At 50.5% G+C, this 57,671-nt stretch carries 48 protein-coding genes and 10 tRNA genes (1 of these 58 running past the window's edge); 33 read left to right on the top strand and 25 right to left on the bottom strand.

The window, feature by feature from the left end; all coding sequences use genetic code 11:
- On the top strand, positions 1 to 1,664 hold the 3' portion of the coding sequence (gene metH / locus BLW37_RS12215; protein WP_091343253.1) for a methionine synthase. The gene continues 961 nt to the left of window position 1, outside the view; only the last 1,664 of its 2,625 coding nucleotides appear in the window; its start codon lies beyond the left edge, outside the window; its stop codon occupies positions 1,662 to 1,664.
- A gap of 10 nt (positions 1,665 to 1,674) precedes the next feature.
- Here metH and BLW37_RS12210 read toward each other — a convergent pair whose 3' ends face one another.
- Positions 1,675 to 2,463: a substrate-binding periplasmic protein gene (locus tag BLW37_RS12210; protein WP_091343251.1), complete on the bottom strand. Its 789-nt coding sequence runs from the start codon at positions 2,461 to 2,463 to the stop codon at positions 1,675 to 1,677.
- Between the two features lie 103 nt (positions 2,464 to 2,566).
- Between BLW37_RS12210 and BLW37_RS12205 the strand changes: the two genes are divergently transcribed.
- From BLW37_RS12205 to BLW37_RS12140, 14 genes are all read left to right on the top strand, one after another.
- Positions 2,567 to 3,319: a substrate-binding periplasmic protein gene (locus BLW37_RS12205; protein WP_245785724.1), complete on the top strand. Its 753-nt coding sequence runs from the start codon at positions 2,567 to 2,569 to the stop codon at positions 3,317 to 3,319.
- Between the two features lie 110 nt (positions 3,320 to 3,429).
- On the top strand, positions 3,430 to 4,179 hold the full coding sequence (locus BLW37_RS12200) for a DUF2189 domain-containing protein (protein WP_091343250.1): 750 nt from the start codon (positions 3,430 to 3,432) through the stop codon (positions 4,177 to 4,179).
- A 3-nt stretch (positions 4,180 to 4,182) separates the two neighbouring features.
- Complete coding sequence (locus tag BLW37_RS12195) at positions 4,183 to 4,629, top strand: regulatory protein RecX (protein ID WP_091343248.1); 447 nt, start codon at positions 4,183 to 4,185, stop codon at positions 4,627 to 4,629.
- A 9-nt stretch (positions 4,630 to 4,638) separates the two neighbouring features.
- Entirely contained in the window at positions 4,639 to 7,266 is a 2,628-nt protein-coding gene (gene alaS / locus BLW37_RS12190) for an alanine--tRNA ligase (protein WP_091343247.1), read from the top strand.
- Between the two features lie 251 nt (positions 7,267 to 7,517).
- Entirely contained in the window at positions 7,518 to 7,709 is a 192-nt protein-coding gene (csrA, locus tag BLW37_RS12185; protein ID WP_091343730.1) for a carbon storage regulator CsrA, read from the top strand.
- 149 nt (positions 7,710 to 7,858) lie between these two features.
- A tRNA-Ser gene (locus tag BLW37_RS12180) sits at positions 7,859 to 7,948 on the top strand.
- Between the two features lie 13 nt (positions 7,949 to 7,961).
- A tRNA-Arg gene (locus BLW37_RS12175) sits at positions 7,962 to 8,038 on the top strand.
- 36 nt (positions 8,039 to 8,074) lie between these two features.
- A tRNA-Arg gene (locus BLW37_RS12170) sits at positions 8,075 to 8,151 on the top strand.
- Positions 8,152 to 8,276: 125 nt separating this feature from the next.
- On the top strand, positions 8,277 to 9,596 hold the full coding sequence (locus BLW37_RS12165; protein ID WP_091343245.1) for a PqiA/YebS family transporter subunit: 1,320 nt from the start codon (positions 8,277 to 8,279) through the stop codon (positions 9,594 to 9,596).
- A complete protein-coding gene (gene pqiB, locus BLW37_RS12160; RefSeq protein ID WP_091343243.1) occupies positions 9,593 to 11,236 on the top strand; it encodes an intermembrane transport protein PqiB in 1,644 nt (547 codons plus the stop codon). Before BLW37_RS12165 ends, pqiB begins: the two co-directional genes overlap by 4 nt.
- The gene (locus BLW37_RS12155; protein WP_091343242.1) at positions 11,233 to 11,793 is read left to right on the top strand and encodes a PqiC family protein; all 561 of its coding nucleotides are present in this window, start codon (positions 11,233 to 11,235) and stop codon (positions 11,791 to 11,793) included. The genes pqiB and BLW37_RS12155 overlap by 4 nt, the downstream gene beginning before the upstream one ends.
- Positions 11,794 to 12,070: 277 nt before the next feature.
- Positions 12,071 to 12,316, top strand: coding sequence for an OadG family protein (locus tag BLW37_RS12150; RefSeq protein ID WP_091343240.1), 246 nt, complete (start codon positions 12,071 to 12,073; stop codon positions 12,314 to 12,316).
- 12 nt (positions 12,317 to 12,328) lie between these two features.
- Positions 12,329 to 14,107, top strand: a complete 1,779-nt coding sequence (gene oadA, locus BLW37_RS12145; protein ID WP_091343238.1) for a sodium-extruding oxaloacetate decarboxylase subunit alpha — start codon at positions 12,329 to 12,331, stop codon at positions 14,105 to 14,107.
- Positions 14,108 to 14,118: 11 nt separating this feature from the next.
- Positions 14,119 to 15,249, top strand: coding sequence for a sodium ion-translocating decarboxylase subunit beta (locus BLW37_RS12140; protein WP_091343237.1), 1,131 nt, complete (start codon positions 14,119 to 14,121; stop codon positions 15,247 to 15,249).
- Between the two features lie 28 nt (positions 15,250 to 15,277).
- Here BLW37_RS12140 and BLW37_RS12135 read toward each other — a convergent pair whose 3' ends face one another.
- Together BLW37_RS12135 and BLW37_RS12130 are read right to left on the bottom strand one after the other, a co-directional pair.
- Positions 15,278 to 16,372 (bottom strand): anhydro-N-acetylmuramic acid kinase, encoded by a 1,095-nt coding sequence (locus BLW37_RS12135; RefSeq protein ID WP_091343235.1) that lies wholly within the window; start codon positions 16,370 to 16,372, stop codon positions 15,278 to 15,280.
- Positions 16,373 to 17,710, bottom strand: a complete 1,338-nt coding sequence (locus BLW37_RS12130) for a peptidoglycan DD-metalloendopeptidase family protein (protein WP_342744210.1) — start codon at positions 17,708 to 17,710, stop codon at positions 16,373 to 16,375.
- 135 nt (positions 17,711 to 17,845) lie between these two features.
- Between BLW37_RS12130 and tyrS the strand changes: the two genes are divergently transcribed.
- On the top strand, positions 17,846 to 19,048 hold the full coding sequence (tyrS, locus tag BLW37_RS12125; RefSeq protein WP_091343727.1) for a tyrosine--tRNA ligase: 1,203 nt from the start codon (positions 17,846 to 17,848) through the stop codon (positions 19,046 to 19,048).
- A gap of 82 nt (positions 19,049 to 19,130) precedes the next feature.
- Here tyrS and BLW37_RS12120 read toward each other — a convergent pair whose 3' ends face one another.
- The 9 genes from BLW37_RS12120 to aguB all read right to left on the bottom strand — a co-directional run bounded on the left by BLW37_RS12120 (position 19,131) and on the right by aguB (position 28,135).
- Complete coding sequence (locus tag BLW37_RS12120; protein WP_091343233.1) at positions 19,131 to 19,529, bottom strand: hypothetical protein; 399 nt, start codon at positions 19,527 to 19,529, stop codon at positions 19,131 to 19,133.
- Positions 19,530 to 19,531: 2 nt separating this feature from the next.
- Positions 19,532 to 19,825, bottom strand: coding sequence for a hypothetical protein (locus tag BLW37_RS12115; protein ID WP_091343232.1), 294 nt, complete (start codon positions 19,823 to 19,825; stop codon positions 19,532 to 19,534).
- Positions 19,826 to 19,974: 149 nt separating this feature from the next.
- Positions 19,975 to 21,267: a mechanosensitive ion channel family protein gene (locus BLW37_RS12110; RefSeq protein WP_091343230.1), complete on the bottom strand. Its 1,293-nt coding sequence runs from the start codon at positions 21,265 to 21,267 to the stop codon at positions 19,975 to 19,977.
- Positions 21,268 to 21,287: 20 nt separating this feature from the next.
- Positions 21,288 to 22,205 carry an AEC family transporter gene (locus tag BLW37_RS12105; RefSeq protein ID WP_245785723.1) on the bottom strand — a complete coding sequence of 306 codons (918 nt, stop codon included), beginning with the start codon at positions 22,203 to 22,205 and terminating at the stop codon, positions 21,288 to 21,290.
- Positions 22,206 to 22,239: 34 nt separating this feature from the next.
- Complete coding sequence (locus BLW37_RS12100) at positions 22,240 to 22,539, bottom strand: GIY-YIG nuclease family protein (protein ID WP_091343229.1); 300 nt, start codon at positions 22,537 to 22,539, stop codon at positions 22,240 to 22,242.
- Entirely contained in the window at positions 22,526 to 23,554 is a 1,029-nt protein-coding gene (locus BLW37_RS12095; RefSeq protein ID WP_139243712.1) for a tetratricopeptide repeat protein, read from the bottom strand. Before BLW37_RS12095 ends, BLW37_RS12100 begins: the two co-directional genes overlap by 14 nt.
- A gap of 285 nt (positions 23,555 to 23,839) precedes the next feature.
- Positions 23,840 to 25,876 (bottom strand): S8 family serine peptidase, encoded by a 2,037-nt coding sequence (locus BLW37_RS12090; RefSeq protein WP_091343226.1) that lies wholly within the window; start codon positions 25,874 to 25,876, stop codon positions 23,840 to 23,842.
- A 260-nt stretch (positions 25,877 to 26,136) separates the two neighbouring features.
- Positions 26,137 to 27,279: an agmatine deiminase gene (aguA, locus tag BLW37_RS12085; protein ID WP_171907615.1), complete on the bottom strand. Its 1,143-nt coding sequence runs from the start codon at positions 27,277 to 27,279 to the stop codon at positions 26,137 to 26,139.
- Positions 27,251 to 28,135 carry an N-carbamoylputrescine amidase gene (aguB, locus tag BLW37_RS12080; protein ID WP_091343222.1) on the bottom strand — a complete coding sequence of 295 codons (885 nt, stop codon included), beginning with the start codon at positions 28,133 to 28,135 and terminating at the stop codon, positions 27,251 to 27,253. Before aguB ends, aguA begins: the two co-directional genes overlap by 29 nt.
- A gap of 239 nt (positions 28,136 to 28,374) precedes the next feature.
- Here aguB and BLW37_RS12075 point away from each other — a divergent pair, with 239 nt between their 5' ends.
- Positions 28,375 to 29,526, top strand: a complete 1,152-nt coding sequence (locus BLW37_RS12075; protein ID WP_091343723.1) for an FAD-dependent oxidoreductase — start codon at positions 28,375 to 28,377, stop codon at positions 29,524 to 29,526.
- Between the two features lie 53 nt (positions 29,527 to 29,579).
- On the opposite strand, the gene BLW37_RS12070 is transcribed toward BLW37_RS12075, so the two are convergent.
- From BLW37_RS12070 to lolB, 10 genes are all read right to left on the bottom strand, one after another.
- Positions 29,580 to 29,654: transfer RNA gene (locus BLW37_RS12070), tRNA-Gln, on the bottom strand.
- A gap of 30 nt (positions 29,655 to 29,684) precedes the next feature.
- Positions 29,685 to 29,759: transfer RNA gene (locus tag BLW37_RS12065), tRNA-Gln, on the bottom strand.
- A 27-nt stretch (positions 29,760 to 29,786) separates the two neighbouring features.
- Positions 29,787 to 29,871 (bottom strand) — tRNA-Leu (locus tag BLW37_RS12060).
- Between the two features lie 23 nt (positions 29,872 to 29,894).
- Positions 29,895 to 29,971 (bottom strand) — tRNA-Met (locus BLW37_RS12055).
- A gap of 151 nt (positions 29,972 to 30,122) precedes the next feature.
- Positions 30,123 to 31,214 (bottom strand): redox-regulated ATPase YchF, encoded by a 1,092-nt coding sequence (gene ychF / locus BLW37_RS12050; RefSeq protein ID WP_091343220.1) that lies wholly within the window; start codon positions 31,212 to 31,214, stop codon positions 30,123 to 30,125.
- Between the two features lie 37 nt (positions 31,215 to 31,251).
- Entirely contained in the window at positions 31,252 to 31,848 is a 597-nt protein-coding gene (gene pth / locus BLW37_RS12045) for an aminoacyl-tRNA hydrolase (RefSeq protein WP_091343219.1), read from the bottom strand.
- The gene (locus tag BLW37_RS12040; protein WP_091343217.1) at positions 31,848 to 32,471 is read right to left on the bottom strand and encodes a 50S ribosomal protein L25/general stress protein Ctc; all 624 of its coding nucleotides are present in this window, start codon (positions 32,469 to 32,471) and stop codon (positions 31,848 to 31,850) included. Before BLW37_RS12040 ends, pth begins: the two co-directional genes overlap by 1 nt.
- Positions 32,472 to 32,625: 154 nt before the next feature.
- Entirely contained in the window at positions 32,626 to 33,570 is a 945-nt protein-coding gene (locus BLW37_RS12035; RefSeq protein WP_139243711.1) for a ribose-phosphate pyrophosphokinase, read from the bottom strand.
- A gap of 84 nt (positions 33,571 to 33,654) precedes the next feature.
- Positions 33,655 to 34,503, bottom strand: coding sequence for a 4-(cytidine 5'-diphospho)-2-C-methyl-D-erythritol kinase (ispE, locus tag BLW37_RS12030; protein WP_091343213.1), 849 nt, complete (start codon positions 34,501 to 34,503; stop codon positions 33,655 to 33,657).
- Positions 34,500 to 35,102, bottom strand: coding sequence for a lipoprotein insertase outer membrane protein LolB (gene lolB / locus BLW37_RS12025; protein ID WP_139243710.1), 603 nt, complete (start codon positions 35,100 to 35,102; stop codon positions 34,500 to 34,502). The genes ispE and lolB overlap by 4 nt, the downstream gene beginning before the upstream one ends.
- A gap of 82 nt (positions 35,103 to 35,184) precedes the next feature.
- Between lolB and hemA the strand changes: the two genes are divergently transcribed.
- From hemA to kdsA, 5 genes are all read left to right on the top strand, one after another.
- Positions 35,185 to 36,432 (top strand): glutamyl-tRNA reductase, encoded by a 1,248-nt coding sequence (gene hemA / locus BLW37_RS12020; protein ID WP_091343209.1) that lies wholly within the window; start codon positions 35,185 to 35,187, stop codon positions 36,430 to 36,432.
- Positions 36,433 to 36,468: 36 nt separating this feature from the next.
- On the top strand, positions 36,469 to 37,557 hold the full coding sequence (gene prfA, locus BLW37_RS12015; protein ID WP_091343206.1) for a peptide chain release factor 1: 1,089 nt from the start codon (positions 36,469 to 36,471) through the stop codon (positions 37,555 to 37,557).
- A 3-nt stretch (positions 37,558 to 37,560) separates the two neighbouring features.
- The gene (prmC, locus tag BLW37_RS12010; RefSeq protein WP_091343204.1) at positions 37,561 to 38,415 is read left to right on the top strand and encodes a peptide chain release factor N(5)-glutamine methyltransferase; all 855 of its coding nucleotides are present in this window, start codon (positions 37,561 to 37,563) and stop codon (positions 38,413 to 38,415) included.
- An 84-nt stretch (positions 38,416 to 38,499) separates the two neighbouring features.
- Entirely contained in the window at positions 38,500 to 40,080 is a 1,581-nt protein-coding gene (locus BLW37_RS12005) for a DUF3369 domain-containing protein (RefSeq protein WP_091343202.1), read from the top strand.
- 185 nt (positions 40,081 to 40,265) lie between these two features.
- Positions 40,266 to 41,114: a 3-deoxy-8-phosphooctulonate synthase gene (kdsA, locus tag BLW37_RS12000; RefSeq protein ID WP_091343200.1), complete on the top strand. Its 849-nt coding sequence runs from the start codon at positions 40,266 to 40,268 to the stop codon at positions 41,112 to 41,114.
- Between the two features lie 53 nt (positions 41,115 to 41,167).
- On the opposite strand, the gene BLW37_RS11995 is transcribed toward kdsA, so the two are convergent.
- Positions 41,168 to 43,432, bottom strand: coding sequence for a hybrid sensor histidine kinase/response regulator (locus tag BLW37_RS11995; protein WP_245785722.1), 2,265 nt, complete (start codon positions 43,430 to 43,432; stop codon positions 41,168 to 41,170).
- A gap of 382 nt (positions 43,433 to 43,814) precedes the next feature.
- Between BLW37_RS11995 and BLW37_RS11990 the strand changes: the two genes are divergently transcribed.
- The 5 genes from BLW37_RS11990 to gpt all read left to right on the top strand — a co-directional run bounded on the left by BLW37_RS11990 (position 43,815) and on the right by gpt (position 46,637).
- A tRNA-Phe gene (locus tag BLW37_RS11990) sits at positions 43,815 to 43,890 on the top strand.
- Between the two features lie 60 nt (positions 43,891 to 43,950).
- Positions 43,951 to 44,026, top strand: a tRNA-Phe gene (locus BLW37_RS11985).
- A gap of 197 nt (positions 44,027 to 44,223) precedes the next feature.
- Positions 44,224 to 45,435, top strand: a complete 1,212-nt coding sequence (locus BLW37_RS11980; RefSeq protein ID WP_091343722.1) for a phosphopentomutase — start codon at positions 44,224 to 44,226, stop codon at positions 45,433 to 45,435.
- A 15-nt stretch (positions 45,436 to 45,450) separates the two neighbouring features.
- Positions 45,451 to 46,155 carry a purine-nucleoside phosphorylase gene (gene deoD, locus BLW37_RS11975; protein ID WP_091343197.1) on the top strand — a complete coding sequence of 235 codons (705 nt, stop codon included), beginning with the start codon at positions 45,451 to 45,453 and terminating at the stop codon, positions 46,153 to 46,155.
- A gap of 5 nt (positions 46,156 to 46,160) precedes the next feature.
- Entirely contained in the window at positions 46,161 to 46,637 is a 477-nt protein-coding gene (gene gpt, locus BLW37_RS11970) for a xanthine phosphoribosyltransferase (RefSeq protein ID WP_091343195.1), read from the top strand.
- Between the two features lie 6 nt (positions 46,638 to 46,643).
- Here the strand turns inward: gpt and BLW37_RS11965 are convergent, their stop codons facing one another.
- Positions 46,644 to 47,759 carry an endonuclease/exonuclease/phosphatase family protein gene (locus BLW37_RS11965; RefSeq protein ID WP_091343193.1) on the bottom strand — a complete coding sequence of 372 codons (1,116 nt, stop codon included), beginning with the start codon at positions 47,757 to 47,759 and terminating at the stop codon, positions 46,644 to 46,646.
- A gap of 375 nt (positions 47,760 to 48,134) precedes the next feature.
- Between BLW37_RS11965 and BLW37_RS11960 the strand changes: the two genes are divergently transcribed.
- The 5 genes from BLW37_RS11960 to BLW37_RS11940 all read left to right on the top strand — a co-directional run bounded on the left by BLW37_RS11960 (position 48,135) and on the right by BLW37_RS11940 (position 54,507).
- Positions 48,135 to 51,368 carry a TonB-dependent receptor gene (locus BLW37_RS11960; RefSeq protein WP_091343191.1) on the top strand — a complete coding sequence of 1,078 codons (3,234 nt, stop codon included), beginning with the start codon at positions 48,135 to 48,137 and terminating at the stop codon, positions 51,366 to 51,368.
- 106 nt (positions 51,369 to 51,474) lie between these two features.
- A complete protein-coding gene (udk, locus tag BLW37_RS11955; protein ID WP_091343720.1) occupies positions 51,475 to 52,107 on the top strand; it encodes a uridine kinase in 633 nt (210 codons plus the stop codon).
- Between the two features lie 17 nt (positions 52,108 to 52,124).
- Entirely contained in the window at positions 52,125 to 53,333 is a 1,209-nt protein-coding gene (locus BLW37_RS11950) for a NupC/NupG family nucleoside CNT transporter (protein ID WP_091343190.1), read from the top strand.
- Positions 53,334 to 53,345: 12 nt separating this feature from the next.
- Positions 53,346 to 54,296, top strand: a complete 951-nt coding sequence (locus BLW37_RS11945) for an isopenicillin N synthase family dioxygenase (RefSeq protein ID WP_091343188.1) — start codon at positions 53,346 to 53,348, stop codon at positions 54,294 to 54,296.
- Positions 54,297 to 54,420: 124 nt separating this feature from the next.
- Positions 54,421 to 54,507, top strand: a tRNA-Leu gene (locus BLW37_RS11940).
- A 38-nt stretch (positions 54,508 to 54,545) separates the two neighbouring features.
- On the opposite strand, the gene BLW37_RS11935 is transcribed toward BLW37_RS11940, so the two are convergent.
- The gene (locus BLW37_RS11935) at positions 54,546 to 56,012 is read right to left on the bottom strand and encodes a RimK family protein (RefSeq protein ID WP_091343187.1); all 1,467 of its coding nucleotides are present in this window, start codon (positions 56,010 to 56,012) and stop codon (positions 54,546 to 54,548) included.
- Between the two features lie 156 nt (positions 56,013 to 56,168).
- Between BLW37_RS11935 and BLW37_RS11930 the strand changes: the two genes are divergently transcribed.
- Positions 56,169 to 57,296 (top strand): GNAT family N-acetyltransferase/peptidase C39 family protein, encoded by a 1,128-nt coding sequence (locus BLW37_RS11930; RefSeq protein WP_091343185.1) that lies wholly within the window; start codon positions 56,169 to 56,171, stop codon positions 57,294 to 57,296.
- The last annotated feature ends 375 nt before the right edge of the window (positions 57,297 to 57,671 follow it).

Here is a 57,671-nt window from a genome sequence, read left to right as displayed (position 1 = left end):
CCGACTTTATTGAGCAGGATACCGAAGAGGCTCGCCAGCAAGCAGACAAGCCGCTGCATGTGATCGAAGGCCCATTGATGGATGGCATGAATGTGGTGGGCGATTTGTTTGGTGAGGGCAAAATGTTTTTGCCACAGGTGGTGAAATCCGCCCGGGTGATGAAAAAAGCCGTTGCTTATTTGCAGCCTTACATCGAAGCGGAAAAATCCGGTGGCCGTGCCCAGGGGAAAATTTTGCTGGCCACGGTTAAAGGGGATGTGCACGACATCGGCAAGAACATTGTGGGTGTGGTGCTGCAGTGCAACAACTTCGAGGTGATCGATTTGGGCGTGATGGTGCCTTGCGCCAAACTGTTGCAGGTAGCCAAAGATGAAAATGTCGATGTGATTGGTTTATCTGGCCTCATCACACCGTCACTGGATGAAATGGTGCATGTGGCCAAAGAAATGACGCGGCTTGGTTTTGAGCTGCCGCTGCTTATTGGCGGTGCTACCACTTCGAAAGTGCATACGGCCGTTAAGATAGAGCCGCATTATGAACATGGGGTGGTGTATGTGCCCAATGCGTCGCGCAGTGTTTCTGTAGTGCAATCCTTGATCAGTGACAGCAGTAAAGCCGACTATCTGGCGCGTATTCAACAGGAGTACGTCACTGTGCGTGAACAACATCAGCGTAGTCGTCCCGGTCAGACAATGCTGAGTTTAGCGCAAGCCCGGGCCAATAAAGTTCAGCTGGATCTAAGCAAGGTAGCACCGGCACCGAAACAGCCCGGAGTCCATCTCTGGGCTGATGTGGATTTACAGCAACTGCGTGATTACATCGATTGGACACCATTTTTTATGACCTGGCAGCTGTCAGGTAAATACCCGGCCATTTTAAATCATCCGGAAGTGGGGATTGAAGCACGCAAGTTATTGGCTGATGCCAATGCCATGCTTGATCAAATGATTGGTACCAAACGTATTCAGGGCAAGGCGGTGTTTGGGCTGTTTCCGGCCAACAGTGATGGTGATGACATCATTGTGTATACGGATGAAAGCCGAAACACAGAACGTTGTCGTCTGCATCAGTTGCGGCAGCAGTTGCAATTACGCAACAACATAGCCAACAGTTGTTTGAGTGACTTTATTGCTCCTGTTGGCAGTGGTGTCGCCGATTACATCGGTGCTTTTGCGGTCAGTACCGGCTTTGGTGCCGATGAGTTTGCCGCTGAATTTGCCGCGGCGCATGATGATTACAACAGTATTTTGGTGAAAGCGCTGGCAGATCGCTTAGCCGAGGCGCTAGCCGAGTATTTACACCTTAAAGTTCGCCGTGAGTACTGGGGGTATGCTGCCGATGAGCAACTGGAGAACGAGCAGTTGATTCGTGAACTCTATCAAGGTATTCGGCCTGCACCTGGTTACCCGGCATGTCCCGAACACACTGAAAAAGGCACTCTGTGGCAGTTGCTGGATGTGGAAGCAAAAACCGGTATGCAGTTGACCGAAAGCTATGCCATGTGGCCAGGCGCTGCCGTCAGTGGCTGGTATCTGGCGCATCCGGACAGCAAGTACTTTGCTGTTAGTAAAATTGGCCGCGACCAATTAGCCGATTACGCCAGCCGTAAAGGCTGGAGTGAACAAGAAGCTGAAACCTGGTTGGCTCCCAATCTGAATGATTAAGTGACAGCGATCAGAAAATTGCGGCAGGGGCAGGCAACGGCAGTTCGGGCAGATGCCTGGCCCTGATCTGCTGCAGTACGCCTTGTTGGTATAGTCGTTGCCAGGCTTCATCAAGCTGAACGGCCATTTCGTCAGAGATGGTATGGCGGCTAAAACCGAAATAGACCGGGTTTTGATACACTACCAATAATTGCTGGTAACTGCGGTGCTCCATTTGGCCGGTTTGCTGCCAATAGTACAGTGTGCTTTGATCTTCCAGCACGGCATCCACTCTGCCTGAATCGAGTAGCGCCAGCTTGTCTTCATGGCTGCGAATTTCTACTAAGGTGGGGCCAAAGTCAGTTCGAGCGCTCAATTGTTCAAATGCCTCGCCATAATAGGCACCATTTAAGATGGCCACTAAAAACTCTTTGGACCAGGATGCCAGTTGCTCCAGCTTTTGAAGCGCAGGCAAGCGCTGTGGATCGCCAATTAGAACCACAGTCTCCAGATGATGTGGCCCAATAAAAAGAAAATCCTGCTGTCGTTGTTCAGAAAACGAAAGATGACTGAGCATATCCAGCTGCCCTTGAGTAATCAGTTGCAGTGAGCGGCGCCAGGGAGATTGCAGTATGGTTAGCTCACAGCCTGCTTCTTTTGCCAGCACTTGGGCAAGCTCAATCGATAAGCCCTGCCAGTCGTTACCGCCGGGGATCAGATGAGGCGGGAAATAGCTGTCTGCGCCCATGCGCAATTGACAACTATGGGCTGAGAAAGACAGTAAACACGCGAGTAAGGTGCTGGTTATTACTTTGTGCATCCGGATTTTGCCACGTTAATTTGCTTATTAAAGATAAGCTGCAATGCTTTTAAACACAATTTCTGACTATACTAATATCATCGTTATCCGAAGAGCTGATGCAATGCGATACCTGCTTGGGATTGTATTATTACTTTTTAGTTTATCTGCCCTAGCTGAACGTACCCTGACATTTCTGGTAGGTATGGACAAACCGCCCTATATTCAGCTGCAAGATGCTACCGGATTTGAGCTGGAGTTACTGCGAGAGGTGAGTAAGAACATGGGGTATGAGGCCGTTTTTTTGCACGTGCCCAATGCCCGTATTCGTTATTTGCTGGAGCAAGGGCATGGCGATGTTGCCACTTTGCAACCAGCTCCTGATCATCCATCCGAATTGTTTTACAGCCAGCCTTATGTTCGGTATCAGAATGCAGTCATTACCTTGCGTGAAAGAGAGCTCGTTATTCAGCATGCCCAGGACATGCAGCGCCTAAATGTGGTGGCGTTTCAAAACGCCAAAATTGTCCTTGGGCCTGAGTTTGGCGAAATGGCGCTAAACTCAAGCCGCTATCAGGAAACCACCAATCAAAAAACCCAGGTGGATATGTTGTTGGCTGGACGGATTGATGCGGCGGTGATGGATATTAATATTTTCCATTACTTCCGTCGGGTCAGTGATGATTCACAACCCATCCAGTTACACACCTTATTTCCACCCAGCGATTACCGGGCCGCTTTTCGTGAGCAGGGGCTGCAGCTCAGCTTTGATAAGGCACTGCAACAGTTGATCGCCCAGCCAGTTTACCCACGAATGCAACTGGAATTTTTTGGTTCCGTCAATCAATACCAATCCGGTGTTTTGAACACCCAATAACCCTGGTTTTTCCACACTATCCCCTGACGTTAGCGCTTTTTTCCAGTATCATAGCGACCATTGATAAGCCTAAAGATATTTTCAGGCATAATGGCTGGTGAGGAGACTTCGTGCAGCATTCCGGTTCCGTGTTTGAATTGATTCGTCGTCGTCCAGTGTTGTCCGCACTATTCTGGGTAAAACAGGCCTGGCAGCTGTTCCAAAAAGCGCCTTGGCTATGGATCCAGTTACTGTCTTTTGTGCTGCTCTTGAATTTACTCGGGTCGATGAACCCGGTGTTATTTATGGTCACCCTGTTTTTGAATCCCTTTATTACCGCCGGGCTCTACAGTGTGATTATGGCGGTGCAGCGGGGGGAGACTGCCAGTTTTGGCAGGTTATTTCAACCGCTGAACGAGTCTCAGTTCCGACCACTTTTTTTGCAGTTGGCGGCCTTGAATTTGTTGCTGGCAATTCCACTGAGTTTACTGGGTGAGCATCTGACACAGCAATTGGCGGCGGAGCAACTGGATTTTAGCCTGGTTATGTTGTTTGTGTTTTGTACCGCCATGGTCTGGATGATGTTTAGCTATGCGGTGGCCATTTTGTATTTTTTACCCGAAAAGCGACTGCTACCAGCATTGATGGGAAGTCTGGTAGCCTGTTGGCGCAACTTGCTGCCATTGCTCCTGTTTGGCGTGATCGCGCTGGCACTCTGTTTGGCGACGGTACCCACCATGTTGCTGGGAATGATTCTGGTGCTGCCTTTACTGAGCATTGCTTTCTTTATTTCCTTTCAGGATATTTTCGATGTTGATCCTGGACAAGCTGGTCCTTCAGATCCGCAGAACAGGCCTGATCCGGATGTGTTGGAAGTCTGAGGTATGAACCTCAATGAGTTAAAGAAGTCCGCACTGCAGTTGCTGGCAAGACGTGAGTACAGCACGCAACAGTTGCAACAGCGTTTGCAGACCAAGACAACAGATGACCAGTTGGTTCAGCAAGTGATAGTATGGTGTCAGGCTGAGAACTATCAAAGCGATACCCGTTTTGTCGAGATGCTGCTGCGTTCGCGCCTTGGTAAGGGCTATGGACCGCTTTACATTCAGCAGGAGTGTCGGCGTCATGGTATATGCATGACTTTGTTGCAACAGCAACTGGCCCAGTTGGAGCCTGACTGGCTTGAGCTGGCGCAGAGTATCTACTTGAAAAAATACGGTGGCACTGCCATTACCAGTGCTAGCGAGCGCGCCAAGCGACAGCGCTACTTGCAGCAACGGGGGTTTTACCCGGAAGATTGCAGCGCTGCCCTAAAAAACATCAGAAGTTAGGAAATCATCATGAGCATGACATCGTCCGCTATCCGGAATGCTTTTCTGGATTATTTTGCCAGTAAAGGGCATCAAATTGTGCCGAGCGCTTCCCTGATCCCCGGCAATGATGCCACCTTGTTGTTTACCAATGCTGGTATGGTACCTTTCAAGGATGTATTCCTGGGACAGGACCCACGCTCCTACAGCCGGGCTACATCTGCGCAGCGCTGTGTCCGAGCTGGTGGTAAGCACAACGATTTGGAGAATGTCGGCTATACCGCTCGTCATCATACCTTTTTTGAAATGTTGGGTAATTTCAGCTTTGGTGATTATTTCAAACAAGAAGCCATCGTCTATGCCTGGGAATTTTTAACCAAAGAATTGTGCTTGCCAGCAGAAAAGCTTTTGGTCACTGTCTATGCTAGCGATGACGAGGCTTTTGATATCTGGACTAAACAGATTGGTGTGGCGCCGGAGAAAGTGATTCGTATTGGCGATAATAAAGGTGCACCTTACGCTTCGGACAATTTCTGGGCTATGGGAGATACAGGACCGTGTGGTCCTTGTACCGAAGTCTTTTACGATCATGGCGAACACATCTGGGGTGGACCGCCGGGTAGCCCGGAAGAAGATGGTGATCGGTTTATCGAGATCTGGAACATCGTCTTCATGCAGTTTAATCGCCACGCCGATGGTCGGATGGAGCCTTTGCCAAAACCAAGTGTTGATACCGGCATGGGCTTAGAGCGGATCGCGGCTATTTTACAAGGTGTGCACAGTAATTATGAAATCGATACCTTCCAGGCCTTGATTGCAGCAGCTGCTGAGGTGACCGGTGCAAAAGATTTAAGTAATAAGTCGCTACGAGTGATTGCCGATCATATTCGCAGTTGTGCCTTTTTAATGGTCGATGGCGTACAGCCATCAAACGAAGGCCGGGGCTATGTGCTGCGCCGTATTATCCGCAGGGCCGTGCGACATGGCCATCAACTGGGTGCCGTCGGGGCCTTTTTCCATAAGTTGGTACCAGCCCTGGTGGTTCAGATGGGAGAGGCTTACCCTGAGCTTGCTGCTAAACAGGCCGTGATTGAAAAGTTGCTGCGGATTGAAGAAGAGCAGTTTGGCAAAACTTTGCAACGCGGCCTGAGCATGCTGCAGGAAGCCTTGCAACAACTGGATGGTAAGATATTGCCTGGTGATCTGGTGTTTAAACTGTACGACACCTATGGTTTTCCGGTTGATTTAACCAACGATGTGGCTCGTGAGCAAGGCTTTACCGTCGATCAAGCTGGTTTTGATGCGGAAATGGCCCAGCAGCGGCAACGTGCGCAGCAAGCCAGCCAGTTTGGTATGGATTACAATGCTCAACTCAGCAGCAAGCAAGTCACTGACTTTACCGGCTATCAGCATGTGCATGGCAACGCTAAAGTGCAGGAAATTCTGCGCGATGGCAAGGCTTGTCAGCAGCTGAACGATGGTGAAGAAGCGCTGGTTATTCTGAATCAAACACCTTTTTATGCCGAATCCGGTGGTCAGATTGGCGATACCGGCAGTTTAACCCTGGCTGATGGCAGCGTATTCCGTGTGACTGATACCATCAAATTAGGTAAAGCCCATGCCCATAAAGGCAAGCTTAAGGGGCAATTGATGGTTGGGGCTGAGGTACAGGCACAGATTGATGAAGCTCGCCGTCAGGCCATACGCCAAAACCATTCCGCTACCCACCTGGTGCATGCAGCCCTGCGCGCGGTTCTTGGGGAGCATGTCACCCAAAAGGGCTCTTTGGTTGGACCGGATCGTTTTCGCTTTGACTTTTCGCATTACGAAGCCATCAGTGCTACTCAACTGCAGGCGGTGGAAGTGCTAGTGAACCAACATATTCAGGCTAACCATCCGGTGCAGACCGAGCTGATGAATCTGGAAGCCGCCAAAGCTGCCGGCGCTATGGCGCTGTTTGGTGAAAAGTACGACGACGATGTGCGGGTACTGACCATGAGCCCATTCTCGGTTGAGCTCTGTGGCGGTACTCATGTGAACAGTACCGGTGATATCGGTCTGTTTAAGATTGTGTCGGAAGGTGGCATTGCTGCCGGGGTGCGCCGTATTGAGGCGATGACTGGCATGCAGGCCCTGTCTTGGCTGCATCAATTGGAGCAACAAGCACAAGGGGTGGCCACTGCAGTAAAAGGCGATCTGTTCTCAATTGCTGAGCGAGTGCAACAAAGTCTGGAGCGCAGCCGACAATTGGAAAAAGACTTGGATCAGCTTAAGCAAAAGCTGGCCAGTCAGGCTGGTAGCTCCCTGCTAGAACAGGTGCAGTTGATTGCTGGCAGCAAGGTACTGATTACTGAATTGCCGCAAGTAGAAGCCAAAGCTTTGCGCACTATGTTGGATGAGCTGAAAAACAAACTGGGCTCCGGTGTCTTGCTGTTGGCAACGGTCAATGAAGGCAAGATCAGCCTGATTGCGGGTGTCACTCAGGATCTGACGGCCAAGGTGCATGCTGGTAAGTTAGTAGGCTGGGCCGCTGAACAGCTGGGTGGTAAAGGTGGTGGGCGACCTGACATGGCTCAGGCTGGTGGCATCAATACCGACGCGCTGCCTTCTGTCTTGCAGCAGGCTGCGGCATTGGTAGAGCAGCAACTCTCTGCTTAAGGTTGATCCAGAGCGGCTGGCACGGAGTATGTAAAATATTCTGTTGCCAGCAGCGTTAATTTACATCATAGCTGCAGCATTTTTGCTACACTGATTTGGAGTGCCGGAAAGATAAGCCGTAACTGTGGTTAAATTTTGTCGTAAACCCTATGGTTGCTTTTCTTTCCGTCGTCAGCTGAGTTATGATAGAGCACTTTTTCAGGATGCCAGTAGCAGAACTGGACCGAAAACAAGGAAATAGGAGCAAACGAATGCTTATTCTTACACGACGGGTTGGTGAGACGCTGATGATTGGTGATGAAGTTACCGTTACAGTCTTAGGTGTGAAAGGAAATCAGGTACGCATTGGCGTGAACGCACCAAAAGAAGTCTCCGTGCACCGTGAAGAGATTTACATGCGGATCCAGGCGGAGAAATCGCCAGAAGACGATGGCAATGCCTGACTATGATTGGAGCGCTACGTTGAAAGATAGCGCTTAAAACGTCTGTCAGTGGATGGATTGTTTAAAAGGTCGGCAAACAAGCTTACCTTACCGAAAAATTGTTTGACTTATTTTCCTGAGACTTTAATATACACGCCGCAACACAGCGCGGAGAAATGGCCGAGTGGCTGAAGGCGCACCCCTGCTAAGGGTGTATAGGGGAAACTCTATCGAGGGTTCGAATCCCTCTTTCTCCGCCATTTTTATCGAATTGGACGCGTAGCTCAGCTGGATAGAGTACTCGGCTACGAACCGAGCGGTCGGAGGTTCGAATCCTCCCGCGTCCGCCATTCGATACAAACTGTGTGCAGTAACAAAGCTTTAAAGGACGCGTAGCTCAGCTGGATAGAGTACTCGGCTACGAACCGAGCGGTCGGAGGTTCGAATCCTCCCGCGTCCGCCATATACGAAGAAACCCGCTAAGGTGCAAACCAAAGCGGGTTTTGTCGTTTTCGCCTGGCGACTCTGATTTGCATCCTTACCAGCCGCATGCTATTAGATCCTCTCTAAGTGAAGGATCTCAATGCTATGGCAAGCGTCCACTATCAATTGACTGCACAAGGCGAACTGCAGCCGTCCGATGCTGACGGAGAGTTGGTGCTGTGCCGCTACTGCGACCTGCTACAGCATTTACCTGAGCTGAAACCTGGTGAGGAAGCGCATTGCAGTCAGTGTGGTCATCTGTTGGATAGTCGCCACCCCCAGCCTGTACTTCGGCCCGTGTTATTTGCCTGTAGCGCTCTTTTTATGTTGGTGCTGGCCAACTTGTTCCCTTTTATCAGCATGTATGCTGCAGGTAGTCAGCAGCAAATGAGCTTTCTGGATACCTCGTCGGTGCTTTTTGCAGTGCACCATCCAGCCTTGGCAGTACTGGTTTGGTTGTTTATACAGGCGATACCAGCCTTTTGCATGGCAGCAGTGATTTATTTAAAACTAGGCATGCTCTGGCCTTTGCCGGCCCGCATGTGGGTGGCCCGGGTGCTCTTTATGCTTAAACCCTGGAGTATGGTAGATATCTTTCTGATCGGTTTGTTGGTCAGTTTCGTGAAGCTTGCAAGTCATGGTGATTTGGCTTTAGGTCTGAGCTTTTGGGCATTCTGTTTGTTTTGCCTGTTGCATTTACGAACCTTTCAGGTGATTGATCGACGGGAAATGTGGTCTCGCATTGCACCAAATCCTAAGCCTTCATTCATAGCCTTGCCTGGGCATGCTGGCTTGAGTCAGCAATTGAAGGTTTGTGGTTGCTGTACTGCTCTGGTTCCGCTCCATGTAACACATTGCAATCGCTGTGGTGATCGGGTGCATCGGCGTATTCCAGCCAGCATTCAGAAAACTCTGGCTCTCACCACCGCAGCAGCCATCCTGTATGTACCCGCCAATATTTATCCCATCATGGTGACTGTTTCTATGGGGCAAGAAACTCAGTCGAACATTCTGGGTGGGATCCGCCTGCTGTGGCAGGAGGGTGCTTATCCGGTCGCGGTTATTATTGCTCTTGCCAGTGTAGTGATTCCGGTGCTGAAAATTTTGGTGCTGTACGGATTGTGTTATCTTGTGATGCAGCCCCAAACTTACCGGCAAAATTTATCCACCCTGATTTTTCGCTGGGTGGACTGGATAGGCCGCTGGTCTATGGTGGATGTGCTGGTGGTAGCTATCCTGGCTGCCCTGGTACGTTTTGATTTGTTGATGAGTGTTTATCCCGGACCTGCAGCCGTCACTTTTGCGGCTGTGGTCATTCTCACCATGTTAGCGGCGCTTAGCTTTGATCCCCGCTTGCTGTGGGATAGCACGATCAATCCTGAAGATGTCGAAGCAATACATACAATGACGGAGCAGACTTCGTGACAACACCCGTACAACGTCAGGCCAGCATTCAACCGATTAAGCAGTGGTCACCCATCTGGATAGTGCCCTTGGCTGCGATTGGTATAGGGATTTGGATGTTGTATTACAGCTATCAGAATCAAGGCCCGATGGTGATCTTGATTGCCCCCCATGCTGAAGGCATCGTTGCTGGAAAAACCCCAGTAAAAAGTCGCAGTGTCGATGTGGGACAGGTAGTATCCGTCGATTTAACCGCTGATTTGAAGCAAGTTGAAATTAAAGTCCGGATGCGACCAGATACAGAGCCTTTGCTGAATGCCGAGTCGCAGTTTTGGGTGGTTCGACCACAAGTCAGCCGTTCTGGTATCACCGGGCTGAATACCTTGTTATCGGGGGCTTATATTGAACTGCAACCAGGCGATTCAGATCGTACTGTCTTACATCATAACTTGCTGGAGATCCCTCCGGTGGCCTCAGCAGAAGCCGCGGGGATCCGGATCCGCTTGCGCAGTGAAGACACCGGTGTGCTATCGGTAGGCGATCCTGTGTTGTATCGAGGTTATGAAGTTGGCACGGTCGAACAAAGCCTGTTCGATATGCGCGCACGGCAGATGCTGTACCAACTGTTTATCCGCGCCCCTTACGACACCTTAGTGACCGACAATGTGCGTTTCTGGCAGGCCAGTGGAGTCAGTTTTGAATTAACGCCGGATGGTGTGCGGGTGGATGTCGCTTCGATTGCCAGTTTGATCAGTGGTGGGGTCAGCTTTGATGTCCTTGAGGGATGGCCTGCTGGTGAGCAGGTCTCTTCGGACACTGAATTTGCTTTGTTTCCAAACAGAAACAGTATTCACGAAGGCATGTACAGTCAGTATGTTGAGTATTTGTTATTTTTCGAAGAGTCGGTACGGGGTTTGAAAGCTGGAGCACCAGTAGAGTACAGAGGCGTTCGGGTAGGGACTGTGGTCAGTGTGCCATTTTTCTTTTCCATGTCGCATCCGCTGGAAACCTCCTTTGACAGAGGTGTACCAGTGCTGATCCGTATTGAAACCGGCCGTTTGTATGAAAACATCAGCACTGAGCAAGTAAAAGAACAATTAGCAAGGGGCGCAGAACAAGGTCTTAGGGGTATTCTAAAAACCAGTAGCTTGTTAACCGGTGGCTTGTACATTGATTTAGATATGGTGGATGAACCGGATTTACCCTGGCAGGCGATGGAGTATGCAGGTTATGCAGTGCTACCGACAGCTCGCGGTGGCTTGAGTAACATAGAGCAAAAGGTATTGATGGCGCTGGAAAAAATGATCCAACTGCCGGTAGAGCCTTTGCTGCAGGAAGGCACCCGCACTCTGGCACAGGCAACTACGGTAATGGCGGAAATGGAGCAGGTGATGCAGCAGTTGGAGGGCTATCTTGCGCAGCCAGCGCTGCAGCAGGCACCAGAACAGCTGAGTCAAAGTCTGCAGCAACTGGAGCAATTATTGCAGGCATTTGGCCCTGAGTCGCAGACCCATCAGCGCCTTAACAACAACTTACAGCAGTTTGAGCAATTGCAACGCGATTTGCAGCCGTTATTGCAAACACTAAACCAGCGCAGCAATGCCCTTATCTTTCAGGCAACCCCTGCAGCAGATCCAGAACCAAGGAGAGCCCGACCATGAGACCACTGCTCTGTGCCGGATTTTTGCTATTGATCATGGCGTGCTCACAGCAAAGCGTGCAGATTCAGTACTACCAATTCCCCTATCCGGAGGTATCACCAAAAGCTGAAGCAGCAACACACCCTGAACGGGTACTGGTGTTGCAGGGCATTCAACTGGCACCTTTCCTGCAGCAACGTGGTATCGCATTTCAGCAGAGTGAGACAGAGCTGACGGTTGCCAGGCAGCATGTGTGGGCCGATGATCTTGCTACCCAGCTCAGCCGGCACTTGCGGTTAAATCTGGATGTCCAGAACGCAGGCTGGCAGGTGCAGCAACAACCGGATAAAGCCGCTGTTCAATTGCACATTCAGTTGGACAGGATGCTGGGCACTGCCGATGGTTACGCGCTGCTAAGTGGCGAGTATCGGTTATCACGACAGCAGCACAGCCAGCGTCAACGATTTCTTATTCAGAAACCGTTGCAAGGCGATGGCTATCCGGCTCTGGTGCAGGCTATGGCTGAAGGCTGGCAACAACTGAGTCACGATATTATCCAGCAGCTGGAAGCCTTTTAATTCACTGCAGGAAATAAATGAATTGTTTTGCATAAAAATGACAAAAATCAGCTTACTTTTGCAGTAAAAGGCCTTAAAGTTTATTTGGATGTCTGGACGTGAAAGTGTTTATACGTTTGCAGATTCATGCTATCTATAGCTGTTATCACAGGACTGAATTGTCGGTTCGAAGCAGAATCCGGATAATGAAGCTTTCGGCAACAAATTATTGCAGATGAAACTGTTGCGTTAGATTGCGTTGTAAATGACGACAGTTAGGTATCGGTAAGGGGGAAATATGGCGGTCAGCACTATGCTGCAACAAGCAGCGGAACTTATGGCTATCGGGATGGTGACGGTCTTTGTCTTCCTGACTGTGCTGGTGATAATTATTCAGCTGATGAGTTTAAGTATACGGCGCTTTTTCCCAACCAAAAAGACAACGGCAACCACAGTTGAAGTGGTGGAGTCGGATACGATTTCTCCCCGGGTAGTGGCTGCAATCACTGCAGCCATTCATCAACATCGGCAGCAACAAAACTAGAAGAGGACTGTTATGAGTAAGCCATTGTTATTAACTGAGCTGGTACTCAGAGATGCCCATCAATCCCTGTTGGCCACCCGGATGCGCCTGGAAGATATGTTACCTATAGCCGAAAAGTTGGATAAGATCGGTTACTGGTCGATGGAATCCTGGGGTGGTGCCACCTTTGATGCGTGTATCCGTTATTTGGGCGAAGATCCCTGGCATCGTATCAGGGCGTTGAAAAAGGCCATGCCCAATACCAAGCAACAGATGTTGCTACGAGGGCAAAATTTGCTGGGCTACCGACATTATGCCGATGATGTGGTGGAAGCCTTCGTAGATAGAGCGGTCGAGAATGGGGTGGATGTGTTCCGGATCTTTGATGCCATGAATGATATCCGTAACTTGCAAACGGCCATTCAGGCTGCGGTCAAAGCCAACGCCCATGCTCAGGGCACCATGTCTTATACTGTCAGCCCGGTGCATACCATTGATATGTGGGTGGATATGGCGATCCAGCTCGAAGATATGGGCTGTCACTCCATCTGCATCAAAGACATGGCGGGTTTGCTCAAGCCATATGTAGCCGAAGAGCTGATTACCCGTATCAAAGAGGCGGTAAAAATTCCCCTGGCGATGCAATGTCATGCTACTACCGGGCTCAGTACTGCTACCTACCAGAAAGCCATTGATGCCGGCATCGATATGCTGGATACCGCGATTTCATCGATGAGTATGACCTATGGTCACAGCGCAACAGAAACCATGGTTGCCATTACAGAAGGCACCGAGCGCGATACCGGGCTGGATTTGGTGTTGCTAGCGGAAATCGCCGCTTATTTCCGTGAGGTGCGGAAGAAGTACGCCAAATTTGAAGGCTCGCTAAAAGGCGTTGACGCCCGCATTTTGTTGGCACAGGTACCGGGCGGGATGCTGACCAATATGGAAAGCCAGCTCAAAGAGCAAGATGCACTGGATAAACTGGATACGGTACTGAAAGAAATTCCAAAAGTCCGTGAAGATTTAGGCTTTATTCCGTTGGTAACACCCACCTCGCAGATTGTCGGTACTCAGGCGGTACTAAATGTATTGACCGGCGAACGCTACAAAACCATCACCAAAGAAACTGCTGGCGTGTTAAAAGGCGAGTACGGTGCGACGCCAGCCGAGGTGGATGCCGAACTGCAGAAACGGGTACTGGAGGGAGCCGACGCCATCACCTGCCGCCCCGCCGATTTACTCGAACCAGAGATGGAGCGGCTAAGCAAAGAGCTGCAGGAGATCGCCAAAAAAGAAAGCATCAGTCTGGCCGATGCCAAGGTCGATGATGTCTTGACTTATGCGCTGTTCCCCCAGGTTGGTTTGAAATTCCTGAAAAACCGCAACAACCCGGCTGCCTTTGAGCCAGTGCCAGAGGCGCCATCTGAAGCTACGGGCAATGCAAGCACCACGGTTACGGTTGCCGGCGGCGTTGCAGCTTATAGCGTGCGGGTGGATGGCAAGGTATATGAGGTGGAAGTAGCACCGAGCGGAGAGCTCAGCAGCATTAAACCGGTAGTGGAAGAAAACATTCCGGGCCGGGCTTCGGTCACTGGCAGCGGTACCTTAACGGCACCTTTGGCTGGCAATATCTGGAAAGTGGTGACCAAAGAAGGCGCTCAGGTGAAAAAGGGTGATGTGGTGATCATTATGGAGGCCATGAAAATGGAAACCGAAGTGCGCGCTGCGGTGGATGGAAGTATTCAAAAGATCCATGTCAGTGCTGGTGATGCGGTCAGCAATGGCGATGTTTTGATCACCTACGCCTAAAGGATGCTTTGATGGACGCTTTTCAAACCTTGTTGCAATCGACCGGTGTGCTGAACTTCACTGCCGGTCAGGTGGTGATGCTGTTGGTGGGCATTGGCTTATTGTATCTGGCAATTGCCAAGAACTTTGAACCCCTGTTGTTGCTGCCGATTGGCTTTGGTGCTGTGCTGACCAATGTGCCCCTGGCAGGCATGGGCGAAGTCGGTGGCTTTCTGCATATGTTTTATGAAGTGGGCGTGGGCACGGGCTTATTTCCCTTGCTCATTTTCCTTGGCGTAGGCGCTATGACAGATTTCGGGGCCCTTATCGCTTACCCGCGAATGCTGTTTTTAGGCGCAGCGGCACAGTTTGGCATTTTTGCGACCCTACTGGGTGCCATTGCGCTGAACTGGGTTCCGGGCATGAGTTTTACCTTTCGCGAGGCGGCAGCCATTGCCATTATTGGTGGTGCTGATGGCCCTACCGCGATTTTCCTGGCCTCGCAGCTGGCACCAGAGCTGTTGGGTGCTATTGCCGTGGCGGCCTATTCGTACATGGCTTTGGTGCCAATGATCCAGCCACCCATTATGAAAGCGCTCACCAGCCAGAAAGAGCGCGAGATTCAGATGACGCAGCTGCGCACTGTCAGTAAAAAGGAAAAGATACTGTTTCCACTGATTTTATTGATGCTGACCATCTTATTCTTGCCTACCGCAGCACCGTTAATCGGGATGTTGTGCCTTGGCAACCTAATGCGCGAAGCTGGTGTGGTGGACAGGCTTAGTAAGACAGCGCAAAACGAGCTGATTAACATCGTCACCATTTTCCTGGGGCTGGCGGTAGGCTCAAGATTAAGCGCCGAGCACTTCCTGACCACGCAAACGCTGGGCATTTTGATTCTGGGCTTGGTGGCCTTTGCTATTGGTACCGGCTCCGGCGTTATCATGGCGAAAGTTATGAACAAGCTGTCGAAAGAGCCGATCAATCCACTGGTTGGCGCGGCTGGGGTTTCGGCGGTGCCAATGGCCGCGCGGGTCGTGAATAAAGTCGGTTTGCAAGCCAATCCACATAACTTTCTGCTGATGCATGCGATGGGCCCGAATGTCGCTGGTGTGATTGGATCGGCGGTCGCTGCGGGTATTTTGCTGGCTTTGGTAGGTTAAAAGCCCGAAAGCTCCAACAGGAGTACGATCAAGGCCTGTATTCAACGCCAAGAACACAGGCTTTGCGTGCTCCGGTTACTGCTGGCACATTGCCTGGCAGCTGCCGGTCGAAAGCCTGCGCCAGCCAGGCAAAAGCTATCGCCTCCACCCAGTCCGGCTCAATCCCTGCCACGCTGCTACTTTGTACGGTGGCGGGTCCTAACAGCTGCTGCAAATCAGCCATTAATAACGGGTGATAGACACCGCCACCACAGATATAAACCTCTGTTAAGTTTGGTCGTTGCAGCGCCTTGGCAATGCTGGTGGCAGTAAAGCGGCATAAGGTGCGCTGCACATCAGCGGCAGCTTCTTGGCCAGAAAGCCGTTGCTGTAACCAACCCAGATGGAAATATTCGCGCCCGGTACTTTTTGGGGCGCTTTGCTGAAAATAGTTATCTTCCAGCAGGTGTTGCAGCAGGTCGGGCAGCAGCTTGCCTTCGGCACTAAAAGCGCCGTCTTTGTCGAAGGGCAATTGGCGATGAAGCGAAACCCAGTCATCCATCAGGCAATTGCCCGGACCGGTATCATAGCCAGTGGTCGTGCCATCTGCGTTAAGCAGGCTGATATTGGCAATACCGCCAATATTGACCACGGCACGGTTTTGACCGAGCTTGGCAAAAACTGCCTGATGAAAGGCCGGTACCAAAGGAGCACCCTGACCACCATAGGCCATGTCCTTGCGACGAAAATCTGCAATGACCCGAATGCCAGTCAGTGCCGCTAGCAGATGCATATTGCCAAGTTGCACCGTAAAAGGCTGGGGCTGACTGGGGCGATGCCGAATGGTCTGGCCATGACAACCTATAGCGCTGATTTGCTCCGGCTGATAATTGGCTTGTTTAAGTAATTGCTGTACACCAATCGCATAACACTCGGCCAGTTGGTTTTCTACCGGACCTATGCGTTCCACTTCATTGTTACCAGGTTCGGCCAGTAAGCGCAGCTCACCTTGCAAGCTGGCAGGAAAGGGAACCAGTTTACTGCAGAGCAAGCTCAGCTTGGGCGAGTTAAAACTGACCAACACCAGGTCGATGCCATCCAGGCTGGTACCAGACATAATGCCGATATAGAGTTTTGGCTGCATTTAAGGAGTTGCCGCTAGTAACTGTTGCTGTTGGCTCTGCAGCTCAGTCAGGACTTCATTGGCTTTGGCGATAAAGCTAGCTTTATCGGCTCCGGTCAGCGCCTGAGCTTGCGGCAGTTGCACGGTTCTTGGATTGCGATGCACGCCATTGACCACAAACTCATAATGCAGGTGTGGGCCAGTGACCCGGCCGGTTGCACCCAGACGGCCAATCACCTGGCCCTGTCGTACCCGATCGCCCACCCGGACCTGACGGCGGGACAAGTGCAGGTACTTGGTAATGATGTTGTTGCCGTGCTGAATAAAGACATAATTGCCATTGAGGTTGTTGTAGGTAGAAGCCGTTACCCGGCCATCGCCGGTAGCCATAATGGGGGTACCGACAGGAGCCACATAATCAATGCCATTATGCGGTGCTACTCTGCCGGTGACCGGGTGTTGGCGGCGTGGATTGAAGTTGGAGCTGATGCGGGTAAACTCGACCGGTGCCCGTAAAAAAGCCTGCCGCATGCTGGTACCATCCGGTTTGTAATAATGGCCATCGCTATGGCGCACGGCCTGAATTACCCGGCCCTGATTGCTAAACTGCGCGGCCAGAATGGCGCCATCACCAATAAACTCATCCTCGCTGTAGTTGCGCTCAAACAAAACGATAAAGCTGTCACCGGCCCGAATATCCAAGGCAAAATCGATATCCCAGCCAAAAATACTTGCCAGCGCCATAATTTGATTGTTGCTAAGGCCGGCGCTCAGGCCGGCATGCCAGAAGCTGGATTGAATGGTGGCAGCGGCATAGTCGGTGCGCGCTTCCACCGCGCGATGTTGGTGCTCGCTCTGAAACCGGCCTTCCTCATCGCGATACACCAACAGGGATTCTAGCCGGTTAATGGCATAGCGTAGCTCTTGCAGCTGGCCCGCTTCGTCCAAACCAAACTCCAGTGTCTCGCCTGGAAACAAACGAGTCAGCGTTCGGGTACTATCGCCCAGTGCCAGAATGGCCAGCATAGTTTGCTGACTGACATTGGCACGGCGGAACAAATTGGATAAGGCATCGCCACTTTGTACGGTGATGCTGTGCCAGGTCAGCTCTGGTTCTGGCAGCTCTTCAACCTCAGGCTCACTGAATAAAGATACTTCAGTTTCTGCTGGTAAGCTGGTATCAAGTGGGAACAACTCAGGGACATAAAGCTCGCTAAGCTCTGACAACTCTTTGCTACTTTGTCTGGAGTCAGCCGGTTCTGTTGGCATCAGGATCACCAGCGCAGACAGAAGCATTAAGCCCAGAATCAGCAAGCGGTGAGAGATTGGAATACGCGATACCAGTGTTTGCATGAGCATGGATTTGGTTACTGCTTAAATTAGCAGCATAACGTTTTTTTTTCACTGTTGCCAGTATTGTGCAATTTCCAATGCTGGCTGCATCAGTTAAAATAACCGATCCTGACAATGACGATTACTTTTTTGGAGACCACCATGACCAACTGGGAGCAGGCGTTTGCTGAGCTAAAACGCGGCTGCGAAGAGATTTTGCTGGAAGAAGAGCTGATTGCCAAGCTAAAGCAAGGCAAACCATTGAAAATTAAAGCAGGGTTTGATCCAACAGCACCAGATTTGCATCTGGGTCATACTGTGCTTATTAATAAACTGCGCACCTTCCAGCAGTATGGTCATGAAGTGATTTTCCTGATTGGCGACTTCACCGGCATGATAGGTGATCCCAGCGGCAAAAATGTCACCCGTAAGCCATTGAGCCGGGACGATGTGCTGGCCAACGCTGAAACCTACAAAGAGCAGGTGTTTAAAATTCTCGACCCAGCCAAGACCCGTATCGCCTTTAATTCGGAGTGGATGAATGAGCTGGGTGCTGCTGGTTTAATCCGACTGGCATCACAGCAAACGGTCGCCAGGATGCTAGAGCGCGATGACTTTAAAAAGCGTTTTGCCAACAATCAGTCGATTGCCATTCATGAATTCTTGTATCCCTTGGTGCAGGGCTGGGATTCGGTAGCGCTGGAGGCCGATGTTGAGATGGGCGGTACCGATCAGCGCTTTAACCTGCTGATGGGCCGTGAGCTGCAAAAAGAAGCGGGGCAGCGGCCGCAAACGGTGATGATGGTGCCTTTGCTGGAGGGTCTGGATGGCGTGCAGAAGATGTCGAAATCTTTGGGCAACTATGTTGGCATCACCGATGCACCGAACGAGATGTTTGGTAAAATCATGTCGATTTCGGATGAGCTGATGTGGCGTTACTTTGAACTGTTAAGCTTCAGGCCGTTGACGGAGATAGAAGCATTGAAGCAGCGGATCGCCGAAGGTGGCAACCCACGTGATGTTAAAATTGAGCTGGCCAAAGAAATCATTGCCCGTTTCCACGATACTGCTGCAGCCGATGCCGCCGAGCAGGATTTTATTCAGCGCTTTTCCAAAAATGCGCTGCCGGATGATATTCCAGAGCTGCAGCTAAGCTGTGATGGCGAAGCCATGCCGATTGCCAATCTGTTAAAAGAAGCCGGCCTGGTCGCCAGTACTTCGGAAGCCATGCGGATGATCAAGCAAGGTGCAGTGAAGCGCAACGGCGATGAAAAAATCGACGACAGCAAGCTGGAAATCACCAAAGGCAGTGAAGCCATCTACCAGGTTGGCAAGCGCAAGTTTGCTAAAATCAGCTTGGTTTAATAAAATTCTTTCTATTATAAGGGCGCAGTGATGCGCCCTGCTTTATGAGCTGATATTTATGGGGAGGCTTGCTCACTGGGCTTCAGGATTTTCTGTTGGCGTCTCGAGTGAAGCTTCGTGCATATTGAAGCAAAGAAATGAAAATTGGTGTGAAGAAAGCAGCCATTAGAATAGTCGTACTGAGTGCTTCGAACAAGGTTATTGAAGTGCTATAACCGATCACTTGCACGACAGAATATACTATCAAAACAGCTAAGGCTATAGCCAGTATAATCCATGACCAAGCAGTACCTAATTTGATCGAACGGACATGGGCGTAGCAGCCAACAGTGCTCAGCGTCAGTATCAAGATGACAAGCGACCACTCTATGAGAGTAGTTACTGTAAACTCTTCAATACCCGTAATGAAGTTGTATCCATTGGTGTAGATGGTGAGTAGCAAGTAAATTGCACTCAAAGCCAATGCAGTTTTTTTCAACATAATTAATGCCAAAAACCAAATGGAATTCGTTGGGGATCCGTTGGTAACTCTTTCCAGCCATCGACATTTTGAATATATCGACGTGAAAAGTTACGTCGCTTAGCGCCTGCTGGAGCTAAACTTTCTAATACAGAAAGTAATCCCTTGGCTTCGCGGGACTTTCTACCTTTTGTATTTATGATAAATACTAACGAAGGGTAGATATGTTTGTAAATCTGATCAGCCGAAATTTTGCTACTGAAAACACCAATGATTTGACTTCCAGCTTCAACAACTAAATTCGCTACACCTGACATAATGCAGATTCCTTTATCCAGTGATTAATTGCTCAAAATTTATCACTCTACTGCTACCATTGTCAATGGAGTGTTCATATTTTGACTCTGTCTCATGCAAGATATCAGGACGCATGCGTGCGCCCATTTTAATGGGCGGTTGCTAGCGGTTAAGGCAGGTTGTCTGGCATCGATTTAATATGCAAATCGCGTTGTGGGTAGGGAATGGTAATTTTATGCTCTTTAAATGCGCGCCAAATCGCCAGGTTTACTTCCGATTTGACCCCGCCAGTACCATTCTCCGGGTCGGCAATCCACACCCGTAGTTGGAGTTCTATGCCGCTATCAGCAAACTCCATTAAACGCACGGTAGGGACTGGTTCCTGCAAAATCCGGGGAGATGCCTTAGCGCACTCCAGCATCAGGGCCATGGCTTGCTCGGGATCGTCGTTGTAACTAATTTGTACCGGGATCACCACCCGCACATTGCGATCGGCATAGCTCCAGTTGATCACTTCCGACGTGATCAGGTTTTCATTGGGGATTAACGTATCCACCCCTTCACGGTTTCGCACCACCACATAGCGGGAATTCAGTGCTTCGACCCAGCCAAATTTATCACCCACGGTAATGACATCACCGGGTTTGATGGAGCGGTCCAGTACCAGAATAAAACCGCTGATAAAGTTGGACGCAATGCGCTGCAAACCAAAGCCCAAGCCCACACCTAAAGCACCGCCAAAAATAGCCAACGAACTAAGGTTAATGCCAACCGCATTCAGCGCGATTAAAAAGGCCAGGGTGAGCAGAATAAACTTACTGAACTTGTTAAAGCCAACCCGCATGCTGGGTGAGATATTGGCCGAGCGCTGCAATTGTCGGCTGATAAGTTCCGACAGCCAGATCGCCAGGGTAAATGCCAGACCAACCAGCAGTAACAGCTTTATCACTGACAAGACTGAAATGCGGTTTTCGCCCAGGTTAAGTGCCATGCTGTCCAAAAAGCCCAGCACCGTTGGCAGCCAGCCAAGCAGATGCAACACCACACCGAGCCAAATCAATACCGACAAGGCACTTTCAGAAGACTTGAGCAATGGATTGATGGTAAAGGCTTTGCGTAGTAAATAGATGCTAAAACGGATCAGCGCCAGCGCCCAGAGGATAGGCACAGCAATGGCCAGCAGTTGCAGGGGAAGATCGTACCACTGAAGCACAGCTTTGGCTGGTAATACTACCGCCAAGGCAATCAGCGGCCACAGTAACCTCTGAATACTGCGCACTGCAATATGACGAAAGCCCTGTAAGCTGGATGAAGCCTGTGCTTCCAGCAGTTGTTGGATGCGCCGGTTGAACAGGGAAGCTGCCACCGCAGCAACCGCCAACACCACCAGTTGCCACCAGGTGGCTGGGCTCAAAAGTAATTCTATATGTTGTTGCCACCAGTTTAGGGCAATATCGACCATCGGTTTTCCTTTAGATACAGTTATTGCAACAGCCAGTACACGACAGGCAAGGTCACAAAGCTAAGTAGTACACCGAAACCTACCAGGGCACTGACCAGACGCGGTGCCAGCCCGGCCATAATGGCAATGGCACCTGCCGAGATCATTGGCGGCATCGCTGCCATAAAAACCACAGTTTGTCGCAAGCTGGCATCCACTGAGCTGCTACTTGCTATAGCATAAGCCATCAATGGCATCAGAACCAGTGTCACCAGCAAGCCAAAGGCGAGAGGCTTTAATTCACTGGCTTGCAGGCGAAAACGAAGGCTAAAGCCAACCGCGATCATCACCACTGGCACTAGGGTGGCAGCCACATTGTTGAGTAGCTGGGTTGCCAAAGCCGGATAGCTGCTGTTGCGTAGCATCAGTGCCAGCAGCAAGGCCAAGAGGGGCGGTGAGCTGAGTACTTTGCGCGCAATAGCTTTCATACTGGCCGATGATTGCTGTTGACCGTACAGACTGGCCAGAATGGTGGAGTAGGTAGCCAGGGCGATAAAAGAGCCGAGCTGATCGTAGATAATGGCCACGGGCATGCGATCACTGCCCCAAAAGGCTTCCACCATCGGAAAGCCAAGAAAAGAGGTATTGCCAAGCGGCAATACAATAAGTAGGGCTACCTTGGTATCCCGGCTCCAGTTCAGCCAATGCCCAACCAGCAATGTCAGGCCTGCCACCAGCACTAGCAGCAACCAGGGGGTTAATACCGGCAGCCAGAGTTGGGCGGAAAACTGCAGTTCGGGGATTTTCAACAACACCAGTGCAGGCAAGGCGACATTCAGCACATAAGCATTCAAGGCTCGCGCACTGTCGGCCGGCATGGCTGGCACCAGTCGCAGCAGCAGGCCGATGGCCAGATAGCCGAGGATCAGGGCGTAGTTGTCCAGTGGCAACACAGGCATCTGCAGGCCAGCTCCTTAGTGCAGGGGAAAAGAGTTATTCTAGCGGGGAACTGGCCAGAGCTCCATCCGTCTTTAGGCGAATAAAGGCTTCTTTTTGTTGTTTGTTCAATTGTTTAAATTGATATTCCGCTTTGCTAGCGCTGCTGCGACACGGGTAGGGCTCTTGATACAACAATTGCAATGGCCGCTGCCCGCGTAGCGCTTTGGCACCACCGGCCAGCTCACCATTGTGCTGACGTAACCGCCTTTGTGGATCGGTGCTAATCCCGGTATAGATTTGACCTCTGTTGGTTCTGAGCAGATAGAAAAACCAATCAGTTTCACTCGGCTGCATGCAAGACTCCGAGTTTGGCTTTGTACAATTGTCGTCTGTCTACTGTACGGGCAAACTGATGGGCTGTGGATAAATGGTGCTGCGCGGAAGTTATACGTCCACGCTGATAGTCGATGTGAGCATAGCGGAAATAAATCTCATCCAGGTAGGGTGCCAGATGTTGCGCGCGCTCTAAATAGCGTTCGGCCCGTGCCAGTTGGCCATGCTGTATTGCTTCGTCTGCCAGGAAAATCCATTCATAAGGGTTGGGGTCATTGATGTGGCTGATGGTTTCATTCAGGGCATGAGCCTCTTTATAGCGCCCTTGCAGGGTGAGCATTTCCCGGAAGTTGATCATGGCATTCAGATTGACTGGGTAATAGTCCAAAATAAAACGATAGAGTTTTTCTGCTGTGATGACGTCTTGCTTACGGCGGTGCAAGACTGCCAAAGCATTCAAAGCGGCGACATTATCCGGAGCGATCTGCAATGCTTTCATCAGATACGGAAATGCTGCTTCATCATCATTTTGCTTTAAAAGCTCTGCTGCCACATTTTGGTAAAACATAGAGATAAAGTGTTGCTCAGAAATATACTGCCCCCTTTGACGCCGTGCGCTTGGGAAGTAGTCAATAAAAGAGTGGGAGTAACTGATCTGGCCAGTTTCTCTGTTGTGTTCACTCGGCGAGGATACTCTGGAGCGAATATGACTTGATACATAAAGGGTATCGTCGATGAGTTCATAAATCGGCACTGAATACACCAACTGATAATCAACGCTAACATCAATTAAACGGGCGTAGGCGGTTGTTAGAATGGCCAGAGATAAACAGTTGCCTGTTTCACCTTGCAAGCTATTGGTGGCTTTTAAGGTCTTGCCATAATAATTAAAGTCTGTGTACCGCCGTTCAACGAAACTGGCCAGCCGCCGGTCGGGTAACAGATGTTGTCGTGCCTCATCGTAATAAAACTCGAGAAACTCTCGCTGCTGCTCTGCAGTTAGGAAGAAAATTTCCGGTGGCATGGGCAGCGGCATAACTGTTTCGTTTGTAAACAAATCCTGGTTTACAGGAATGTCTGCAAAACGTAATTTTTCCGTACTATCATTGCCGCTTTTATCTTGAGCAGACAGGGAACTATTTGCAGAGGAGCATCCGTTGAGCAGTAAAGCCAACAGTATATATCCAATGCTAAGCCGGTGTGCTAATTTCATCCTTGTTCCTTGATAATCAAGCTCTTAATTTCCCAGTCTAATAGAACTCTGTATTTACGCAAGTAGATACAAATGGGGAGACGAAGGACTCCCCATACCGCTCACGCTTTATTGACAAGTGCCCTGATGAGTCCAGACAGCCCATTGACCGGAATACTGGCTTGGGTTCTGGTTTTGAGTCCACCAGTTGGCCCGATAGCGTTGGCCATTATGCTGAACTTGATCACCGGCGGTATAGACAGCACTGGCTTGCCAGGTTGCTAAACCGGAGCAGCCCCCGCCCTGATTGGTCACACTCACCGTACGGGTAATTGTATGGCTGGCACCATCCGCATCTGCCACGTTCAGCTGTACCTGATAACTGCCGGCCTGCCTGTAGCTGTGTACCGGGTGCTGTTGAGCAGAGCTGCTACCATCGCCAAAGCTCCACTGCCAGCTGACTACACCCTGATCGTCGGTACTACGGTCAGTGAACTGCACAGTCAGTCCATTGGCCTGAAAGTCGAATTCGGCTACAGGTGGTTGATTGCCACCGCCACCACCGCTGCAAGGGCCCAGATCACGCCAGACGTTGCTAAACAGATCCGGACGAGCACCGGTTGACCACCAGGTTGCTTCATAGCGACGACCATTGTAACTGACCTGCTGGCCAGCCTGATAAGGGGTGCTTGCTGACCAGGCAGTTAAGCCATCACAACCACCGCCACCGCCACCACTAACCGTAATGGTTCTGCGAGCTGTGCTTTGCAAGCCTTGTTGGTCGGCCACGGTCAGGCTGATGCTGTAAGTGCCACTTTGAGCATAGTTATGCATTGGGTTTTGCTGGCTCGAGTTGTTGCCATCACCAAAATCCCACTGCCAACTGACCACGCCCTGATCATCGGTGGATGTATCTTGCAGACTGACTGTTAGCCCATTAATACTTGCCGTAAAGCTGGCAACTGGTGGTTGATTACCACCACCGCCACCCAGCAAAAACTCAGTGTTGAGTAGCCGGTTCACGGTGCCATTGGTATTGGTAATTTTGCCAGTGGCGGCATTGCTGTAGATAGCCTGGGCTACCTGAGCGGGTGTGGCATTGGGGTTTTGTTGCAGGTAAAGCGCTGCAGCTCCGGCCACATGAGGACTGGCCATGGAAGTGCCGCTGATGGTTCGGGTGGCATTAGCGCTACCAATCCAGGGAGCAATAATGTCCGAACCTGGAGCAAAGATATTGACGCAGCTGCCCCAGTTGGAAAAGTTGGAGCGGCTATCGGTGCGGGTTGATGAACCAACCGTCATAGCGGCAGCGACCCGTGCCGGGGATGTGTTGCAGGCATTGGCATTGCTGTTACCCGCTGCTACCACGGTGGCCACCCCGCGTTGGATCAAACGATTGGTGGCTTGATCAAGGGCGGCTGAAGCCCCGCCACCCAAGCTCATATTGGCGACGGCAGGACGAACAGCGTTGGCTGCCACCCAGTCAATGCCTTGAATGATGGCTGTGGAAGTGGTTTCTCCTCCGCAGCCAAACACTTTTACGGAGTGGAGCGTCACTTGTTTGGCAACGCCATAGGTCGTGGCACCAATACTGCCAGCAACATGAGTACCATGGCCATTGCAGTCTTCGGGGTTATTCCCTATGGTGGTCACGACCCTTCCAATACGACCACGAAATTGTGTATGGCTGGTGTTGATACCTGTGTCAATCACATAGGCATTGACGCCTGCACCGGTTAAATCATAACGATAGACACCATTTAAAGGCAGATTCTGCTGGTCCAGGCGATCCAAGCCCCAAGGCGCATTATTTTGCTGGTTGTACAGCGAGATACGCTGCACAGGCTCGATGTAATCCACCGATGTTTGCTGCAGTAAGGTTTTGACACCGCTGTCATTTGTTTCAATTACAAAACCTTTCAGGGCATGATTGAATTCTGCTTTCACAGTGCCTTGTGCCAGCTGGCTGTAGCTTCGCGCTTTTACGTTGACTGCATCGGCACCGAATAAAGCCAACTCTTGGTCTTTTAAGACCACAATGTATTGGTTGGGAATGGTTTTGTGCTCAGGAACGCTGAGCAGACTGGCTTGTGACCAGGCAGGAAGAGCGGCAAAAGCTAGGCTCGCCGCAATTCCAGCTATGGTCAGCTGGTGTTTTAAGGTCATTGGATGTTCCTCAGTTTTATTGTTATCTAATGTGCTCATTTGAATCAGAGCGCTTAAATAATGAACATTGGTGCAAAAAATAGGCAAATAAAACTTTAGAATGCTTTGCTCTGAGCTAAGGAAAAATTGGTCTATAGCAATTTCTTTATGTGGTAGTAAAGATGTTTAGACGTCTTTGTAAGGTAGGGTGCACAGTGGTCCCGATAAAGGAACCACTGTGGCAAGATAGCGCTGTGCTTTACAGAGACATGAGGTTGGTATCAGGCTGGCTGCTGCTGGGTAATGCAGTGAATATTGCCACCGCCAAGCAGAATTTCCCGCCCAGGCACCAGCACCACGTCGCGCTCCGGGAACAGCTCGCGCAGGATGGCTGCAGCGACTTCGTCATTCGGATCGTCAAAAGCGGGCATAATCAGACCGCCATTGCACAGATAAAAGTTGATGTAGGAGCCTGCCAGTCGGGCATGAGCTTCGCGGGGAATGGTGTGCAGTACTGAGTCGACACTGGCATATTCTTCCGGCTCAGCAATAATGGGAGCCGGTAATGGCAGCTTGTGCACCTTAATAGCACGGCCTTGGGCATCGGTGCTGTTTTCCAGTACGTTAAGCGCCGCTTGGGAGCGGGCGTACTGCGGATCCTTTTCATCATCGGTCCAGGCCAGCAGCACTTCACCAGGACGGACAAAACAGGCCATGTTGTCTATGTGGCCATCGGTCTCATCCAGGTAGATGCCTTGTTCCAGCCAGATCACTTTGCTGGTGCCGAGATACTCATGCAGCATCTGCTCGATCTGAGCCCGGCTTAAATGCGGGTTACGATTGGGGTTGAGCAAACACTCTTCCGTAGTCAGTACGGTGCCTTCGCCGTCGACATGAATGGCGCCGCCTTCCAGCACAAAGCCTTCGGTGCGATAACGCAGTTGCTGCTCGACACTCAGCACCTTGCTGGCGACCTGATCGTCCAGATGCCAGGGGAAATACAAGCCACCATTCAGGCCGCCCCAGGCGTTGAACGTCCAGTCTATGCCCCGTACGTCGCCCTTGCCATTGACCACAAAACTGGGGCCGGTATCACGACACCAGGCATCGTTGCTGGAGAGCTCAATTACGCGAATGCGCTCCGCCAGCTCCGGGCTGCTGTGCAGCTGGGCCAGCGCATTGCCATACTGGTTGGCTGATACCCCAACCGTGACCGGCTCAAAGCGGGCGATGGCCTGAATGACCCGGGTAAAGGCTGCCTGAGCAGGCTTGGCACCCAAGCGCCAGTTGTCGGTGCGCTCCGGCCATACCATCCAGGTCTGGCGATGTGGTTGCCACTCGGCAGGCATGTAAAAGCCATCCTGCCGTGGGGTTGTGCTCAGCGTGCGCGCCAACTTAGTTGCCACCCTGCTGGGTGAAGCCATCTTTGGTCAGCAGCGGCTGATACAAATCAATACGACGATCACGGAACACGCCCCAGCCGCGCCGGTTTTGCGCCACTTCATCCAAATCAAAGGTGTGTACCAGTACGGCTTCTGAGCTTTCATCTGCTTCTTGCACCTTGGCACCGTACTCATTGGCAATAAAGGAGCTGCCATAGAAGGTGATGGCGAAATCATCCTCGGTTTCCACGCCAATGCGGTTGGAAGCAATCAGCGGCACCAGGTTGGCAGCGGCATGACCTTGCTGGGTGCGCTGCCAGTGATCACGTGAGTTCACAGTGGCATCGTGTGGCTCGCTGCCAATGGCGGTTGGGTAGAACAATAGTTCAGCACCCATCAGCGCCATGCTGCGGGCACACTCCGGGAACCATTGATCCCAGCAGATGCCAATGCCGATTTTGGCGTAACGGGTTTGCCAGACTTTAAAACCACTGTCGCCCGGCGTGAAATAGAATTTCTCGGAGTAACCAGGGCCATCCGGGATATGACTTTTGCGATAGACACCAAGCAGGCTGCCGTCCGCATCCAGTACGGCGATGCTGTTGTAAAAACAGTTGCCTGCTTTTTCATAAAAGCTGATTGGCAAGACCACCGCCAGCTCTTTGGCAATGGCCTGGAAGTGGCGAATGGCCGGGTTTTCTTCTACTGTGGTGGCAAAATCCAGATAGGCTTCTTTTTGTTTCTGGCAGAAGTAATTGCGCTCAAACAGCTCCTGCAACAGGATGATCTGAGCCCCCTGAGCCGCGGCCTGACGGACCAGTTTCTCACCACGGGCAATGTTCTCGTCTACATTCCAACCACCGATCATTTGGGTGGCAGCAACCGTTACATTTCGCATTTAACTTCTCCGTTAGAGTAAGCCCGAGCCCCCGAATCAGTGTCGGAGAACCCTTGAATAAAGGCGCGCAAAATGCCGTATTTTTCAACAGCCGTCAACTGCTTTTAGTGGCAGATGTTGAATTCTGTCTGACCCGCTGCGATCAGGCATGGCATCGTTACGTCTATCGTCTGCCGAAGCAGCACAGACCATCCATTTTAGCGTACAATGTTCCGGTTGAAAAATGCAGAGGGCGAAAGATGTTTGATCTGACGGTGGTTGGTGGTGGCATGGTTGGTGCTAGCATTGCGGCTTACATGGCGCAGCAGGGCTGGCAGGTGGCACTGGTAGAAGCACAGCAGCCAGAGCCCTATGACGCCAGCCAACCGGCAGACTTACGGGTATCGGCCATCAGCCAGCGCAGCCAGCAGTGGTTGGAGCAATTCGGTGCCTGGCAGGCGGTTGCTGCAATGCGGCTTTGTCCGTATCGCCGTTTACAGGCCTTTGAGCATCCAGAGCACAGCGTGGAGTTTAACGCCGCCAGCATCAACCAGAGCGAACTTGGCCATATTGTCGAAAACCGCCTGCTGCAGCTGGCGTGCTGGCAGCAGTTTCCAAAGAGCTTGCAGCTGTTTTGCCCGGCCAGAGTAACCGCACTGCAACAGGATGCCGACAGCGCACAGCTGACGCTGGATAATGGCGACTGCCTGCACAGCCGTTTGGTGATTGCGGCCGATGGTGCCCGTTCGGCCCTGCGCCAGCTGGCTGGCATTGGTACCCGCGGCTGGCGTTATGCGCAGGGCTGCCTGGTGGCCCATGTAGCCACCGAGCTGCCGGAGCAGGATGTCACCTGGCAGCAATTTACTGAAACCGGTCCAAAAGCTTTCTTGCCGCTGCCGGGCCAGCAAGGCTCACTGGTTTGGTACGACAATCTGCCCAAAGTACAGCAGCTGGCTGCCATGTCACCGGCTGCACTCAGTCAGGCCATGATGGCGGCTTTCCCGGCGCAGTTGGGGCGCATCGAGGTACAGCGGGCCACCTGGTTTCCGTTGCAGCGTTTACATGCTTTGTCCTATTACCAGCAGCGAGTGGTGCTGGTCGGCGATGCTGCGCATGCCATTCATCCCATGGCCGGGCAGGGCGTAAATCTTGGCTTTGCGGATGCCGCCTTAGTGTGCCAGTTGTTGCAGCAAGCAGGTGTGACTGCACTCGAGCAACCGCAAGCCCTGCTGGCGCGCTATCAGCAGCAGCGTCAGCCGCAGAACTGGCTGATGATGAGCAGCATGGATCTACTCTACCATGGCTTTGGCAGTCGATGGCCGTTAGTGCGGCAATTACGTCAATTGGGTTTGGTACTGGCCGGGCGCAGTGCTTTGCTGAAAAAGATGGTCACCCGCTATGCAACAGGCTGAGCAGTCGTTATCTAATATTATGGTAGGATTTGTCGTGTTAAAGTCGCTGAGAATGGCAGGGGTGCCAGGATTCGAACCTGGGCATGGCGGGATCAAAACCCGCTGCCTTACCGCTTGGCTACACCCCTAACAAGGATTTACAACCGGAGAAAGAGAAATGGCAGGGGTGCCAGGATTCGAACCTGGGCATGGCGGGATCAAAACCCGCTGCCTTACCGCTTGGCTACACCCCTGCAATGTTTCTCCTTGCCTGGTACATTTGGTGCGGAAGGAGAGACTCGAACTCTCACACCTTGCGGCGCTGGAACCTAAATCCAGTGCGTCTACCAATTCCGCCACTTCCGCGATATGTACCTGAAGAAGTAAAGTGGTGGCTACAGCGGGAATCGAACCTGCGACCCCAGCATTATGAGTGCTGTGCTCTAACCAGCTGAGCTATGTAGCCACGTTAACTTGTCTTCAGCAAGTGGCGCGTATTATCCGTATCTGCTTTGGCAGCGTCAACCGTTTTTTGCAAATTATGCTGGCTGCCAAAGCCCGTTTGCTGTTTTTATACACAAAGCAACACACGGCTTGTGGATAGTTTCGCCAGTTGCTTACACATTAAACAGGAAATGCATCACATCGCCATCTTTTACAATGTAATTTTTGCCTTCCACCCGCAGCTTGCCAGCCTCTTTGGCACCGGCTTCACCCTTGCAGGCAATAAAGTCGTCAAAGCCAATCACTTCCGCGCGGATAAAGCCTTTTTCAAAGTCGGTATGGATGACGCCGGCAGCTTTCGGTGCGCTGGCGCCAATGGCAACGGTCCAGGCCCGAACTTCTTTTACACCGGCGGTGAAATAAGTTTGCAGACTCAGCAGCGAGTAGCCGCCGCGGATCACCCGGTTCAAGCCGGGTTCTTCCAGGCCAAGATCGGCCATAAATTCGGCTTTTTCGTCGTCTTCCAGTTCGGCAATTTCCGATTCAATGGCGGCGCAAACCGGTACCACAATGGCGTCTTCTTTGGCAGCAATGTCAAGCACGATATCAAGGTAAGGGTTGTTCTCAAAGCCGTCTTCGGTGACATTGGCGATGTACATGGTTGGCTTGATGGTCAGGAAGTTCATGTAGCTTACCAGGGCCACTTCTTCCGGCTCCAGTGCCAGTTGGCGCAGGGTCAGACCTTCCTCCAGATGCGCCTTCACCTTGGCCAGTACATCTAACTCGGCCTTGGCGTCTTTGTCGCCCGATTTGGCTTTTTTACCAACCCGCAGCATGGCCCGTTCGGCGCTTTCCATATCAGCCAGTACCAGCTCCATATTGATGGTATCAATGTCATCGGCCGGGTCGACTTTGCCGGCGACATGGATGATGTTGTCGTCATCAAAACAGCGCACTACATGACCGATGGCGTCGGTTTCGCGGATATTGGCCAGAAATTTGTTGCCAAGGCCTTCACCTTTGGAAGCGCCTTTGACCAGGCCAGCAATGTCGACAAATTCCATGGTGGTAGGGATCACCCGCTGTGGCTTAACGATGTCGGCCAGCTGGTTCAGGCGCTGATCCGGTACCGGTACCACGCCGGTATTGGGCTCAATGGTACAAAACGGAAAGTTGGCCGCTTCTATACCGGCTTTGGTCAGTGCATTGAACAAGGTTGATTTACCAACATTCGGTAAGCCGACGATTCCACATTTAAATCCCATGACAGTGTCCTATCGTTGTGCAGCGACATGCTGCCAGTTACGCGGTGGTGGCCTGAAAACTATGCAAACGGCTTTGCGCTTTGACCAGGCCATCCTTCAACAGTATTGGCAGACAACGCAATGCCTCATCAATACTGGCTTCGATTAGTGTTTGCTCACTGGCTGGTGCTTTGCCAAGCACATAGCCGGTAACTTTGTGTTTATCCCCCGGATGGCCAATACCAAGCCGTAACCGCAAAAAGTTGGCATCATTGGCCAGCCGTGCTGTGGTGTCTTTTAAGCCATTGTGACCGGCGTGACCGCCTCCGAGTTTAAAACGGGCAACCCCTGGCGGCAGCGCCATTTCATCGTGCGCGACTAAGATGTGCTCGGTGGGGATTTTATAAAACTGCGCCACGGCCTGCACGGCTTTGCCGCTTAAATTCATAAAGGTGGTGGGGATAAGCAGTTTGATATCGTGACCAGCCAATGGAATACGGGCTATATCACCAAAGTATTTGGGCTCATGTTTTAGCGACGTCTGAGCCTGTCGTGCCAGTTGTTCTACAAACCAGGCGCCGGCATTGTGTCTGGTCTGGCTGTATTCGGGGCCTGGATTACCCAGGCCCACGATCAGCTGGATCGGCTGTGACATTACTCAGCAGATTCGGCTGCTTCACCTTCGTCAGTATCTACTGCTTTACCAGCAGGTTTGTTGACAGAAACGACAGCCAGGTCATGGCCTTCGCCTTTGGTCAACTGAGTGAAGGTAACGCCTTTCGGGGCAACCAGATCAGACAAGTGGATGGTCTGACCGATTTCAACATTGCTCAGATCAACTTCGATGAACTCAGGCAGATCTTTTGGCAGCACGTTGATTTCTACTTCGTTGGCACCGTGAACAACCACACCGCCTTTCTTGATGGCAACGTCTTCGTTCAGGAAGTGCAGAGGCACAGTGGTGTGCAGTTCATGGCCAGCTTCAACACGTTGGAAATCGACGTGCAGGATTTTTGGCTTGAACGGGTGACGCTGCATATCTTTGACGATGGCCTGGATCTTTTCTTTGCCGACATTCAGGGTCAGAATGTGCGAGTAGAAAGATTCAAAGCTTTGTGCTTTCAAAAGCTTAGAGTGCTCTAACGTGATTGACAGAGCATCTTTGTGACCACCGTAAATGATGGCTGGTACTTTATCCTCGTGACGCAGGCGGCGGCTCGCACCTTTCCCCAGGTCAGTCCGGACTTCAGCATCTAATGTATAAATTGCGTCAGACATGGGCTTTCTCCAATAATTCATAAGGTTCCACAGCCCGCGACCAGACTGTGGGACGTTCACCCCCTGAAGGGGCGCGACATAATACCACCCGAAGAATCAGCGCGCAATGAAAAAGGCACCCTGAGGTGCCTTCTGTCACTGCATCGAGATGTGCTTAATCAAACATCGACGAAATGGATTCTTCATTGCTGATGCGGCGAATGCACTCGGCCATCATCTCGCTTAGCGACAGCTGGCGCACTTTGGCGACTTTCTTCATCTCAGCACTGAGTGGAATGGTATCGGTCACGATCAGTTCATCGATCACCGAGTTGGCAATGATTTGTGGCGCATTGCCGGAGAACACCGGGTGGGTGGCGTAGGCAAACACCCGCTTGGCGCCTTGCTCTTTCAGTGCTTCAGCGGCTTTGCACAGGGTGCCGCCGGTATCAATCATATCATCGACCAGAATACAGTCGCGATCCTTCACATCACCGATGATGTGCATCACTTGCGACACATTGGCTTTAGGGCGACGTTTGTCGATGATGGCTAAATCGGCATCGTTCAACAGCTTGGCGACAGCTCGGGCCCGGACTACGCCACCGATATCCGGTGAAACCACCACCGGTGATTGCAAATCCTGCTTGCGCATATCTTCCAGCAGCACCGGGCTGGCAAAGACGTTATCGACCGGCACATCAAAGAAACCCTGGATCTGCTCGGCATGAAGGTCCACGGTCAGTACCCGATCCACTCCAACGCTCGACAGAAAATCAGCCACGACTTTGGCGGTAATAGGCACCCGGGCAGAACGGACCCGACGATCCTGGCGAGCATAACCAAAGTAAGGTAGCACCGCAGTGATCCGGCCGGCAGAAGCACGACGTAATGCATCCACCATCACGATCAGTTCCATCAGATTGTCATTGGTTGGCGCACAGGTGGACTGAATGATGAAAACGTCGGAGCCACGGACATTTTCATTGATCATGACGCTGACTTCGCCATCGCTGAAACGGCCAACATCGGCATCACCTAATTTGATGTAGAGTCGGCTGGCAATTTTGCTTGCGAGTTCTGGTATGGCGTTACCAGCAAAAACCTTCATATCGGGCACGGTAGGATCCTCAGGGCAGTTGGAGTCCGGTTAAACAGTTTTGACCCTGCCACAAGCAGGGCCCTGATGGTAATAGATGCGGCATTACCTAAACGCGGCCAGAGCAGCCAGGGTTGGCGACTCATTGACCCCTCTGGCAACAAAGCCCCGACAGAACGGGGGCAAGTTGCGCAGAGCAGCTTCCGCTTGCAAACGATCAGAAAACGCGGCGAACACACTGGCTCCGGTCCCTGTCATGCGGCTTGGGGCGTATTCTAACAACCACTGTAAGGTGAATGCAACATTCGGATAGAGCTGACTGACCAGTGGCTCGCAGTCGTTACGCCACTCCGACTCCAGTACTTGCTGCCGGCTGATTTTGGCTGTATCTCTTGGCAAATCAGGGTGTTGAAATATTTCTTTGGTGGAAATATGGCAATCTGGTGTGGCGACCAGGTACCAGCGTTCGGGCAGTGCAATCGGCGTAAGATGTTCACCGACGCCTTCGGCAAACGCCGTGTAACCCTGCACAAAAACGGGCACATCGGCGCCCAGTTGCAAGCCGAGCCTGGCCAGTTGCTGCTGGTTCAGTTCCAGTTGCCACAGCTGGTTCAGCGCCAACAGGGTGGTGGCGGCATCGGAAGATCCGCCCCCCAGGCCGCCGCCCATGGGCAATCGTTTCTCCAGTTGGATCCGTGCACCCTGAGTACAGCCGGTGGTACGCTGCAATAAACGCGCGGCTTTTAGCACCAGATTGTCCTCGGTCACCAGCTCAGCCTGATTGCAGCTTAAGGTGAGCTCTGCGCTGGGAAGGACTGAAAAATGCAGGGTATCGCCATAATCCAGCAGCTGAAAAATACTTTGCAGCTCATGATAGCCATCGGCTCTGCGCCCGGTGATGTGTAAAAATAAATTCAGTTTAGCCACGGCCGGCAAGCTGAGTTGGGCACTCATAGTTGCCAGCTCCGGATCACCAGCTTGATATGAAAATCATCCGATTGCACTTCGATGTTCCTGGGCAGGGCCAGGCCATCGGGGAAAAAGCGTTGATAGCGCACCTGCCAGCGGTAGCCACTGCGATCCAACAATTCGAACGCAATTAAACGGCCAAGCGCATCGTATTCTTTGGCGCTGGCATTGTCGCCAGCCAGGCCTTTAAGCCACAACGACATATCGTCCAGCGGCAGGCTCCAGCCAGTCAGCGCCAGCATCAGCTCCGTGCTATTACTGGCTTGGTAATCTTCGCCCTGCACTTGCAAGCGGGTGCTGCCAGCGCTGCTTGCCAGGCTAAAAATACGAATGCCAAGAAAATTGGTCATCCGGGCCTGGTAGTCTTCGCCCTGCTGCTGCCAGTGCAGACTGCCGCTAACATTATCGGCCGGGCTGCGAATGCCCATGGTGGCGGTTAGCTCAAAGTGCTGCAGCTGCTCAATCCGCTCCAGCCGTTGCTTGGCCGAGAGTATTGGGCCATCAGTTTGGGGTTTTATGCTACAACCACTGAGCATCAGCGTCAGCAATAATAGGGTAAACAGGCTTTTTACGGCTATTGGCACACGAAAGTCCTCGTCTGAGCTTTTATTAACCTGGGGTTTTTCGTACAATTCGCCCCTTCAATATCAAGGTTATTACAGGTGAATGGCCATTTACGCATTAGGCATTAATCACAAAACAGCACCAGTGGCACTGCGTGAACAAGTGGCTTTTGCACCTGAACAGGTGCCGCAGGCGCTGCGTGAGCTGGCTACCGTGGCGAATGTCACCGATGCGGTGATCCTGTCTACTTGCAATCGAACTGAGTTGTATTTTAACGGTTCCACCGAGCAAGCGGAACAGGTGATTGCCTGGTTGAGTGAATTTCATCAATTAGACAGCCAATTACTGCAGCCGCATTTATATCTGTATCAGCAGCAGGATGCAGCAACACACCTGATGCGGGTGGCAGCCGGGCTGGATTCGCTGGTGTTGGGTGAGCCGCAAATCCTCGGCCAGGTAAAACAAGCCTACAACCAATCGCGCCAAGCCGGTACCATCAATCCGCAGTTTGAGCGTTTGTTTCAAAAAACCTTTGCCATTGCCAAGCAGGTTCGCACGGAAACGGAGATTGGTGCCAATGCGGTATCGGTTGCCTTTGTCGCCGTCAGCCTGGCAAAACAAATATTTGGCCGCTTGGATAAAGTCTCGGTGCTGTTGATTGGCGCCGGTGAAACCATCGAGTTGGTCGCGCGTCACTTAAAAGAGCAGGGTGCCAGTAAGCTAACAGTAGCCAACCGGACCTACGAGCGTGGCTTGGCACTGGCTGAAGCTTTTGGTGCCGAAGTGGTGACCTTATCACAGGTGCCTGCGGTGCTCGGCCGCGCTGATGTGGTGATAAGTTCCACTGCCAGTACCCTGCCTATTATTGGCAAAGGCATGGTAGAACAAGCGCTGAAAGTGCGTAAACACAAGCCGATGTTTCTGGTTGATTTGGCGGTGCCGCGTGATATTGAAGCCCAGGTTGCAGAGCTGGATGATGCGTACCTGTACACGGTGGACGATTTGCAGACTATCATTGCGCAGAATATGGAATCGCGCCAGCAGGCAGCGCAGCAGGCTGAGCAGATGATTGGTCTGGGCGTGGCGGAGTTTCAGCAGTGGCAATTGCTGCAGGGCAATGTCGACTGGGTGCGGGATTATCGCCAACAGTGCGAACAGATTAAAAACGAGTTGTTGGCCAAAGCAGCCAATCAACTGGTAGCCGGCCAGGAGCCGGAAAAAGTCATGGCCGAGCTGGCCAACCGTCTTAGCAACCGCCTGATGCACAGCCCGACCAAGGCCATCCGTCAGTTGGTGCAGGATGACCAACTTGAGCCGCAAAGGCTGATTAACATTTTACTCGACCTCTGATTCAGAGCCGGATTTTCCCAAGGAACCACAGTCATCATGAAAGCATCGGTATACGGCAAGCTGGAAGCCTTGACAGAGCGCTACGAAGAAGTTCAGGCGCTGCTCAGTGACGCCAGCATCATCGCCAATCAGGAGCGTTTTCGCGAGTTGTCGAAAGAATACAGTCAACTGGAAGATGTCAGCAAAGCTTTTTCGCACTACCAACAGGTGGAGCAAGGGTTAAAAGACACTGAGCTGATGCTGCAGGACAGTGATCCTGACGTGCGTGAGATGGCACAGGATGAGTTCAAAGAGCTAAAGCAGCAACTCGAAGCGCTGCAGGCTGAACTGCAAATTCTGATGTTACCGAAAGATCCGAATGACAGCAGCAACTGCTTTTTGGAAATCCGGGCTGGTGCCGGTGGTGATGAAGCGGCAATTTTTGCCGGGGATTTATTTCGTATGTACAGTCGGTTTGCGGAAAACCGCGGCTGGCGGCTTGAGGTGATGAGTGCCAGTGAAGGTGAGCACGGTGGATACAAAGAAATCATCGCGCATTTATCCGGTGAGGGCGTTTATGGCACCATGAAGTTTGAATCCGGTGGTCATCGGGTGCAGCGGGTGCCGGCGACCGAGTCGCAAGGCCGGGTGCATACTTCCGCCTGTACTGTGGCGGTGATGCCGGAAATTCCGGAAAGCGACGCCATTGAAATCAACCCGGCCGATTTACGGGTCGATACCTTCCGCGCATCCGGGGCCGGTGGTCAGCACGTCAACCGGACTGACTCGGCCATTCGTTTAACGCATTTACCAACCGGTATTGTGGTGGAGTGTCAGGAAGAGCGCTCACAGCATAAAAACCGTGCCAAAGCGATGAGCATGTTGCAATCGCGTATTCAGGCCGCTGAAGATGAAAAGCGCCGTTTGTCCGAAGAGTCGACCCGCCGCTTGCTGGTAGGCAGTGGCGATCGCTCAGAGCGTATTCGAACCTACAACTTCCCGCAAGGCCGACTGACCGATCATCGCATCAACCTCACCTTGTACCGGTTGAGTGAAATCATGGAGGGCAGCCTGGAGCTGGTGCTGGAACCGATTCGACAAGAGCATCAGGCCGATTTGCTGGCTGCCATGTCCGAAGACAACTAAATCATGGGGAATAACTCCGTCTGCACCATTGCCAGTTGGTTAAAGCAGGCTAGCACTGTGCTGGCGCAAGTCACGGGTGAAGCGGAGGTCGAAGCCAAATACTGCCTGAGTCATGTATTGCAGTGCAATTACAGCTACTTGTATAGCCACGCCGCGCAGCCGTTGACCGCAGAGCAGCGGCAACAGCTGGATGTCATTCTACAGCAGCGCCAAAGCGGCACGCCGCTGGCATATGTGCTGAAGCAATGGCACTTCTGGGATTTTGAACTGGCGGTATCGCCAGCCACCTTGATCCCACGGGCTGATACCGAGATTTTGGTAGAACAAGCGCTGCAGCTCTCACTGCCGGCAGATGCCAAAGTACTGGATTTAGGCACCGGCACCGGCGCCATTGCGCTGGCGCTGGCCAAAGAGCGGCCGGGCTGGCAGGTGATCGGTGTTGATTTGCAGCCAGAAGCTGTGGCCTGCGCTACTACCAATAAAGCTGCTTTGCAGCTGACAAACTGCCATTTTTTGCAGAGCAACTGGTATGCCGCCGTTAGGGCACGGCAATTTGAGTTGATTGTTAGTAATCCTCCCTATATTGAACCAAATGATGAGCATCTGCAGCAGGGCGACGTGAGGTTTGAACCTAAAACCGCCTTGGTGGCTGCTGAGCATGGGCTGGCCGATATTGAGCAAATAATTGCGGGCAGTGTGCAGCAGTTGCAACCGGGCGGCTGGCTGTTACTGGAGCATGGCTATCAGCAGGCAGGGGCTGTCCGCGAGCGTTTAGAAGATGCTGGCTTTAACCAGATCCAATCCAAAAAAGACTATGGTGGTCAATGGCGTATCAGCTTCGGCCAACGCACGCTCTAATCAAAGATCCTTGCATTAATCTTTGACCAATTGCCATTCTACACATATAACTTAAGGGTGGATGAGCCAAAGAGTGATGTGTGCATGAGCGATGACTTTTTATTCGCCGATGAAGTGCCGGAGCAGGAGCAACCGGAGCAAGCCAGCAGCCATGTCCGCTGGAAAGTGCTGGTGGTGGATGATGAGGCTGAGGTGCATGCCGTCACCAAGTTGGCCCTTAGCGACTTTAGCTTTCAGGGCAAGAACCTAGAGTTTATCAGTGCTTACTCCGGTGCTGAAGCCAAAGCTTTGATGCAACAGCATCCTGATACGGCCATCATGCTGCTCGATGTTGTGATGGAAACCGACGATGCCGGATTGCAAGTTGCGCGTTATATCCGTGAAGAGTTGATGAACAATCATGTGCGTATCATCTTGCGGACCGGTCAGCCTGGGCAGGCACCAGAGCGACAAGTGATCGTCAATTACGATATCAATGACTACAAATCCAAAACGGAACTCACCGCGCAAAAGCTTTTTACCGTCGTGATGTCGAGTTTGCGTTCCTACCGCGATATTCTCGCCATCGATCACAGCCGCCAGGGGCTGGAAAAAATTATTAATGCGTCGGCTGATTTGTTCTCTGCTCATTCGATGGAGCAGTTTATTGATGGCGTACTGCAGCAGCTCACCTCGATTCTTGGTTGCAACGACGATGCTCTGTTGGTGACATCTTCACTGGTGGCGGGTAGTCCCGGGGAGGATACCGATCCGGAGCATCTGATTGTATTTGCCGGTATGGGGGAGTTCGAGAAAAAAGAAGGTGAGCCGGTGACCAAGGTGCTTGAGCAACCGTTGCTTGAAGCCTTTCACGCTGCCTTGAAAACCCGTAGCATCGTCTACAAAGAAAATTATCTGGTGGCCTATTGCACCAGCAAATTTACCCATGGTTCATTACTCTATATCTCCGGGCTGCCTGGCCAGATAACTGACAGCCAGAAGAAATTGATTGAGCTGTTTTCACAGAATGTGCAGATTGCTTATGAGAATGTGCAACTGCAGCATGAAATTGAAGATACTCAGCGGGAAATCGTCTATCGGCTTAGTGAAGCGGTGGAGCATCGTTCCATTGAAACTGGCAACCATGTCAAGCGGGTAGCCTTTATCTGCTACGATTTGGCCAAAGCCTATGGCTTGCCGGAAGAGGAAGCTGAAAAACTGATGTTTGCCTCGCCGCTGCATGATGTAGGTAAGGTAGGTATTCCTGATGGCATTTTAAATAAACCTCAGCGGCTGGATGCGCGCGAGTGGGAAGTAATGAAAACCCATGCCACCATTGGGTATGACATTCTGAAAAACTCCAAGCGGGCCATTATTCAAGCCGGTGCCATTATTGCACGCGATCACCATGAAAAATGGGATGGTAGTGGTTATCCGGATGGCAAGAAAGGGGAGGACATTCATATCTATGGCCGTATTGCAGCCATTGCTGATGTATACGATGCCTTGCGTCATAGACGCTGCTACAAGTCCGCCTGGCCGTTAGAGAAAGTAGTTGATTTGATAGAGAGTGAGTCTGGCAAACAGTTCGATCCAAAGCTGGTAGAACTCTTTAAAACCCGTGTAGACAAACTGGAAGCTATTTTGAAGAAGTATCCGGATTCGGATGAAGACGATATTCGTTAACAGCAGCCAGGCTATAACTTGCTGTCATGTCTTAGACCTTCTTTAATGCTATGCTTCTAACCGCATTTCTGTCAGCCTACTTGATGGATAAGGCTGCTGTTTTTCCTCAGCTTATGACAAAATAGCTGCTTTAACGGCGTTCTTTGTCCTGTTCTGCTTGCACAGTATCAACTACAAGGGTTTTTATGACACAACAAACCATCGCTTTTGGCAACGTTACTGTAAATAACCAGCTGCCTTTTGTATTGTTTGGCGGTATGAATGTACTGGAGTCGCGGGATTTGGCGATGCGTATCGCCGAGCACTATGTAGCAGTTACCGAAAAACTTGGTATTCCCTACGTATTCAAAGCCTCTTTTGATAAAGCCAATCGTTCTTCCATTCACTCCTACCGAGGGCCGGGCCTGGATGAGGGGCTGAAAATCTTTCAGGAGATTAAACAAACTTTTCAGGTACCATTGATTACCGATGTGCATGAACCCTGGCAGGCAGCCCCAGTTGCGGAGGTGGTGGACGTACTGCAACTGCCAGCATTTTTGGCGCGCCAGACCGATTTGGTGGTTGCGATGGCCAAAACCGGTGCTGTGATCAATGTGAAGAAGCCACAGTTTTTGGCACCAGCAGAAATGCGCCATATTCTTACCAAGTTTAGTGAAGCGGGTAATGAGCAGGTGATGCTGTGCGAGCGAGGTTCCAGCTTCGGTTACAACAATCTGGTGGTGGATATGCTCGGCATGGATGATATGAAAGCAATGGCACCGGTTATTTTTGATGCCACCCATGCGTTGCAGCGTCCGGGGGGACGGGCAGACTCAGCCGATGGTCGTCGGGCTCAGGCGGCACAACTGGCACGTTCAGGCATGGCGCTTGGGCTGGCCGGTCTGTTTATAGAAGCGCATCCGGATCCTAACCTGGCCAAGTGTGATGGCCCCTGCGCCTTGCCATTAGCAAAGCTGGAGCCTTATCTGGCGCAGATGAAGGCATTGGACGAATTGATTAAAGGCTTTACAGAGCTGGATACCTCGGCGAGCTAGGTACTAACCCGGGTAGTAGATACTGAAGCCATCTTACTGAGGTCCGACAGTTGCTAATAGCGTTGTCGGACATAGTTCTCCACGGTCTGAAATTCTACTTTGAGCTGTCGGAAATACTCATGCAAACTGGCCCAGTCTTTCTTTGCGCAGGCTTGCTCTAACTGCAGTGCATGGGCTGTCAGATTTAATGCTCCGATACTTTTGGCCATGGCTTTTAACTGATGGGTTTGCTGACGAGCCAGCGAGCGTTCACGCTCCTGCAATGCTGTTTCTAGCGTGTTAAGCAGCGGTTTTGCCTGTTGAATAAAAAAATTCAGATGTTCCTCGTGCTTAGCTGGATCATTGCCCAGGTAATTGGCAATGGTGGTAAAGCAAATCGGTGCCTGAGGGCTTGTTTCCCGGGCGCCTTGCTGCGCAATTAATTGTTTATTGGGAGTTGGTTGTTGCGGTAACCATCGTTGTAGCAGGCTCTCCAGAATATTCAACTCTATGGGCTTAGTGATGTAGCCATCCATACCAATACTTAGACATTTTTGTTCTTCGCCTTTGAGTGCATTGGCGGTAATGGCAATGATGCGGGTAAACTGATTATCATCATTGGCTTGCAATGCTTCTTTTCTGACCGCTTCGGTCAGATCGTAGCCACTCATATTGGGCATATGCAGATCTGTCAGGATTAACGGGTAGCGGTAGTTTCGCCACATTTCCAGTGCGATGGCGCCATCGTCAGCGACTTCAGCTGCATAGCCCAGAGCATTGAGTTGATCCAGGATGACTTTCTGATTCATCTGATTGTCTTCAGCCAGCAAAATTAATTGGCCTTTTCGGCGAGCGGCTTCCAATGTTGGCGCTGTTTTAAATGCCTGCTGTTGGCTTTGTTCAAATAGTACATTGGTTTTTTTGCCAGCAGCTACTAAAATGGCATCTACTACATGGCTGCGACAAATAGGGGAACTGTGCAGATAAATCACCCGCTCGTTGCTTTGTTCCGTCAATTCAATCAAGTTGGTAATAACAACAAAACGAATTTGTTGTAACTTGCCGTGTTCAACCAACTGCGCAATCTGAGCACTACTAATTTGCTCATAGGTGGCATCGAGCAACCAGACGCCTTTGATTTTTGGCGGTAACAACTGCTGTTGTTCAGCGCGCTCAAGCAGCTGCTCGAAGCGCTGATAACTGTGATAATCTGCACCTAGATAGTCCAGGTAGCAGCTTAGATGTTCGGTATTGTCCAGATCCGTACTAAAAAGCACCAGCTGGACATCGCGTAACAGCTCAGCATCAAGCTGTTTTACTTCATCGGAACGGCGAAGCGGTATTTGCACCCGGAACTCGGTGCCTTTATCCAACTCACTTTGCACCTCAATCTGACCATACATTAAAGAGGTTAACCTCTGACAAATCGACAGGCCTAAACCGGTGCCACCAAACTTACGGGTAATGGAACCCTCAGCCTGATTAAATGGCTGAAATACATAGTTTATTTGCCGCTTGGTCATGCCCTTGCCATTATCTATGATGCTAAACAGTACCTGGCAGTAATCGATGGTGCTTTCCAGTAGGTCTGCCCGGATCACCACCAGTCCGGTTTTCTCCGGGGTGGTACTGGTAAATTTAATGGCATTGCCAGCCAGGTTGTAGAGTATTTGTCGCAGGCGAACCGGATCACCAAAAAGACCATCTGGAATCCGTGGGTCAATAAAGAGTTTTAAATCGATTTGACGTTGATGAGCAACCGATACCAAAATCCGGCCAACAGCTTCGATGATTTCTGCCAAAGAAAGCGGGATACTCTCCAGTTCCAGCTTGCCGGCCTCGATCTTTGAGAAATCGAGAATATCATCCAGAATCCGTAGCAGTGAAAACGACGACTCCCGAATGGTATCTGTCATGCGGAATTGAGCATTATTGAGAGTTGTTTTGCGTAATAAGTCCATGGTACCAATGATACCATTCATTGGCGTGCGGATTTCATGGCTCATGGTTGCCAGAAAAGTGGATTTTGCTTCATTAGCTTTTTCTGCGGTTAGTTTGGCGGTTTCTAAAGCATCGGTACGCTCTTTGATGCGTTGCTCTATTTCCTGCCGCAATTGGGCGATGTTCTGCTCTGCTTGCTGGTCGTTTTGTTCACCTTTCTCAATACGTTGCAATAGGCGGTTAATCAGACCGGCCAGTAAACCAAAGTCATGCTCACGGTGTTCATCAAGCCGAACATGATACTGCTCATCACGAACAGCAGTATGCAAAGGTTTCAGCAGGGGAGCGAGATAACGGTGCAGGAGTCGATTGCAGAGGTGGCTTATGGATGTCGCCATCAATACTGCAGTTAGACTGATGCTTAACAGACAGCTTAGCAGGGTCATGACTGACAGAGACCCGAGAGGGGCTGCACGCAATAACACGATGGCCAACAACATCAGCAGCGAACTAAACAGCAAACAAATTGGGAAGCTTCGCCAAAACAGTGGACCAAAAAACGATGATTTTTCCATGCGAGTACCAAGGCTATGAAAGGTTTAGGATATTTGCTTGCTTGTGGCTGATTGTAGCATAGGGCAGCTCGGGCTGAGAAATGAACTCTGAGTTCACAAAAAATGCCGACATGCCAGCACTTTGCTCAGAGAATAAGCGAACGCTTGCTGGAAGAAAAAAAATGATTGACTTGCTTTGGCAAAATCCGTTTAATACCTCCCCGTTGCCCAGATAGCTCAGTCGGTAGAGCAGAGGATTGAAAATCCTCGTGTCGGTGGTTCGATTCCGCCTCTGGGCACCATTCTTTCCTGCTAAGACTGGTGCTTGCAACTAAAACGTTTTGCCTTTTCAGGCACTGTATGCCCAGATAGCTCAGTCGGTAGAGCAGAGGATTGAAAATCCTCGTGTCGGTGGTTCGATTCCGCCTCTGGGCACCATTCCCGTCTTGTGTTATCACAACTTTCTTGTATTGAGTTGAGTCCGTAATTACGGCATCTCGCGATGTGTTCGGTAGTCCGATTGTTTGCACCTTTCCAATCCCCCTTGTTAACATCATTTTTTTTGGAAACTTGATATACTGTTCCAACAATCCCATCAATGCTGATGAGAACCCATTCAGCAAAGCGAGGCGATGATGACAAAGGCTGTGATCCTGGTACTGGATAGTTTTGGTGTGGGCTGTGCGCCCGATGCAGAACGTTTTGGTGATGTTGGTGCCAATACCTTAGCCAGCATTGCCAGAGAGTTTGTCAAAGTCAAAGGTCGTCAGTTGGAGTTACCTCATTTGGCCGGGCTTGGCTTGATTCGTGCGGCCAGAGCGGCATCGGATCAAACCATTTTGGTGCAGGATGCAGCTCAGGTGGCAGGAGCCTATGGTTATGCAGCCGAGCTCAGCAGTGGCAAGGATACCCCGAGTGGTCACTGGGAAATTGCTGGTGTGCCCGTGTTGTTTGATTGGGGCTACTTCCAGCAAAAAACGGATAGTTTCCCACAGGAATTGATCGCCAAATTGTGCGCTGAGACCGGCGTACCGGGGATTCTGGGGAACTGCCATGCTTCCGGCACCGAGATCCTAAAACAGCTGGGTGATGAGCATGTACGAACCGGTAAACCCATTTGCTATACCTCCGCCGACAGTGTATTTCAGGTAGCCGCCCATGAGGAGCACTTTGGCCTGGAGAGACTACTGGACTTTTGTCAGGCTGCCCGCCGTTTGCTGGATGAATACAACATAGGCCGGGTGATTGCCCGGCCATTTCTAGGGGCTGGCCCGGACACCTATGCCCGTACCGGTAACCGCCGTGATTACTCGGTGCTGCCGCCTGCGCCCACTGTGCTGGATAAACTGACTGAGGCGGGCGGTGAAGTCATCAGTATTGGTAAAATTGCCGATATTTATGCTCACCAGGGCATTAGCCGGGGGTTGAAAGCGACTGGGCTGGAGGCGCTAATTGATACCACGCTGCAGCAGATGCAACAAGCTGGCAGCAACAGTCTGATTTTCACGAATCTGGTTGATTTCGACCAGAATTATGGTCACCGACGCGATCCCATAGGCTATGGTGAAGCGCTGGAGTATTTCGATAGCCGTTTACCTGAGGTTATTGAAACACTGGATGACGATACGCTCTTGCTGCTGACCGCTGATCACGGCTGTGATCCTACCTGGCCAGGTACCGAACATACCAGGGAGTTTATTCCAGTATTGTGTTACCGCAAAGGGATGGCTGACGTTGATCTTGGTCAGAGGAACAGCTTTGCTGATATAGGCCAGACATTGACCGACTTTTTTTCGCTGGAAGCCATGTCTTATGGCGATTCATTTTTTAAGCAATTAACGACCTAATAAGAGAATATCTGTATGACTACTCCTCATATTGCAGCCAACCCAGGTGATATTGCTGCTACTGTGCTGATGCCAGGTGACCCCCTTCGGGCTAAACATATTGCCGACAGGTTTTTACAGGACGTGCGCTGCGTGAATGAAGTACGTAATATGTATGCCTATACCGGCAGCTACCAGGGCAAAACGGTCACCGTGATGGGATCTGGCATGGGCGTACCCTCCATGTCTATTTATGCCACTGAACTGGCAAAGTTTTACGACGTGAAACGCATTGTGCGTATTGGCTCCTGCGGTGCCTTACCTCATGCAGTGAAAGTGCGGGATGTGGTGATTGCTATGGGCGCCAGTACCGATTCGGCGGTTAATCGCAACCGGCTGCAGGGCATGGATTTTGCGGCCATGGCCAGCTTTAGTTTGATAGAGAAAGCCGTCGCGGCAGCGCGGCAAAAAAATATTCCGGTACAGGTCGGCAATGTCTTTACCTCGGATCTGTTTTACAACCCGAATCCGACCTTGTTCGATACTCTGGAAAAGTACGGTGTGCTGGCCGTCGAAATGGAAGCTGCCGGCCTTTATGGCGTGGCTGCCGAATATGGCATCGAAGCCTTGAGTATTTTGACGGTAAGTGATCATATCCGTACCGGTGAGTCGTTAAGTGCTGAGCTTCGGCAAACGTCCTTTAACGACATGGTTGAAATTGCGCTCGGCCTGGTGGACTAAATTTTATGTCGATGACCAATCATAAGATGTTTTATGTGTCCTGGGAGGCGTTTCACCGTGCCAGTCGTGAGCTAGCCGCGAAACTACTTACCGGCCGCTATCAGCGCATTCTTGCTGTTAGTCGGGGTGGCTTGGTACCAGCAACCATTTTGGCCCGGGAGCTCAACATCCGTTTGCTTGATACCATTTGCATAGCCAGTTATCAGCATGATCAGCAAGGCGACTTGTCGGTGCTAAAAGGTTGCGACTGGCAGGATGATGAGTCGTTGCTGATTGTGGACGATTTGGTCGATACCGGTGAAACCGCCAGGGTGCTGAAGCAGCAATTCCCCAGGGCCACCCTGGCAACGATTTATGCCAAACCACAGGGAAAGCCATTGGTGGATGTTTATGTCACGGACATTGAACAAGATACCTGGATCCAACTGCCTTGGGATACCGAGCTTAGCTACAGTGCGCCTTTGGTGGAGCAACAAGGCTAAAATACTTTACTTCAGTCGGATATCGACCCAGACCAGCCGATGATCCGAGCTGGCCTGGCGGGTTTCAACCAAGTCGTAATCGGCTTCATCCGGGGCTGGCCAGAAGACGCCACTGTCGATCACTGCAATGCCGACTTTGCCTGGCAGCACATAATCAGCCCGCATCCGCCAGGTTGCTGTGTGCTGAGCTGCATACGGGGTATTCGGGCTGTGCTCCATACCACCCCGACTGGTGGGTATTGGATCCTGGATGCGCGGATGCGCCAGCAGGCTTTGAATACCCGCTTTGAATGCATCTCCTTCTACTGGCGATGCATTCAAATCGCCAACAATGACAAAAGGCGCCTTGCTGTCAAAGCTGCCCGCCAAACCATTATCGTCGTAGAGATAATCCCCTTGTACGTCGCTGATGTAATCGACCCAAAAACGGATTTCATCATGATTGCGTTTGCCATTGCGCTTCTCTGGGCCATCAAATACCGGTGGTGTAGGATGGCTGGCAAACAGATGCAGCCGTTTACCGTTAATATTGAGCGGCAGATCCCAGTGCGATTTAGATGTTAAAGGAAATTGTTGCCAGGCCGCTTCGTCGTACCAGGGGCTGCCATCTGGCTGGGAGGTTTTCAAATGCCCTGGCATATCCCGCCATTTGAACTGACGAAAAGTCCGTACCTCATCCGCAAGGATAGGATAACGTGATAGCAGTAGCATGCCGTACTGGCCGGGATAAAAACCAAAGCCCCAGGCATCAGCACCGACACCACTGGTTTTGCCATCCCGGTTTAGATCATAGGGGCTGGGTTGGCCGCTATTGACTTCGGCATAAAAGTAGTAGGGGTAGTCGATAGGCTCGCTGCCTTGTTGGGAGACGGCTAAGTAGTTCTTTAAAAAGGCTTCAGCGCCCTCAGCGGGGGATGCAATGTAATCAAACTCGGTGAGTAAAATAACATCTGGCCGGGTGAGCTGGATAATGCGGGCAATGGCTTGAATTTGCGGTTCTGTGCCGGTGGCTAAGCGTTCAACCAACACCCTTTGGTCCCCTTGCTGACCTGCTGGCAGGTAGTTGCCAGCTTCCATGCTGACGTTGAAGGTAGCAACACGAACTACAGCAGAGTCAGCCATGCGTCAATTCCGGTCAATACAGTGAACAATCGAAGTGATGGTAGTGTTTTTTGCTTCCCATGACCAGCGGTTGTTATTTTAATTAAGCGCCCGTTGTGAAGGGCTTTGCCATTGGATATGCAGCAAAACTATTCGATAGATGAAGAAAATTTCTGCGAAATTATTGCATTAGAAAGTACGCAACTCAGACCAGCTCATGTTACAATTGTATGACCAAACGAGTTAGATGCGCCGTTAGGGAAAAAGTTCCCCAGCTGTTCGGTTCGGCGTAAAAAAAACGTCACAATCATTCGTTAGGATATCTACCCAAATTGAACACAGTCTATGTATTCAAATGGATTGGGTATAAATTCGAAAACTACCAGGTGAAACGATATGAAAATTAAACATTTAGCTATGGCAGTAGCCCTTGCAATGGGTGCTAGCCAGTTTGCCATCGCAGAAACGTCCTCTTCCATGCGCGGGCAGATCTTAAGCCCAACCGGTAATGCAGCTCCAAATACCCGTATCATTATTGAGCATATCCCATCCGGTACCCGTACAGAAACCGTCACCAACGCCTCGGGTAACTTTGTTGCCTCTGGTTTGCGTGTTGGAGGTCCTTACCGTGTGATCATCGATTCTGATGTACACCGTGATGTGGAGTTGAATAATATTTTCCTATCGCTGGGTGACCCCTATCGTTTGAATCAACAACTGGAGGCTTCGGATGTTGAGCGTATTGCGGTTACTGGAACACGTATTAACCAAGGTATGTTCCAGTCAGGATCTTCAAGCACTTGGGGTGAGCGAGACATTCAAACCATGCCAACCTTCGATCGAGATCTACGTGATATTGTTCGGTTGAATCCTTTAGCGACTGATCTGGGTGATGCAAACCGTTCGTTATCAGTTGCTGGTCAAAACCCTCGTTACAACAGTATCACTGTCGATGGCATTGGGCAGAATGATGATTTTGGTTTGAACAACAGCGGTTATCCAACCAATAGGTCACCAATTTCAATTGATGCTATTGAGCAGGTATCGATCCAAGCAATTCCATTTAATGCGCGCTATTCTGGTTTTGCAGGCGCGCGCGTTAATGCGGTCACCCGTTCTGGAACCAATGATTTCTTTGGTTCCGTTTTTTATGAATATGCCAGTGATGGTTTGGCTGGAAATCCACCAGTTAGTAAGTACAACCCCACTGGAAACAAGCCAGCGTTAGATTTTAAAGAAGAGTCTTATGGCTTTAGTTTAGGTGGACCAATTCTGCGCGATCATCTATTTTTCTTTGTTAACTATGAGCGTTATGAAGAGCCTACATCCATCGCTCAAGGGCCTCTTGGCTCGTCTGCCGCTGAGCAAAAAAACATTGATCCTAGGGTAATCGAGTCAATCCAACGTATAGCGCGAGATGTTTATGGTGTTGACCCGGGCGATTGGAATGTTCGTCCTGAACAAAGTGATGAAAAGCTGCTAGTAAAGCTGGACTGGAATATAAGTCAAGATCAACGTTTAGCGTTTACTTATCAGCGAGCACAGGATGTAAACACAAATGGTGCCACTACCGGTGGCAACAACTTAAACCTTAGTTCATCTTGGTACAGCCGTGAGCAAACTTTGGATAGCTTTGCCGCTCAACTTTACTCAAATTGGACATCAGAGTTTAGCACAGAAATTAAAGCATCCTATAAGAGCGTAGAAACACTGCAGGACCCGCTTTTGGGCCGTAATTATGGTGCTGTTAATGTGACTGTTACTCCTGCAGAAAACTTTGATAATGGGCGTACTCAGATAAACTTAGGTCCAGATCGCTCGCGTCATGCAAACTATTTAGATAACTCTACTTTAGAATTGCAATTCCATGGTGAATATTTACTGAATGAACACCAAATCCAATTCGGTGCAGAGTACTCAAAAATTAGTGTTTTTAATGAGTTTGTGCAGAACTCCCTGGGTGTCTTCGCATTCAATAGCCTAGCTGACTTTGAATCTCGCCTGGCAAACCGCATTCAATATCAAAATGCGATTAGCAATGTTGCTGCGGATGGCGCCGCAGACTTCAGCTATGGCAACATCGCTTTTTATGTGCAAGATACTTGGGATATTAATTGGGATCTTTCATTAAGCTTTGGATTACGTTATGAGCGTCAGTTGTCCAGTGCTGAACCAACCTTTAACCAAAATTTCTTTGATCGCTATGGTTTTGCGAACACAAATAACATGGATGGTTTGGATCTTTGGTTGCCTCGCATCAGCTTCAATTATACTTTAACAGATGATATTACCTTACGCGGTGGGCTTGGGCGTTTCTCTGGTGGCCGCCCGAATGTTTGGATTTCAAATGCTTATACCAATGATGGTGTAACGATTGTAAGTGCGCCGGATTTACGTAATGTGGCAAACACCGATATAACCCAAGTACCTCAAGAAATGAGAGATGCACTTGCTTCCGGTGATGGTAATACAACTCCAATCGATCCAAATTTCAAGATGCCAGTGGATACACGCTATAGCTTGGCAGTTGACTACAACAACCTGGATCTGGGATTTCTGGGGGCCAATTGGTTTGCTTCTGCTGAAGTGATTTATACAGACAATGATCGCGAGGTTGCTTGGGTTGACTTATCCAAAGCCCCTTTATTGGATGAAAATGGGCAGCAAATAACAACTTTGGGTGGTCGACCACTGTATGTTAACTGGGATCCTTTAGCTGGCGACCGGCCGAATACTATTGGCGGCTTCAATACTGAGCGTTATGACATTATGCTCACTAATGTCTCGGGTGGTCGTGGAATTGTCTCCACCTTCAGTCTGTCTAATAGTTGGGATAATGGTTTAGATTTCCGTGTTTCTTATACAAACCAAGATGTGACCAACGTAACTGCTGGCGGGTCTTCAACTGCACACTCCAACTACAACTTCCAGACTGCTATTGATAAGCAAAACCCTGGAACTGGCGTTGCATCCTATCAGGTAGCGCATCGTTTTATGATCGCTCTAAATTACAGAACTGAGTTCTTCCAAGGTTATGCGTCGACATTTAGTCTGTTTTGGGATCGCTTCTCTGGACGCCCCTACAGTTGGGCACTGGATACAGAAGTTGGTTCAAGCGATGGTGTAAGAGCTTTTGGTGATGGTTCCAGCCAAGGGTTGTGGCGCTCCGTCAACTATTTACCATATATTCCAACAGGCCCAAATGATCCCAATATTGCCGGTTATGCTGATGGTTTCAGTTACGAGCAACTTGCTGAGCACATTCGTGCTGCTGGTTTAGAGAAGTATGCTGGTGGCTACGCGCCTCGGAATGCTAAGCGTGGACCTTGGAATACCAACCTTGATTTCCGCTTTGAGCAAGAGATCCCAGGCTTTGTCTCGGGGCATAAAGGGTCCTTTTACGTTGATATTAAAAACGTATTGGCTATCTTTACAGAAAATCAAAGACATACCGTAAGTTTCGCTGATACAGGGTTAAGGTTTGCTGGTGTAGACGTAGATCCTGATACTGGTGGCTATATCTATAGCGCACCAAGGTTTGCATTTGATGCGTCTCCACGTTTTGCAACTCAGTACAATGAGCGCGCCTCAACTTGGTCTGCTAAAGTTGGTGTTCGTTACCGCTTCTAATAAAGCTTTATCCTGATAAAACCGGCCTTTGGGCCGGTTTTTTATTTCTATATCGGTCTTTTTTAGCGATAATTGTTCTTTGTGTGTATTGGAAAGTGACAACAACGTGGCTAAGAACACTATTATCGCCATAGCCGGCGCTTCTGCCTCAGGTAAAAGTTTATTTGCATCAACAGTTTATCAGGAGTTGGTAGAGGAGCTGGGCGGTGAGCGCATTGCCATTTTGGCGGAAGATGCTTATTACCGCGACCAAAGTCATTTGTCGTTTGAACAGCGTACTCTGACCAACTATGACCATCCATCGGCGTTTGAGCATAAATTGCTGGGACAGCATTTGCAGGAACTGCGCGCGGGTAAAGCCATTGCTATGCCGCAGTACTGCTACAAAACCCATACCCGTTTGCCAGACACCATTCAGGTGCAACCGGCGAAAGTCATTCTGGTCGAGGGGATCTTGCTGCTGAGTGATCCGCTACTGCGTGACGAATTTGATATCAGTGTCTTTATGGATACGCCGCTCGATATTTGTTTATTGCGCCGTATTCGTCGTGATTTGGAAGATAGAGGCCGCAGTCTGCAATCGGTGGTCGAACAATACGAAGATACCGTACGGCCGGCCTTTTTTGATTTTATTGCGCCCTCAAAGCAGTTTGCCGATCTGGTGGTGACCCGGGGTGGTAAAAATCAGATTGCTATCGACATTATAAAAACAAAAATTCGCCAGTTACTGGCGGAATAATTACAAGGACCAGGGGAATGATGGGATTAGTTGGTATAGCGGTGCTGTTGCTGGTGGCCTGGCTGGCATCGAATAACAAAAAACACATTAACTGGCGCACCGTAGGTGGTGCTTTTGCAATCCAAGTCGCGATTGGTGCCTTTGTATTGTACATTCCTTTCGGTCAGGATGTGTTGTACAGCATCTCACAGGTGGTGGCCAATGTGATTGGTTATGCCAATGCCGGCATAGAATTCTTATTTGGTGATTTAGGACGTTTTTCACAAGGCTTTATTTTTGCCATCCATGTGCTCACCATCATTATTTTCTTTTCATCCCTGATAGCGGTGCTCTATCACATTGGCATTATGACCTGGGTGATCCGGCTGATTGGTGGTGGCTTGCAAAAGCTGCTAGGTACCAGCCGGCCAGAATCGATGTCGGCAGCAGCCAATATTTTTGTCGGTCAGACGGAAGCCCCTCTGATCGTCCGGCCCTTTGTGCCAACCATGACCCGCTCGGAGCTCTTTGCCGTGATGGTGGGGGGGCTGGCTTCAGTAGCTGGTTCTGTTTTAGCAGGATATGCCGGACTGGGTGTGGAATTAAAATACCTGATCGCCGCCAGCTTTATGGCAGCACCTGGTGGTTTTTTGATGGCGAAAATGATATTGCCGGAAACCGAACAGCCAAAAAATGAACTGACCGAAATTACTCAGGAAAAACCGCATACCAATGTGATTGATGCTGCGGCCGCGGGTGCTTCCAGCGGTATGCAGTTAGCGCTGAATGTTGGCGCCATGCTGCTGGCCTTTATTGGTTTGATTGCACTCATTAATGGCATGGTCGGTGGCATTGGCGGTTGGTTTGGTATCGATAATCTGACACTGCAATTGATCTTCGGTTATGTGTTCCAACCACTGGCTTTTATCTTAGGGGTATCCTGGGACGAAGCCCGCATGGCGGGCAGTTTTATTGGCCAGAAATTGGTGATTAATGAGTTTGTCGCTTACCTTGACTATGTTCAGGTGAAAGAGCAATTGAGTGCCCATACCCAGGTGATTGTGACTATTGCCTTGTGTGGTTTTGCTAACTTCTCTTCCATTGCGATCCTATTAGGTGGCTTGGGCGGTATGGCGCCCGGTCGTCGGGCTGATATTGCGGCACTGGGTTTAAAAGCCTTGCTGGCAGCAACATTGGCCAACTTAATGAGCGCTGCCATTGCAGGGTTCTTTTTTTCTTTAGGCTAAAAGGTCTTTTATATGACACAGCAAGTTCCAACGTTAGATATAAGACGGTTTGCCACCGACAAAGATAACTTTGTTGCCGAAATTGGCAAGGCCTACACTGAATTTGGATTTTGTGGCATTAGCGGCCATGGTATTTCAGATGACGTGGTAGCAAATACATACACAGCCATTAAGCAGTTTTTTGCGCTGCCTAATGAGGTGAAAGCCAAGTACCATCTGCCAGGGCAAGGCGGTGCCCGCGGTTATACCGGCTTTGGCGTTGAAAAAGCTAAAGACTCCAATCATCCGGATCTGAAAGAGTTCTGGCATGTCGGTCGGGAGCTGGAAGGCCCTGCACCCCACCCAAGTTTGTATCCCAATGTCTGGCCGTCTGAAGTCGCTGGTTTTAAAGAGGCGACTTACCGGCTATACAGCGAGCTGGAAAAGCTGGGTAACCGGGTATTGGAAGCGCTGGCTTTGTTTTTAGGCCAGCCGCAGCAGTACTTTGCCGATAAAGTGAATTTTGGTAACTCGATCCTGCGGCCGATCCATTATCCGCCAATCCAGGACACCAGCACCCAGTCGATCCGGGCTGGTCAGCACGAAGACATCAACCTCATCACCTTATTGGTCGGTTCTAATGAAGCGGGGCTAGAAATTTTGCGCCGGGATGGTAGCTGGCTGCCGGTCACCACCATTGAAGGCACCATCGTGGTCAATATCGGCGATATGTTGCAGCGGTTAACCAACCATGTACTGCCATCCACCACCCACCGGGTGGTGAATCCGGCTGGTATAGCAGCTGGGGAGCCTCGCTACTCGATCCCATTTTTTATGCACCCAAATCCGGATTTTGTCATTGAGACCTTGCCAAGCTGCATCAGCGCGGAGAATCCAAATCGCTACCCTGAGCCCATCAACTCCAACGACTACTTAATGCAGCGTTTGGAAGAGATTGGTTTGTTGAAAAAGAATGGAAAATAACCGCTTTGCACAGCAAATAAGCGAGTGACACAAAAGCCGTTAAAATGTGCCATATTGCAGTTGACAGCTTTTTGGAACTCGCTATACTGTGCGCCATGTTGAGCAGCGATGCCCAACATACCACGCAGATGTGGTGGAATTGGTAGACACGCTAGCTTCAGGTGCTAGTGCTCGAAAGGGCGTGAGAGTTCGAGTCTCTCCATCTGCACCAAATTAACCGGCTTAAAGCCGGTTTTTTTGTTTTAAGATCTACCGTTTTAGCTCTATGCGGCGGATAAAGTCTTCTACCAATAAGTCGTATAGCTTGTTGCCCAAAAACAAATCTTCCACACCATCATCAATATTCGGGTTGTCGTTGACTTCAATGACATAAACCCGGTCACCATCCTGCTTAATATCGACACCGTATAGACTGTCACCAATGGGCGCGCAGGCGCGGATGGCGGCATCCAACACATGAGCAGGCACCTCATTGACGGCACAGGTGCTAAAAGCACCACTTTGTGTTTTGCCGCTGCCATGCTTGTAGATTTGCCAGTGATTGCGCGCCATAAAGTATTTGCAGGCAAAAAGCGCTTGACCATTTAAAACGCCAATACGCCAATCAAACTCAGTAAAGGTATAACGCTGGGCCAGAATGATGGCGCTTTGCTCAAACAGCTCCGTCATTTTTTGCCGCAATTCGGTCATGGTTTTTACTTTTACTACGCCGCGGGAAAAACTGCCATCCGGGATCTTCAACACCATGGGTAACCCAAGTAAATCAGCAGCCCGCTCCAGATTATCTGCATCGTATTTAAACAGCATTAAGCCATCCGGCACCGGTACCTGGTGCTGTTCAAACAGTGTTTGCAGGTAAATTTTATTGCTGCAGCGTAAAATGGAGTTCGGATCATCTATCACCGCCAGTCCTTCTCGCTCCGCCTTCAAGGCCATCTTAAAAGTGTGGTGATTCACTGCTGTGGTTTCGCGAATAAAAAGACCATCAAATTCAGCTAACCGTTGATGATCACGTGCACCAATGATCTCGGTATCCATGGCCGCCTTTTTGGCGGCTTTGCAAAACAACTCAATGGAGCGGGGGGTGCAAGGTGGAAATTGCTCTTTTGGATCCATTAAAACGGCCAGATCGTATTTAAATTGCCGCTTATTAGGTTCCAGTCGCCAGATTTTATGACTAAAGCGCTCCAGTGCTTCGGCAAACTGTGTTTGTTGTGACTCCGTTAGCTTGTGCAAACTCCCTATGCGGATGGTTTTGACTTGCCACTGCTGCTTTTTAATCAAATCAACGTGTAAGATAGGTACCGAAAAAGCTTCAAACAGATAATCGGCTACTTTTTTCAGCGAACGCTCATTGGTTTCACCAAAGTAAAGCTGAAACGTAAGTTGGCTTTCAGGGTTGTCTGCCAAAGCTTTATTTAGCTGTTTCGTCAGTGCCACCGGTATATCATCAATCACATCCGCAATTTCGTCCCGATTAAATTTATTAAATACCTTAATGGAAGGGATAGCGTGATGGTTGCGGGCTTCGGCCAGCAAGGAGCAATAGTAACCGGAGCCCAGGTACTGCGATTGCCGACACAGGTTAATTAAGCGCACGCGTTGGCGGGATTTGCCTTGCCACTTTAGGTAATCGGCCAGAGTCATGACGCCATCATATTGAAAGAAAGGTCCCCAATCTTGTAGCTTATCTACTACGATTAATAACTTAGACATATCCTGTTCCGAGAAAATGCATTTCTTGTATTGTAGACACTAGTGCAGATTGCTGCCCAATGAAATCATTTACTCGTCATCAGCAAAAAAATTGTCTTGCCTGTTGGCTGAAAACAACGTGCAATGCCGGGCCATGACATAACAGAAAAGGTGCCTATGGAAAGCAAAGATCTCTGTATCCGCGATGCTGTGTTGCAGGATCTGGCTGGTCTGGTGCAGCTCGAGCAAGCCTGCTTTGATGCTGATCGCTTAAGTCGTCGTAGCTTTCGGCACTTTATCCTCGATAAACGCAGTGATTTGCAAGTGTTGGAAAAAAATAACCGTCTGGTAGGCTATTTCCTGGTGTTGTATCGACGGGGCATTAGCTTGGCCCGGTTGTACTCTCTTGCGGTATTGCCAACAGAGCGCAAACAAGGCTTTGCACAGCTGTTGTTAGCGCATGCAGAACTGTCAGCCCGGCAGCGGCGTTGTGTATTTTTACGACTGGAGGTTAGGCCCGATAATGACGGTGCTATTGCCTTGTACCGGCGTCAGGGCTATCAGGAGTTTGCTATTCGGCATGATTTTTATGAAGATCACTCGGACGCGCTCTGCATGCAAAAGCGCGTGTACAGCTATCAGCAGCAAGACACGGATAAAGGCATTCAATTTATTCAGCAAACAACACCTTTCACCTGCGGCCCTGCTGCTTTACTGATGGCGATGAATTACTTCGAGCCGAATACCTACGATCCCTACGCACAGGAGTTAGAAATCTGGCGCGAAGCCACCACCATCTTTATGACCTCGGGGCATGGCGGTTGCGGACCAAGGGGACTAGCACTGGCTGCCTGGCAGCGTGGTTTTGACGTTGAAGTCATGCTAAATCAAGCTGGGCCACTGTTTGTCGACTCGGTACGCAATCCACAAAAGAAGCAAATGCTGGAGCGGGTCCACCAGATTGAGCAGCAAAAATGCACTCAGGCCAATATTCCGGTGCATATTACTGAGTTCACCCTCAATGATGTGCTGGAGAAACTAAACCAAGGATTTTTGGTGTTGCTGCTGATCAGTACCTGGCAGTTTGATCGTAGCAAAGCGCCGCACTGGGTATTGCTCTGTGATGTCGATAGCGATTTTGTCTATTTAAACGATCCCGATGTCGATACCGCGGCTGGACAAAATGCTGCAGACTATCAATACATCCCGGTGAATCGAAACATTCTGGCGAAGGCATTTTTGTATGGCAAGCAGCGCTTAAAAGCAGCCGTTGCCGTTAAAAAAGACAAAACGTCGTCTTTTTAGGCAAAAAAGCGTAAAACGACAAATAAGGCTTGCAGTCACAACAGGGCTCCCTATAATGCCGACCCAAGCCAGCAGGGCCCGGTTAGCACGCGAGATGGTGCAGATAACAGAGCCTTGCAGCGGGATGGAAAAGTGCCGAAAAAGTTGATTATCAGCCTTGACAGCGCGTTTTAAATCCCTAAAATGGCGCCCTCGCTTGCAGATGGCAGTAAAGCCCTCAAAAAGCGATGTGAAGTGAAGTGGTTTGCTGAAATATTTTCGAAACCGGCTTGACTTGCTACTAGGACGATGTAAAATGCGCGTCCTGCTTCGGAATGAAGCACTGCTCTTTAACAATTCGCAATCAATTATCTGTGTGGGTACTTGTGTTGATAC

It is taken from the genome of Alkalimonas amylolytica (assembly GCF_900107845.1).
GTDB classification, from domain to species: Bacteria; Pseudomonadota; Gammaproteobacteria; order Enterobacterales; family Alteromonadaceae; genus Alkalimonas; species Alkalimonas amylolytica.
This window is presented reverse-complemented; position numbering and strand designations above follow the sequence as displayed.

What these genes read in the sequence shown, in the direction of transcription:
- BLW37_RS12210 (WP_091343251.1), bottom strand. Translation starts at nt 2,463, where the DNA reads ATGCACAAAGTAATAACCAGCACCTTACTCGCGTGTTTACTGTCTTTC.
- BLW37_RS12205 (WP_245785724.1), top strand. Translation starts at nt 2,567, where the DNA reads ATGCGATACCTGCTTGGGATTGTATTATTACTTTTTAGTTTATCTGCC.
- BLW37_RS12195 (WP_091343248.1), top strand. Translation starts at nt 4,183, where the DNA reads ATGAACCTCAATGAGTTAAAGAAGTCCGCACTGCAGTTGCTGGCAAGA.
- alaS (WP_091343247.1), top strand. Translation starts at nt 4,639, where the DNA reads ATGAGCATGACATCGTCCGCTATCCGGAATGCTTTTCTGGATTATTTT.
- csrA (WP_091343730.1), top strand. Translation starts at nt 7,518, where the DNA reads ATGCTTATTCTTACACGACGGGTTGGTGAGACGCTGATGATTGGTGAT.
- BLW37_RS12165 (WP_091343245.1), top strand. Translation starts at nt 8,277, where the DNA reads ATGGCAAGCGTCCACTATCAATTGACTGCACAAGGCGAACTGCAGCCG.
- BLW37_RS12155 (WP_091343242.1), top strand. Translation starts at nt 11,233, where the DNA reads ATGAGACCACTGCTCTGTGCCGGATTTTTGCTATTGATCATGGCGTGC.
- BLW37_RS12150 (WP_091343240.1), top strand. Translation starts at nt 12,071, where the DNA reads ATGGCGGTCAGCACTATGCTGCAACAAGCAGCGGAACTTATGGCTATC.
- oadA (WP_091343238.1), top strand. Translation starts at nt 12,329, where the DNA reads ATGAGTAAGCCATTGTTATTAACTGAGCTGGTACTCAGAGATGCCCAT.
- BLW37_RS12140 (WP_091343237.1), top strand. Translation starts at nt 14,119, where the DNA reads ATGGACGCTTTTCAAACCTTGTTGCAATCGACCGGTGTGCTGAACTTC.
- BLW37_RS12135 (WP_091343235.1), bottom strand. Translation starts at nt 16,372, where the DNA reads ATGCAGCCAAAACTCTATATCGGCATTATGTCTGGTACCAGCCTGGAT.
- BLW37_RS12130 (WP_342744210.1), bottom strand. Translation starts at nt 17,710, where the DNA reads ATGCTCATGCAAACACTGGTATCGCGTATTCCAATCTCTCACCGCTTG.
- tyrS (WP_091343727.1), top strand. Translation starts at nt 17,846, where the DNA reads ATGACCAACTGGGAGCAGGCGTTTGCTGAGCTAAAACGCGGCTGCGAA.
- BLW37_RS12120 (WP_091343233.1), bottom strand. Translation starts at nt 19,529, where the DNA reads ATGTTGAAAAAAACTGCATTGGCTTTGAGTGCAATTTACTTGCTACTC.
- BLW37_RS12115 (WP_091343232.1), bottom strand. Translation starts at nt 19,825, where the DNA reads ATGTCAGGTGTAGCGAATTTAGTTGTTGAAGCTGGAAGTCAAATCATT.
- BLW37_RS12110 (WP_091343230.1), bottom strand. Translation starts at nt 21,267, where the DNA reads ATGGTCGATATTGCCCTAAACTGGTGGCAACAACATATAGAATTACTT.
- BLW37_RS12105 (WP_245785723.1), bottom strand. Translation starts at nt 22,205, where the DNA reads ATGCCTGTGTTGCCACTGGACAACTACGCCCTGATCCTCGGCTATCTG.
- BLW37_RS12100 (WP_091343229.1), bottom strand. Translation starts at nt 22,539, where the DNA reads ATGCAGCCGAGTGAAACTGATTGGTTTTTCTATCTGCTCAGAACCAAC.
- BLW37_RS12095 (WP_139243712.1), bottom strand. Translation starts at nt 23,554, where the DNA reads ATGCCGCTGCCCATGCCACCGGAAATTTTCTTCCTAACTGCAGAGCAG.
- BLW37_RS12090 (WP_091343226.1), bottom strand. Translation starts at nt 25,876, where the DNA reads ATGACCTTAAAACACCAGCTGACCATAGCTGGAATTGCGGCGAGCCTA.
- aguA (WP_171907615.1), bottom strand. Translation starts at nt 27,279, where the DNA reads ATGGCTTCACCCAGCAGGGTGGCAACTAAGTTGGCGCGCACGCTGAGC.
- aguB (WP_091343222.1), bottom strand. Translation starts at nt 28,135, where the DNA reads ATGCGAAATGTAACGGTTGCTGCCACCCAAATGATCGGTGGTTGGAAT.
- BLW37_RS12075 (WP_091343723.1), top strand. Translation starts at nt 28,375, where the DNA reads ATGTTTGATCTGACGGTGGTTGGTGGTGGCATGGTTGGTGCTAGCATT.
- ychF (WP_091343220.1), bottom strand. Translation starts at nt 31,214, where the DNA reads ATGGGATTTAAATGTGGAATCGTCGGCTTACCGAATGTTGGTAAATCA.
- pth (WP_091343219.1), bottom strand. Translation starts at nt 31,848, where the DNA reads ATGTCACAGCCGATCCAGCTGATCGTGGGCCTGGGTAATCCAGGCCCC.
- BLW37_RS12040 (WP_091343217.1), bottom strand. Translation starts at nt 32,471, where the DNA reads ATGTCTGACGCAATTTATACATTAGATGCTGAAGTCCGGACTGACCTG.
- ispE (WP_091343213.1), bottom strand. Translation starts at nt 34,503, where the DNA reads ATGAGTGCCCAACTCAGCTTGCCGGCCGTGGCTAAACTGAATTTATTT.
- hemA (WP_091343209.1), top strand. Translation starts at nt 35,185, where the DNA reads ATGGCCATTTACGCATTAGGCATTAATCACAAAACAGCACCAGTGGCA.
- prfA (WP_091343206.1), top strand. Translation starts at nt 36,469, where the DNA reads ATGAAAGCATCGGTATACGGCAAGCTGGAAGCCTTGACAGAGCGCTAC.
- prmC (WP_091343204.1), top strand. Translation starts at nt 37,561, where the DNA reads ATGGGGAATAACTCCGTCTGCACCATTGCCAGTTGGTTAAAGCAGGCT.
- BLW37_RS12005 (WP_091343202.1), top strand. Translation starts at nt 38,500, where the DNA reads ATGAGCGATGACTTTTTATTCGCCGATGAAGTGCCGGAGCAGGAGCAA.
- kdsA (WP_091343200.1), top strand. Translation starts at nt 40,266, where the DNA reads ATGACACAACAAACCATCGCTTTTGGCAACGTTACTGTAAATAACCAG.
- BLW37_RS11995 (WP_245785722.1), bottom strand. Translation starts at nt 43,432, where the DNA reads ATGGCGACATCCATAAGCCACCTCTGCAATCGACTCCTGCACCGTTAT.
- BLW37_RS11980 (WP_091343722.1), top strand. Translation starts at nt 44,224, where the DNA reads ATGACAAAGGCTGTGATCCTGGTACTGGATAGTTTTGGTGTGGGCTGT.
- deoD (WP_091343197.1), top strand. Translation starts at nt 45,451, where the DNA reads ATGACTACTCCTCATATTGCAGCCAACCCAGGTGATATTGCTGCTACT.
- gpt (WP_091343195.1), top strand. Translation starts at nt 46,161, where the DNA reads ATGTCGATGACCAATCATAAGATGTTTTATGTGTCCTGGGAGGCGTTT.
- BLW37_RS11965 (WP_091343193.1), bottom strand. Translation starts at nt 47,759, where the DNA reads ATGGCTGACTCTGCTGTAGTTCGTGTTGCTACCTTCAACGTCAGCATG.
- BLW37_RS11960 (WP_091343191.1), top strand. Translation starts at nt 48,135, where the DNA reads ATGAAAATTAAACATTTAGCTATGGCAGTAGCCCTTGCAATGGGTGCT.
- BLW37_RS11950 (WP_091343190.1), top strand. Translation starts at nt 52,125, where the DNA reads ATGATGGGATTAGTTGGTATAGCGGTGCTGTTGCTGGTGGCCTGGCTG.
- BLW37_RS11945 (WP_091343188.1), top strand. Translation starts at nt 53,346, where the DNA reads ATGACACAGCAAGTTCCAACGTTAGATATAAGACGGTTTGCCACCGAC.
- BLW37_RS11935 (WP_091343187.1), bottom strand. Translation starts at nt 56,012, where the DNA reads ATGTCTAAGTTATTAATCGTAGTAGATAAGCTACAAGATTGGGGACCT.
- BLW37_RS11930 (WP_091343185.1), top strand. Translation starts at nt 56,169, where the DNA reads ATGGAAAGCAAAGATCTCTGTATCCGCGATGCTGTGTTGCAGGATCTG.